Source organism: Aurantimonas sp. A3-2-R12 (genome assembly GCF_036016755.1).
In the GTDB taxonomy this organism is placed as follows: domain Bacteria; phylum Pseudomonadota; class Alphaproteobacteria; order Rhizobiales; family Rhizobiaceae; genus Aurantimonas; species Aurantimonas coralicida_A.
Map to the genome: position 1 here is coordinate 1 of NZ_JAYXIH010000023.1, position 55,904 is coordinate 55,904.

Consider the following 55,904-nt stretch of genomic DNA (forward strand, 5'->3'; position numbering starts at 1 on the left):
ACTTGGCGACGCGCCCACCAAGCCGCAGCTCGACAAGCGCATCTCAAATCCAAAGAGCAACTGTAATGCTAGGCTCAGGACCTATTAATTTCTCTTGATCTGTGATTCAGGGTTTCCGTCAAGGAGGTTCTGATGGCTGGTTTGTTTTTGCTGAGCGAGCGCCAGATGGCGCGGATATCGCCGCATTTCCCTTTGTCGCACGGGGTTCCTCGCGTCGATGACCGGCGGGTGGTGAGCGGCATCGTCTATGTGATCCGCAACGGTTTGCAGTGGAAGGACGCGCCGGCCGGTTATGGCCCGCACAAGACGCTGTACAACCGCTTCATCCGCTGGAGCCGGCTCGGTGTCTTCAACCGGATATTCTCGGCTTTGGCGGGCGAAGGGCCGAGGCCCGAACGCATCATGATTGACGCGACCCATCTGAAGGCTCACCGGACGGCGGCGAGCCTTCTAAAAAAGGGGATGTTCCCCGACGTATCGGGCGCACCAAAGGCGGCCTGAACTCCAAGCTCCATGCCGTCTGCGACGATGATGGCCGGCCGATCATCCTGCTCTTGTCGGAAGGCCAGTTGAGCGACCACAAGGGCGCCCGTCTCGTGCTCGGCGCCCTGCCGCCGGCCTCCAGCCTGATTGCCGACCGGGGCTATGACAGCGCCTGGTTCCGCGAAGAGCTCGAAGCCAGAGGCATCGAGCCCTGCATCCCGTCATCGAAGAGCCGTAAGACGCCCTTCGCCTACGACAAGACCCTCTACCGCCAGCGGCACAAGGTCGAGAACCTCTTCGCCAAACTCAAGGACTGGCGTCGCGTCGCAACCCGCTACGACCGATGCGCCCACACCTTCTTCTCGGCCATCTGCATCGCAGCCGCCGTCATCTTCTGGCTCTGATCAATGAGTCCTGAGCCTAGCTTTTGATGAGACACGATGTCGAGGGCCAGATCGGCGCCGGACGGCACGAGCGGTCCGATGGCCGGGGGACCTATCGTACCCGCGATTGATCTGCACCTCGCCTCGGTCGTCGATCCACGGCACTCGGAAGATGACCTGGCGCTCGGGTTCACAAATCCGTTCGATCCGCGCCTCGTCAGCATATTCGGGATGTTTCGAGACGACGGGGCCGAGACTTTCCAACACTTCGTGGACGGACTGATGGAACTCCTGTTCACCGGCGTTGCGGTGCAGGACCATGCTCAGGATCGGTTGCAGCTTTCATCAATTGCGTTCATGCATTGTCATTCGGGAATGGACGGTCAACGTTTCGAACTCCTTGGGGGGCTGATGAGAGTTCTGCAGGCGTGTTTTCCGTCCGGACCACGTGTCGGCACGATCCCGTTTACGGCCCACCAGCGGACCGCCAACTTCCATGAGGATGGTTCGTCCGCGGGCCCGCTGCTCGGATGCGGAAATTGCCGTGGTCGCTGCCAGTTGGAGGACGACACAAGGCCAGCTACGAGGTCATGCGCTCGCCTCGAATCGCGGGAACAGCACGTTGTTCTCAAGGTGGATATGTTCCATCAAATCATCCTTGAGCTGCGCCGCTCCAGCGTAAAGCGCCTGCCACGACCGGCAGGCGCCGTCCGGCAAGGTATAGTCGCCGGTTATCTGCGCCACCCGCTCCAGAAAGGCGCCGTGAGCATCGTGATCGTGGCGCATCTCGGTGATCGGCGCATCCAATTGTCCCGTGGCCTGTCGACGCATGGCTGGAAACAGGATCAATTCTTCCTTCTTCATGTGCACCTCCAATTCGCCCATGATCTGTTGCAAGGCGTTGGCCAGCCCTTCCGGCGCGTTCGGGTGGGCGGGCAGAGAGTTTGCGGTAGCCCATGGCCCGCAGTTCGCGGCACAGCGTTTGCACGCTTATGGGGATGCGGAACTCCTCGAACACCCATTGCGCCAGATCTACGAGCCGCCAGCGCACCACCCCGTCGACGGCCGGGATCGGGCCCGCCTCAAGCTTGCCCGCCAGAGCCTGCCGCTCGTCCGGCCCTAGCCGCGAGGGCGCGCCGGGCGACTTGCGGTCCAGGAGACCGTCCAGGCCCTCGGCGTTGAAACGCACGACCCAGTCCCGCACGATCTGGCGCGTCACGTCTCCGACCTTGGCCGCATCGCTGCGCGTGCCGCCCTCGTAGATCGTCGCCAGTGCCAAAAGCCGGCGGGTCTGAGATGCGTCCCGAGAACGCCGAGCAGCGTGACGAAGTGTGTTCGTATCGAAGTCAGAGCGAAGCGGAACCGGCGTGGCCATGGCGGACATCCTCCTGTTCGCCCCAATGAATCACATCAGTTCCGCGCCGAGAATCCCCTACGAGTCATAAAATCCGAGAGCTGGTATGAGGCGGATGAACTCTCGAGGGGATCGGACTTCAAGCCTGAGTGCGGGTGGATTTCGCAGTAGCGATCCCAACTGGGATCAGAAACTTTGCTTCTATAAGTTCTTGCAGCTGGATCTGTGGGCCACACCGGTGGTACACAGGTCGAATTGGCGCTTAGCGGAAACCCCCGCTATGTAGGCGTTTCAATCTTCTGGTCGCAGAGTCCCCCCCCTCTCCGCCACAATCCGCATAAATCATTGACGCGGATAGAGTATTTCAGCCATCGCCATCGCCATCGGTAGCCGTAGACCCTGGTACAGAAACCTGGTCCAGATGTAACGCGCAAGATCACATACACATTGGCGGGATTATCCGGGATTGGCCGGGATCAGGTGGGAAAAGCGTGTATCGACAGGGGTTTGAAGAGGGCCACGACCGCGCCACGTTGGCGTCTCTGATCAAGAGCCGCCGCGGGGTTATTCTAGATGTCGTCGACAAGGTCGAGGGCGGGCTGGTTGTCGTTAGGCGCGAACAGCGAAATGTCGAGGGGGATCGAGCCGTGGCGCCCGGCAAGGCTCACCAGGTTTCCGGCGGCCAGATCCCGCCGGCACATCGATTGCGGAATCCACCCCAGTCCGACACCGCTGCGGATGAGCTCGAGAACGCCCAACGTAAAAGCCGACTCGACCCGTACCCAACCCCCTTCCTGGACAAAGGGTTCGTTGAGACCGGTCCGTTCTATCAGACGACCGAAGTGGCTACTTTGCGGATAGCCGACGAGTGGCAGTGCCTTCCCCGTGCCACCATCCCCGTCGATCCGATAACGTAGCGAACCGCCGACGACCGGGATCAGCGTATCGCGCATCCAAATCCGGCGTTCGATCGATGCGTCGAAGGGAAGGGGCGGAAAATCCCGCGCTTCGTAGCACAGGAGGAGATCGGCTTCACCGTGCAGGAAAAGCGAGATGCAATCCTCGCGGTTCATCGTCCGCAGGCGCAAGGCGAGGTCGGGACTGCTGTCCTGGAAGCGATCGAGCAGCGAGGCAAACACATCCGTCGCGAGCGCATGTTGGGTTGCGAGGACCACGGTTTGCGGCCGCCCACCCTGTGCGATGATTTGACCGCGCAGACGCGACAATCGTTTGAGAAGCGTGCGGATCTCTGCTTCGTTCTCCGTCAGGCTGGCACGGAGAACGACGCTGTTTGCCCTGCGTTCGAGAAGAGGGACGCCGGCCCAATCCTCCAATGCCCGGATACGGCGGGAAAAGGCCGGCTGAGTGACATTACGCCGCGCGGCAGCACGACTGAGGGTTTTTTCCTCGAGCAAGGCCAGCGCGTCTTCGAGAAGCTTCAGATCCATGCGGCCCCACCCATACGTCCGGTATGAGTAGGCAAGAATATCGGCATTATCAATCCTGTGCGCTCCCGGCTATCGATTCGCGGAGATCAATAATCCCAAGGGGCGACTTCCCATGACGGCGAGCGAGACACCGAGCGCGGTCCACGACACCATGAGGCGGCGCCGCGATGTGTTAGCCCGGACTTTGCAAACCTTTCCAAGGCTTGCTCTTGGACATCTGCCGACGCCGCTGGAGCCGATGGACCGTCTGAGCGAACATTTAGGAGGGCCCCGTATTTGGGTGAAGCGAGACGACTGTACCGGCCTCTCCACGGGTGGCAACAAGACGCGCAAGCTTGAGTTCCTCATGGCCGACGCGCTGGAGAAACAGGCGGACTGCGTCATCACGCAGGGGGCCACGCAGTCGAATCATGCGCGTCAGACCGCAGCCGCGGCGGCAAAGCTCGGCCTTGCGTGCCACATCCTGCTTGAGGATCGGACCGGCTCGAACGACCGTCAGTACAATATGAACGGCAACGTCCTGCTTGATCGGCTCCACGGAGCCAGCGTGGCAATGCGTCCTGGGGGCGCCGATATGGCGGCGGCAATGGAGGCGCTGGCGGACGAGCTCAGGGCTGAGGGGCGCAGGCCCTACGTCATTCCCGGCGGCGGATCGAACCCCGTGGGCGCGCTGGGTTATGTGGCCGCCGCCGAAGAATTAATGCGCCAGGCGGATCAGATCGGATTCGCGATCGATGCGATCGTCCACGCAACCGGGAGTTCGGGCACGCAGGCGGGACTGGTCGCCGGTCTCGCGGCCCTGGAATCGGACGTCGATCTCCTGGGCATCGGCGTGCGCGCGCCGCGGGAAAAGCAGGAAGGCATGGTCTACGACCTTGCCTGCCGGACCATGGAACACCTCGGCGCGGGCTTCGCGATCGAGCGTGAGCGCGTGCGCGCAAACTGCGACTATGTGGGACCCGGATACGGTCTACCCACGGACGGGATGCGCGAGGCGGTCAAACTCCTCGCTCGGCTTGAGGGCCTGCTCTTCGATCCGGTCTATTCCGGCAAGGGGCTCGACGGGCTCATCGACCTCGTCGGCAAGGGGCGATTCGATGGCGCGCGCAACGTCGTCTTCCTGCACACCGGGGGCAGTGCCGCCCTGTTCGGCTACCCGGAGACATTCGACCTCGACGATCCTCAATCCTGAACAGCAAGGAAGTTCACTATGAGATATACCTCCGTCGTTCTCGCTGCGGTGCTCGCCGCAGGCACGGCCCTGCCCGCAGCGGCGCAGGAACTGACCGGAAAGCTCGCCAAGATCGCCGAGGCGGGCGAGATCGTGATCGGGCACCGGGAGAGCTCTGTGCCGTTCGCCTATCTGGACGAGAACCAGCAGCCGGTGGGGTACTCCATCGATCTGTGCATGAAGGTCGTCGAGGCCGTCGAGGAGACCGTCGGCAAGGACATCGAGGTCCGCTATGTCCCGGTTAATCCGAAAACCCGCATCGCGCTCATGGCCAATGGCACCATCGACCTCGAATGCGGCTCGACCACAAACAACCTCACCCGTCAGGAGCAGGTGGAGTATCTGCCGACCACCTTCATCACCGGGACCAAAATTCTGACGCGCAGGGATTCAGGCATCCAGTCGGTTGATGACCTGGATGGCAAGGCCATTGCGCTCGCCCAAGGCACGACGAACGAACGCGCCGTCAAGGCCGCGGTGGAGGAGAAAGGGCTCGATGTCAAGATTCTTCCCGTGCGCGACCACGCCGAGGGGATGCTGGCGCTGGAAACCGACCGGGTGGACGCTTATTCGACCGACCACATCCTGCTTTTCGGGCTCATCTCGAAGGCGAAGAACCCCGATGATTTCGCGGTGGTCGGCGACTTCCTCTCCTTCGATCCATACGCGATTATGGTGCCGCGCAACGACAGCGCCTTCGAACTCGCCGGCAAGAAAGCCCTCGCCGAGTTGTTCCGGTCCGGCGAAATCGATGCCATCTACGAAAAGTGGTTCGGGCCGATGGGCGTGGAGCAGACCGACCTGTTGAAGGCGGCGTTCCAGATACAGGCGCTGCCTGAGTAAGCAGCAGTAGCGGCGCCACCGTGTCTATTACCAGCGGGACGACCCGAAGATGAACTACAACTGGAATTGGGGCGTCCTGTTCGAGGAACCCTATCTGGAATGGCTCATTTCGGGCGTCCAATGGACATTCGCTGTGGCGCTCGCGGCTTGGGTCATCGCGCTCGTCGTGGGCGTCACCGTGGGGGTCGGGCGGACGCTGCCCTCCCGCCCGATTGCGCTGATCTGCACGGTCTACGTCGAACTTTTCCGCAACGTACCGCTGCTCGTGCAGATGTTCCTGTGGTACTTCGTCGTGCCCGAGATCGTGCCCGAAGATGTCGGCCGCTGGATGAAACGGGATATGCCGAACCCGGAATACGTGACGGCGGTCGTCGCGCTCGGCCTTTATACCGCGAGCCGCGTGGCCGAGCAGGTACGCGCCGGCGTCCAGTCGGTCGGTAGCGGGCTGACCAGCGCGGCTTACGCCAACGGTCTTTCCGTCGCGCAGACCTATCGTTATGTCCTTCTACCCATCGCCTTCAGGCTGATCGTGCCGCCCCTTACGTCGGAATTTCTGACGATTTTCAAGAATTCGTCGCTTGCGCTGACGATCGGGCTTCTGGAGCTCACCGCGCAAAGCCAGCAGATTGCCGAGTACACGTTCCAGGGGTTTGAAGCCTTCACCGCCGCGACGGTCATCTACGTCTGCATCGCGCTTCTGGCCACGGTTGCCGCGCAGGCCATCGAGAAGCATACGCGCATTCCCGGCTATGTCGGGGGGGCGTGAGCGATGGGCGATTTCGACATCAGCGTCATCACGGACAACCTGCCGTTCCTTTGGCAGGGGCTGCAGCTTTCGCTGCTGCTGACCGGTCTCGCGATCATTGGCGGCATCGTCCTGGGAACGGTTCTGGCGCTGATGCGACTATCCGGCATACTGCCGCTGGCGCTTTTCGCGGCGGGCTACGTGAACCTGATCCGGTCCGTCCCGCTCATCCTCGTGATCTTCTGGTTCTATTTCCTGGTACCGCTGGCCTTGGGGCGTCCGGTCGGTGGCTTCCAATCGGCGCTGATCGCCTTCGTTATGTTCGAAGCGGCGTACTATTCCGAGATCATCCGCGCCGGCATCCAGTCGATCCGCAAGGGGCAGGTCCAGGCCGGTCAGGCGACCGGTTTGTCCTATTGGCAGATCCAGCGCTACGTCGTGCTGCCGCAGGCATTTCGGAACATGATCCCCATCCTGGTGACGCAAGGCATCATCCTGTTCCAGGATACCAGCCTCGTCTTTGTCGTCTCCTTGCGTGATTTCATGACGGTCTCGTCGATCATCGCGCGGACCGAGGGCCGGCTGGCGGAAATGTATATTTTCGCTGCCCTGGTCTATTTCGCCATCTGTCTCGCCGGATCGCTCTTCGTCCGCCGGCTACAAAAGGCAAAGCCCGCATGATCGACCTTCAAAACGTCTCCAAGTGGTACGGTGACTTCCAAGTGCTTGCCGACTGCACCACCCAGGTGGCTCGGGGCGAGGTGGTGGTGGTCTGCGGTCCCTCGGGTTCGGGCAAGTCGACGTTGATCAAATGCGTCAACGGCCTCGAGCCGGTACAGAAGGGCTCGATCACGGTGGACGGTATCGAGGTCACCGAACGCAGGACCAACCTGACCCAACTGCGCGCGCGAATCGGGATGGTGTTCCAACATTTCGAGCTGTACCCGCACATGACCGTACGGGAAAACCTCTGTCTCGCACAGGAGAAGGTGCTGGGACGCAGCCGGGCCGAGGCCGTGGCCAAGGCGGAAAGTCTGCTCGAAAGAGTGGGGCTGGCCGAACACATCGACAAACATCCCGGCGCACTGTCCGGCGGTCAGCAGCAGAGGGTCGCGATCTCGCGGGCGCTCGCGATGGACCCGATCGCCATGCTGTTCGACGAGCCGACCTCGGCGCTCGATCCAGAGATGATCAACGAAGTGCTTGATGTGATGGTCGAACTTGCGCGCGACGGCATGACGATGATCGTCGTCACGCACGAGATGGGCTTTGCCCGCAAGGTCGCGGATCGGGTGGTCTTCATGGATGAGGGTAGGATCGTCGAGGACCGACCCACCGAAGAGTTCTTCGGCAATCCCGAAAGTGAGCGGGCGCAGGAGTTCCTGTCGAAGATCCTCAACCACTGATGACCTCCGGGCGTTGGAGCTTCTGCCTCCAGCTCATACCCACACGCCGACGCGAGCTTTTCTGCATAGCGCCCTCCGACATGCGTCTTAAACGGCTGCCTCAAATGCCTCGGCCCGGGCTTGCGCGAAGAGCGCAGAGGCCTCAAGGAACTGCCGTTCGTCGAGAACATCATCGGATCGGTTCAAGCTCAAAATGACAATTGAAGATGAGTCTTGGGCGTGGTTACAGCAGTCGCTCGATCGGCATGTATCGTATCACGGCAGCCAGGACGGCCGCCGGACGTGTGATCCCGGGTTCTTGGCTGCGATTTGTGCGGCCATCGTGCCAGAAGAGCCGCCGTCCTTCGCGCGTGACACGGTAGGCAACGCTCGGTGATCGTCCGTCCTCCAGAAATGCGGCGGTGCGTTCGGCGAAACCCGACCCGTGTATCAATAGAACGACTTCGCTATTGTCTAACGCGGAGCGCGGGTCGAGGTTGAACGAACCGATCACGGAGAGACGATCGTCAATCACCATGACCTTGGAGTGCAAACTGGCTGCGACGTCATCATGTCTGTGACTGCCGGTGATGGAGCCGTGCAGCAGCGAGGCTACCCGGCGCACCGGTGCGTTGAGCTTGAGTTCGTGGATCGCGACACCGGCATCGAGCAAGGCAGGTCTGTATTTGGCGTAGCCTGCCTGTGCGGCGAGGACGTCGTTGGTGGCGAAGGAATTGGTCGTGACTCGCACCTTGACGCCGCGATCCACGAGCGCCGCGAAACGGCGCACGCCATTTCGACCCGGAATAAGGTAGCCGGATTCGATGTCGAGCGTTTGTTCGGCCGCGGCAGTCAGATCGGCGATACGCCTTGCGACCTTGCGATGGTCGGGGCCGGTAATTCCCGGATGGTCGTCCACAATGCTTGACGGGCACCAGACGAGATCGGCCAGCAACGCCCGGACCGAGGGAAGATCGGCGACCCGGGCGACGGCGCCAGGATCCGTCTCTCCGGCGTTTCCCAGGCGTTCGGCGCCGATCGCCTCGTCAAGCATCTTCAGGTGCCGTTCGATCACGGCCGATCCGGCCCGTTCCTCCACACCGAATGCAGAGGACGGCATGGCCAGTTCGCTGTCCCAGTATTGTTGTACCGACGCCCCCATGGCGGCTGCGGACGGACCGGCTATCAGCACGTCGCAGTCGCGGAAGTTCATGGTCTCCGCCAAACCGAAATACGCATTGCCGATGTTGCGTCCGCCCGTGATCGCGACGACGTCGTCGACGACAAGAGCCTTGTTATGCATGCGCCTGTTGAGACGTGCGAAGGCAAAGAACCAGTGCAGGAAGTAGGCGCGACGTGTCAGTGAGGCGTTGTAGATGCGCACTGTCACCTGCGGATGCGCTGCCAGCGTCTTGACCAGGGTGCGTGTGCCGCTTGCATGGAGGTCGTCGAGCAGGACGCGCACGCGAACGCCGCGCCCGGCGGCTTCGATCACGTGACGCGCCATCAGATGTCCGGCCAGGTCGCTGTGCCAGGTGTAGTATTGAAGATCGATCGTGTCGGCCGCAGCTTCAATGAGCGCAAGCCGCGCGGCGAGGGCCTTGGGTCCGTCCGGGAGAAGGTCGTGTCCGCTGTGACCCGTGTCGCGCGCGTTGTCTGGAGTGAGCGTCTTGACCAGGTCCCGCAGCGCTGACGGGCGTGCAGGGACGGCGCATGCCCCTTCGCGATTCAGGATGTCGCGCCGAATGTGGCGATAGCGCCGTTCGCCCAGCAGGACGAGACCGCCGAGTCCGAACAGGACGCCGAGGATCGCCAGAAGCCATTGCGTCATGTCGCTTCGTCCCCGATCCCAGACATCTCGGGCCCGAGAGCCGTCTGACCTGTGGAGAGAGGGTTCCGGTCACCGCTGATCTCGAACTCCGCCCAAATAGGCAGGTGGTCGGAAGCGATCCGGGCGAGCCGGTCGGCGATGACGGCGCAATCGGTGAGAGCGAGACGATCATTGTGGTAGATGCGGTCGAGCGGGGTCAAGGGCCGCCGGGACGGATAGCTGGGCCCGGTGGGAGTCAACGACATCTCTTTCTCGAACAGGCTCAGGCTGTTGGGAGTGCGCCCCCACCCATTGAAGTCACCCACGATAATCGCCGCGCGTTTCGCGTCCAGTTCAACTGCGGCGAGCAGCGCCCGCGACTGCCGATAGCGGTATCGGGCGAGCAGGCCCAAATGTGTGGCAATCATCCGCAGGGGAAACTCTCCGGCGTTCAAATCAGCAAGGACCGCTCCTCTCGGCTCCAGGCCGGGCAGCTCGAGACAACGTGTCTGCCGCACGTCGATGCGGTCGCCAACCAGCACGACATTGCCATGCCAGCCGAGGCCTGGCTCATCGTGGTCAAGCGCGGCGAGCCGAAGGCCGGTGCGTTCGTGAATCTTGGCCGCGTCGAAAATCGCCCGTCGCTGGTTGAAACGATAATCGGCTTCCTGCAACGCGACGATGTCAGCGTCCAACGACGCGACCAGATCGAGGATACGTTCCGGGTCCCGTCGTGCATCGCGACCGATCGCCTTGCGGATGTTATAGCTGGCAACCCTGATCCGCATCGTAACCTCGTCGCATTGCGTCCCCGCCGGCCTCCAGACATGTAGAACGAGGCAAGGCAAAACCAGGGCAACCGACGAAATCCCTGAATCGGTCGCCATCGCATGAAAGAGTCGTTGGACCTCACTGACGTCCATGCCGCCGTGCCAGCCCGTGAGATATCTTGCTCATGTGGTCACTGCTTGATGGTTGCTTGGCTCGAGCCGTCGCCAGGGATCTTCCTGTCGACACTTGCGTCCTATTCGGCCGGCTGCCCCGCAGGCTTGTCGTCTTAGGCTGCGACGTGGTGCGCATCCGGCGCATCCGGGGTAAACCGCGAGACGAAACGGCCCAGCTGATCGAGATAGGTCAGGATCACTGGCACCACGACGAGCGTCAGCAGGGTCGAGGAAATCAGGCCGCCGATGACCGCGTGGGCTATCGGGGCGCGTTGCGACCCGCCTTCGCGCTCGCGGTCGGCCGGGCCCATGATCCGTTGACAGGATGGCGGCGCGCGAGCCTTCATCGCTGATGGAAACATGGCGTCACGATCTTTTCTCCCTCGCGCTTTTCATCCGGATCTGCGAGGCGCACAGCATCACCCGCGCCGCCGAGCAAATGAACGTCGCCACCTCGGCGGTGAGCCGACGCGTCGCTCTCCTCGAAAGCGAGGCCGGGCTGCCGCTGCTAATTCGCAAACCGCATGGCGTTGAGCCGACCACAGCCGGCCTGCTCATGCTGCGTTATGCGCGCGACGTCATGCATCTTGGCCGGCAACTCGACGCCGCGCTGGATGATCATCGATCGGGAGCCAGTGGCCATATCCGGGTCTATGCCTCGAGTTCGGTCCTGGTGGAGTGTCTTGCCGCTCATCTGTCCCAATTCGGACGCGAATATCCGCGCATCAAGCTCGATCTGGAAGAGCGGCCAAGCGCCGACACTCTCGAAGCCCTGCATCGCCGCCAAGCCGATATCGGAGTGGTTGTGGCCGGCAGCGAGATGGGCGGATTGTCAAGCTTTGCCTATGCCAGCGACTCGCTTGCCGTGGCGCTTCCGAAAAACCATCGCCTCGCTGGGGCGGAGCGCCTGCGATTCAGCGAGCTTTTCGACGATGATCACATCGCGCTCGAGCCGGGAACCGCCGTGCATCGGTTGCTAGCGGAAAAGTCGCGCGCCTATCAGCCAGGGCCAAGAATCCGGGTGCAGGTCCGAAGTTTCGAGGTCATGTGCCAAATGATCGGCCAAGGCCTTGGGATCGGGATCCTTCCACGCCGCGCCGTTGGTCCGCTGGCAGCGGCCTTGGGTCTGACGCTGGTCGCTCTCGACGAGCCGTGGGCCGAGCGAAAATTCGTCATCTGCGTGCAATCGCCTGACAATCTCAGCGCGTCGGCCGATCGGCTAGTTTCATTCCTGCGCGAACAGGTGCAGCCCGCGCCTGAGGCGTGAAGCCCGGTTTCCCGGATTGCTGGTTCTCCCCATGCCAGACGCGAATTCTCCATATTCGAAATCTGACACCACGGAATTCTAATTCCCGGAAGCATTTTTTACCCATAGGCTGAGAAAGTCATTCGGACGTGATGCAGACGAAATTGGGACATTGACGCTTGTCACACTCCTCTCTCCCGGACTGGACAGGCCTTCAAAAGGAAGGTCGTGCGCGGCAAATCGCCCATCGCCAAGCGATCGCGGCGGATCTCGACCAGGCATTCAACCTGTTTGTCGAGCGTGAAGGCGGCGAGAGCGCGAATTCGGACGGTATCCTGGAGGGAATGCCCTACGCAGCCAAGGACATGTTCGATCTGCCGGGCCGGGCACCTCTGTTCGGTCTGGACAAGGCCTTGTCCGCGCCCCCGCGGCATCCGGCGGAAATTCTTCGCCGTCTCGATCGGGCGGGCGGGCATCGCATCGGGCTCACCCGGTTGACGTCGATCGCCTATGAGCCCTCGGGAGCGGGCACCGCGCTCAATCCATGGAACCCCGAGATGGCGCCCGGCGGGTCGTCGTCGGGCTCGGCCGCCGCCGTGGCCTGCGGGGCTGCTTTCATCGCTCTGGGATCGGACACCGGCGGGTCGTTGCGCATTCCGGCCCATTGCTGCGGCGTGACGGCGTGGAAACCGAGCCCCGATACGATACCGCGCAACGGCGCGGCGACCCTTGCGCCGAGTCTCGATACGATCGGCCTGATCGCCCGCAGCGCCCGCGATATTCTGCTGACGATGGACGCGACGCATCTTGCGCCCCCTTCCGGCGAAATCGAAGCGGAGCGCGCGAAGCCGGGCATCGCGATTGCGGTGGATATCATGGCGCTCGCCGAGCCCTCCGTCAGATCTGCTTGCGAGGCCGGGATCGCACATCTCTCCGGGCTTGGGTTTTCGCTACAAGACCGCGACGCGAAACCCGAAATCAAACGGGCCGGAGATGCGGCGCTGCGCGTTCTGCAAGGGGAGGCGGCCCGCCATTTCGCCCCCTCACTCGACGCCCTTTCCGCCAACCCGTCGCTGCGCCGTCGCCTCGAGATGGGGCTCAGCGTCGATGACGCGACCCTCGCTTCGGATCTCGCCGGGCGGAAGGCCGCGCGCCAGGAATTTCTGACGGCGGTCTTCGGACGCTGCGATTTCCTCGCGCTGCCGGTCATGCCGATCCGCACGCCGGCGCTCACGGAGGTCGACCCGGCCTCGAACGACTTTACCCCCCGCATCCTTTACGCCCTGAGTGCCTGGACCCTGTTCGCCAACTATCTCGGCCTGCCGGTTCTCGCCTTGCCGACCGGCTTCGACGACCGGAACATGCCGGTCGGCTTGCAAATCGTCGGCCGGCCGGGAAGCGATCGACGTCTCGTCGCGCTCGGCGCGGCGTTCCAGGCGGGTTCCGCATGGCATGGCCGCATGCCGCGCTTCGCCGGGCCGATCATCGAACAAGCGGAGAGAGCGGTCGCATGAGTGACGGAGCCCTGTCCCATTTGCGTGTTCTGGATCTGACGCGCGTTCGCGCCGGGCCCACATGCTGCCGCATCCTTGCCGATTTTGGCGCGGACGTGGTCAAGGTCGAGGCTCCGGTCGGCATCGATCCTAACGAGAACATGAGCGGGCCGCGGCACGGCTACGACATGCTGAACCTGCATCGCAGCAAGCGCTCGCTCACCTTGAACCTGAAGAAGCCGCAAGGTCACCATCTGTTCATGCGGCTGGTCAAGGACGCCGATGTCGTCGTGGAGAATTTTCGGCCTGATGTGAAGGACCGGCTCGGGATTGGCTACGAGGTGCTGAAGGCCGTCAACCCGCGGATCATCCTGGCCTCGATCTCCGGTTTCGGTCAGTCCGGACCTTATCGGATGCGCGCGGGATTCGATCAGATTGCCCAGGGTATGGGCGGCTTGATGAGCGTCACGGGACTGCCAGGTCAAGGTCCGGTCCGGGCCGGCATTGCGGTGGCCGACTCGGCTGCGGGAATCTACGCCGCCTGCGGTATCCTCGTCGCCGTCACCGAGCGGGAACGATCCGGCGAAGGGCAATGGCTGCACACATCGCTGCTGGAAGCGCAGATCGCGATGATGGATTTCCAGGCCGCCCGTTATCTGATCGACGGCGAGGTTTCGGGGCAGGTCGGCAACGACCATCCCTATTCGACGCCGATGGGTGTCGTGGAAACCGCCGATGGCTACATCAACATCGCCGTCGGCGGCGAGGGGCAGTGGCGGCCGTTCTGCGAGGCGATCGCTCGGCCGGATCTCTCCGATGGTGCGCAATACCGCACGCAAGCGGATCGGTTCGCCAACCGACCCGCGCTGATGGCCCTGTTGCGCGACGTCTTCAAGCAGCGGCCCTCCGCCGAATGGCTTGAGCGACTGGAGGAGCACGGCGTGCCGGCCGGACCGATCAATGGCATCGACGCGGTCTTCGACGATCCGCAGGTCCGTCATCTCGGCATGGCAGTGCCGATGGAGCACGGCGCACGTGGCCCAATTCGGGTCGTCGGGCAGCCGATCACCATGACGCGGACGCCCGCCGACATCCGGGCGCCGGCCCCCGACCCGGGCGAACACACGGATGAGATCCTCGCCGAAGCAGGGCTGACGGCCGGCGAGATCGCGGCGCTGCGACATGACGAGGTGATCTGACGCAATGGAGAACGCAACCATCCACTATGAACGCGAGGGGCATGTCGCGCGTCTCGTCATCGACCAGGAGCGGCGGCGCAACGCCGTCAACCTTGCGATGTGGCGGCTAATTCCGGACCTGCTGCGGCAGGCCGCGGCCGATCCAGATGTCCGGCTGGTGGTGGTAACCGGCTGTGGATCCGCCGCGTTTTCCGCGGGTGCAGACATTTCCGAGTTCGCCGCACTTCGCGCGACCGCAAGCGGCGTCGAGGCTTATGAAGTGGCTGTCACGGCTGCCCTCGACGCGTTACTCGGCTGCCCGAAGCCGACCATCGCCGCAGTGCGTGGCGTCTGCTTCGGCGGGGGCATGGAAATTGCGCTGTGCTGCGACTTGCGCTTTGCGGACGCCCAAGCGCGCTTCCGCATGCCGGGCGCCCAACTTGGCCTCGGCTACGCCTATTCCGCGGTGCGGCTGATCGCGGATCGGCTGGGGGCGACCGCGACCGCCGACATTCTGTTTACCGGGCGTGAGATCAGCGCCGCCGAGGCCGCAAGGCTCGGGATCGCCCAATGCGTGAGCGCCGCCGAAACGTTCGACGCCGACGTGGCGGCGGTGGTCGCGCGGATCGCCGGTAACGCGCCGCTGACGCTGCTCGCGGCCAAGCGGGCCCTTATCGATCTCGCCAGGCCCGATCATCTTCGCGATCGGGCTGCCGTCGATGCGCTTGTCGCGGCGTGTTTCGCCAGCGAGGACTACGCGGAAGGTCGGGCGGCCTTCCGGGAAAAACGCGAACCGCTCTTTCGGGCCGGTGCCGGGACGGCCCCGCAACAAGAGCCCTCCGACCTTTCTTCGGCGCAAAAGGTGACGTCATGAAACGATCCAGCATCCTACGGCACACGATCGGGCTGGCCGCGGCCGCCATCGTCGCCGTATCCCCCATGAAAGCCTTCGCTGTGGGCCCTGAGCCCGAACCCTTGTCGCCGCCGGTCGAACTCACGGTCGGTTATCAAAAGGTCGGCCACCTGGCCCCGATCACGCTGATCTCCGAGGACTTGAAGAAGCTCGGCGTCGATCTGAAGACGGTGGAGTTCGCCCGTTATGCCGACGCGCGCACCGCGCTCCTCTCAGGGTCGCTTGAAATGGCGACGGTCGGACCGGCCGATCTCGCCATCGCGCTGTCGCAGGGATCGACCAACATCGTCGGTATCATGGGCGTCGGTTCGTCGCCGAAATACGTCATCGGCCGCGAGGGCGTGAAGCTCGATTCCTGGGAAGACCTCAAGGGCAAGACCGTCGCCATCGCGCCGGGTTCGGCCGTCTGGTTCCAGTTCGCCGCGACCTTGACCGAACAGGGGATTCCCTATGACAGCTTCAAGGCGGTGAACATCCAGGGCGGCGGCGCCAATTTCGATCAGGCGCTGAAGCGCGGCGAGGTCGATGCCATCGTGACCTGGGAGCCGTTTGAATCGGTGCCGGTGATCGAGGGTTACGGCTATTTCGCCAAAGGACTGGAATACAGCAAGTCGGAATCGGTCGGCGCCGAACTCGGCATGGTCGTCGCCACCAAGGAGGCGGTCGACAACAAGCGCGAGGCGGTCGAACGCTTCGTCTGGGCCTATCTGAAGGCACAGGAGACTCTGGCTGCCGATCCGAAGGCTTTCGCCGCCGCCTATGCCGACCTGACCGGCCTCGCGCCCGACGTTGCCGCCGAGGCCGCCAAGCCGATCACGCTGGGCTCCGTCGTGACACCCGAGCAGATTGCCCGCCAGGCAAAGGCGTTCGCTGAGTTGGGCGTGATCCAGCGCGATGTCTCCGCGGAGATCGAAGACTATTGGGACGCCTCGCTCGTCAAGAGCGCCAAGGGCGAGTGACGGGACGCCGGCGGCATCGCTTTGCGACGCCGCCGGCAAACTCGCCGCAGATGCTGCAAACAGGAGAGCCGTCGTGTCCGACACCTCAGTCAAACGCCGCGGCAACAGGGTTGGCTCCGAAGGCGCCGGTCTTGCCGCGCCCGGTGGCCGTGCCCTGGGCAGCACGTTGCCGCGGCTCATCATGAGCGGACGGCTTGGATCGATGATCCTTGCCCTCGTTCTGCCGGTCGTCCTCGTCGTCATCTGGCAATTGGCGGGCACCAACGGCTCCCTGTTCGGCGGCGTTCTTCCGACCCCAGATCGCGTGGTGAAGGCGTGGTGGATGTGGGCGTTCGGCGAACGCGGTATGGGGCTCAACCCCTATAGCGGGACATGGCTCGCCAATGTCCTCTTCTCGACCCAGCGCGTGGCACAAGGATTTGCCGTCGCGATCCTCATCGGTGTGCCTGCGGGCATCATGATCGGCTGGAACCGCCTATCGGCGCAGGTTCTCGATCCCACGATCCAGCTGTTACGGCCGGTCCCCATCACCGCCTGGCTACCGTTTTCGATCGCCGTTTTCGGCATCGAGAGTTTCGGCGCGATCTTTCTGATCGCCCTCGGCGCCTTTTATCCGATCGTCATCAACACCACCCAGGGCGCGCGCCACGTCGAGCGCAATCTCGTCCGCGCCGCGCTGATGATGGGAGCGAACCGCTTTGACATCCTGCGTTGCGTGGTCGTTCCAGCCGCGCTGCCCTCCATCTTCACCGGGCTGCGGATCGGGCTCGGCATTGGCTGGACCGCCGTGATCGTCGCCGAGATGATCGCCGTCAAGTCGGGCCTCGGCTACGTCCTTTGGGACGCCTATTACGTCGGCAGGATGGACGTCGTCATCGCCGATATGGTCTCCATCGGCCTGATGGGCCTCCTGAGCGACCAGCTCATTCTGCTTGTCGAACGGTGGGCGCTCTCCTGGCGTCTTGTCGTCGCCAGCCGCTAAATCAGGGATAGATCATGGCGAGGATACAAGTTCGAGAAGTCGCGAAGGTCTATCAGGCGGTCACGCCCATTCGGGCTCTCGACTGCGTCGACATGGACGTGGCCGATGGCGAGTTCGTCGCGCTGCTCGGGCCATCGGGTTGTGGCAAGTCGACCCTTCTCAACATTCTGGCGGGTTTCGAAAAGAGCACCGAAGGCGTGGTCCTGATCGACGACGAACCGGTCGGTCCGCCCGGGCCGGATCGCGGCGTGGTATTCCAGGATGCAGCGCTGTTTCCCTGGCTCACCGTCTATGACAACGTGACCTTTGGTCCGCGCATCCAGGGCGTCGGCCGGGCCGAATACGACAGCCGGACGCGGGAGATGTTGTCGATCGTCGGCCTCAGCGAATTCGCCGATTCCTACCCCTCGCAACTCTCCGGAGGCATGCGCCAGAGGGTCGGTATCGCACGGGTTCTCGTCATGCGACCGCGCGCGCTATTGATGGACGAGCCCTTCGGCGCGCTCGACGCCCAGACCCGAATGGCGATGCAGGAACTCCTGCTCGAGGTATGGCAACGACTGAGCACGACCGTGGTGTTCGTTACCCATGATATCGACGAAGCCATCCTTCTGGCGGATCGGGTCTGCGTCATGTCGGCAAGACCGGCGTGCATCGCGCGGGAAATTCTCATCGACCTGCGTCGTCCGCGCTCCATCGACGATCTGACCAGCCCCGCCTTCATCCGGTACAAGGCCGAAATCATGTCCGAGATGCGCAGCGCCCACCAGCCAGCGGAGCCGATTCACGCATGAGCAATCCCCGCATTCCCTATCGCCTGGCCTCCGAACGGCCGGTGCTTCCGCCGATGCAGGGCAAGCGCATTCTCGTTCACCTCGTCGTCAACGTCGAGCACTGGCAGTTCGACCAGGCGATGCCACGGACGATCATCACGCCGCCGCATGGCAAGGAAACCATTCCGGATGTGCCGAATTTCAGTTGGGCCGACTACGGGATGCGGGCCGGCCTGCCGCGCATTCTCAAGCTTTTCGCCGAACGCGGTGTGCCGGCCTCGACCTCGCTCAATGCGGGCGTGATCGCGGCCTACCCTCAGGCGGCGGATGCGATGCTGCACGCCGGTTGGGAATTTATCGGACACGGCGTGCATCAGCGTTCGCTGATTCAGGCGAGCGGTGGCGAGGAAGGCCTTGTGTCCGAGGCGCTGGAGCTGATCACCCGCTTCACCGGCCAGCCGGTGCGCGGCTGGCTCAGCCCCGGCCTTCGCGAAAGCGACGATACGCCGGATATCCTGATGCGGAAGGGTGTCGACCATGTCTATGACTGGGTGGTCGACGATTTGCCATCGTGGATCGAGACGCGACACGGCGACCTCCTGGCAATGCCCTATAACCTCGAAATCAACGATTCGATCGTCTACGCGATCGAGAAGCATGCGACCGGCGAGATGCTGAGCCGCCTGCGTCATACGCTGCGGCTGTTCGAGCGCGAGGTGGAGGAAAATCCGAGAGTGCTGGCGATCGGGCTGCATCCGCATTTGATCGGCGTGCCGCACCGGCTACAGGAACTGGAAGACATGATCGATCTTCTGCAAGCATCCGACGACGTGCTGTTCACCACAGGCTCGCCGATCGCCGACTGGTTCGTTACCGCGACAAAAGCGGAAGCCAGCGCGGACTCGCGCTGATGGATCTGCAGCTCAGCGACAAGCGCGTTCTGGTTACCGGCGGCTCCAAGGGCATCGGCTTTGCCGTGGCGCAGGCGTTCGCGGCCGAAGGAGCATCGGTCGTGATCGTCGGGCGCGATCCCGAAAAGCTGGACGCGGCCAAGGCTCGGTTGACCCGGCACGGCGCGACGATCGAGACCCATGCGGCCGATCTGGCGATGCCCCGATGGCGGGAGGAACTCGCCGAAACTATCGGACCGGTCGATATCCTGGTGAACAACGCCGGCGCCATTCCAGGGGGCGACCTTCTAACGCTGTCGATGGAGCGATGGATCGAGGCCTGGCAGTTGAAGGTCTTCGGCTACATCCATCTCACACAGCTTTTCCTGAAGCGGATGAAGGCGGCGGGCGGCGGCACCGTCGTCAACATTATTGGCGACCTCGGCCGCTCGCCGCGATGGGACTATGTCTGCGGGACGACCGGCAATGCCAGCCTGATCGCCTTCACCGAAGCGGTCGGCGCCAAGTCGGTCGATTGGAACGTGCGGGTTTTCGGCGTGAACCCCGCCGGCACCAGGACGGACCGCGTCGTCGAGGTGGCTCGCGGACAGGCGCAAAGCACGCTGGGCGATCCCGATCGCTGGGCTGAAATGCTCGCCAATCGTCCCTTCGGGCGGCTGGCCGAACCCGAGGAAATCGCCAGCGTCGTCGCGATGCTGGCCTCGCCTCGCGCGGGCTATCTCTCCGGCACTGTAATCGATGTCGATGCCGGGCTGCGGAACAGAAAGTAGGACGGACACGTCAGGGTCCACGGTCTGCCAAGGGCGATCGAGACCTTGTGCGCGAGGACGAGATGGGCTTTGGGGAACCCACAAAATCTTGATCTTGTGGTGAATCGGCTCCCGCGAACGCGGCGGACCGTCTCTGCGACAAATACACCGTGGCCGGGGTTCGCTTTTTGGCGGGGTCGGAAGCCGCAATACAGACCGATATGGAGAATGAGAATGGACAGCAGGGTCGAGGGCGACGATCATCAGGATCTTCGGGACGCGCTGCGCGCGCTGTGCGCGGAATTTCCGGCGGAGTATCACCGCGCGCACGGCGCCGCCGAGACCTATCCCGAGGAATTCGTCGACGCCCTGACCGAAGCCGGCTGGCTCGCCGCGATGATTCCCGAGGAGTATGGCGGCTCCGGCCTGGGCCTCCTTGAGGCGTCGATCGTCATGGAGGAGATCAACCGGGCAGGGGGAAACGCCGGCCACTGCCACGGTCAGATGTACAATATGGGCACCTTGCTGCGGCACGGCTCGGAGGCCCAGAAGGGCAAGTATCTTCCGAAAATCGCGTCGGGAGAGTTGCGGTTGCAGTCGATGGGCGTCACCGAACCCACGACCGGCACCGACACGACCAAGCTCAAGACCACCGCCGTGAAGAAGGGGGATCGCTACGTCGTCAACGGACAGAAGGTCTGGATTTCCCGCATCCAGCATTCGGACCTGATGATCCTTTTGGCCCGCACCACCCCGCTGGCCGACGTCAGCAAGAAGTCGCAGGGGCTGTCGATCTTCCTTGTCGATCTGCGGCAGGCGATCGGCAACGGCATGACCGTCACTCCGATCCGCAACATGGTGGGTCACGAGACCAACGAATTGTTCTTCGACAACCTGGAAATTCCGGCCGATAGCCTGATCGGCGAGGAGGGGCGGGGCTTCAAATACATCCTCGACGGTCTCAACGCCGAACGCACCCTGATCGCGGCCGAATGCATCGGCGACGGCTATTGGTTCACGGAAAAGGCCTCCGCCTATGCCAGGGAGCGCGTCGTGTTCGACCGACCGATCGGCCAGAACCAGGGCGTCCAGTTCCCGATCGCAAGGGCCTATGTGAACATCGAGGCGGCGAACCTCATGCGCTTCAAGGCGGCGCGGAAATTCGACGCCAACCAGGATTGCGGAGCCGAGGCCAACATGGCGAAGCTGCTGGCGGCGGACGCGTCCTGGGAGGCGGCCAACGTCTGCATGCAGGTCCATGGCGGTTTCGGGTTCGCAGAGGAATACGATATCGAGCGCAAATTCCGCGAGACGCGACTTTATCAGGTCGCGCCGATCTCGACGAATTTCATCCTCTCCTATGTCGCCGAGCACGTGCTCGGCTTGCCGCGGTCGTTTTGAGCGGCGGCGGCAACAGGTTCGCACGCTGGGCCGTCTCGATTCGCCATGGGCTTCTCTGTGCTCAGTTTAAAGGAAAGCAGCCTAGCCTTGGCCGGAAGGTCCGCCAGCGCGGCCGGCCAAGTCACGGCGTGGCGCCACTGCACCGTTCCACATTGTCATATTCGGTGTGACCGGTTCTCGGCCATCCGAAGTTTGCGCTTGAACAAAAAAATGAATGTGGCAGTCTGAGTAAACCGGTTTAGTAAAGCGGTTTACCTGTATGCCATCGACGACAAGCGCCAAGCTCTCCAGCATGAAGGACGTCGCGAGAACCGCCGGCGTCTCGGTCGCGACGGTCTCGCGATATCTCAACCGGTCGCTGACTCTGCCCGCCTCCACCGCCCAGCGGATCGAAGCGGCCATCGCCAAGCTGGATTACCGCCGCAATCCCCATGCTCGCCGGCTCAGCCTCGGTCGCACGGACGTCATCGGGCTGGTTATTCCCGATATCGCCAATCCGTTCTTCGCGACGCTCGCCGCCTCGGTTGAAGAAGCCGCAGACTCCTTCGGTCTCGGCGTTGCCCTGTGTTCGAGCCTCAACCGCCCGGGACGCGAGCTGAAATACCTCGATCAGCTGCGCCGCAACGAGGTCGACGGGCTGATTTTCGTGACCAACCACAACGATCGCGACGGCTCACTGGCCAGGGAAATTAATTTCGTTTCGCGGGTCGTCGTGCTCGACGAGGACGTTCCCGGCGTCGCTGTGCCGAAGGTGTTTTGCGACAACGTCGCGGCCGGACGCCTGGCGGCCGAGCATTTTCTTAGCCTCGGGCATCGCTCGATCGCCTTTCTCGGCAGCGCGACCGACATGGTGAGCACCCAGGGCCGGATGGGCGGTCTTGCCGCGGCACTCCGCGAAAATGGCGCGAACGGCGCGATCACCTTTACCCGGCATGGCGACTATACGGCCGAATTCGGCCGCGCGGCCGCGCGGGAGTTCATCGAAGCTGGTCTGCCGAGCAGCGCGATCTTCGCCGCGTCGGACGAGATCGCGCTCGGCGTGCTCGATGCGTTCCGGCAGGCTGGCGTCTCCGTTCCCGATGACGTCTCGATGATCGGCTGCGACGATACCGCCCCGCTCCACTTGCTCGATCCGCCTCTGACGGCGATCCGGCAGCCGGTTCGCGCCATGGGGCGCCGCGGCGTCGAATTGCTGATGGCCGGCGCGCGGCCGGAGGGTGCCACGCCGCGCGAGGAACTGCTTCCTGTCGAACTCATCGAACGTGCCTCCGTTCGGCCGCCCACGGAGAGAGTGCACCAGCGCATGGCGGCTATCGAAAAGCAAAGGATGTGACATGACCCTTCGATTCCAAAGGCGGACCCTTTTCGGTCTGGTAAGCGGCCTGATGCTTGCGTCCACCTCGCTATCGCCGGCCTTCGCGCAGGATGCCGCAAGTCCGACCTATGCGATGGTGCAGATCAACCAGCAGGCGTTGTTCTTCAATCAGATGATCTACGGCGCCCAGAAGGCGGCTGACGAAGCCGGCGCGAAACTCGTCGTGTTCAACGCCAACGACGATCCGGCACGCCAGAACGACGCGATCGAGACTTATATCCAGCAGGGCGTCGACGGCCTGATCGTCATCGCCATCGACGTCAACGGGATCATGCCGGCCGTCGAGGCGGCGGACAAGGCGGGGATTCCGGTCGTCGCCGTCGACGCGATTTTGCCAGAAGGGCCCCAGAAGGCCCAGATCGGCGTCGACAATGCCGAGGCGGGCAAGATGATCGGCGAATACATGAAGACCTATGTCGGCGAGAACATGGACGGCAAAGCCGTTCTCGGCATCGTCGGCGCGCTGAACTCCTTCATCCAGAACGTGCGCCAGGAGGGTTTCGAAAATGTCCTCAAGGGCGATGACAACATCGAGACCGTCGGCGTCGTCGACGGTCGCAACATCCAGGACGAGGCGCTGTCGGCCGCGGAAAACCTGATCACGGCCAATCCCAATCTCAACGCGATCTACGCGACCGGTGAGCCGGCCCTCGTCGGCGCCATCGCCGCCGTCGAGAGCCAGGGCAAGCAGGACAGCGTCAAGATCTTCGGATGGGATCTGACCGCGCAGGCGATCGACGGCATCGATGCGGGGTTCGTCACCGCCGTGGTCCAGCAGGATCCCGCCGCCATGGGCGCGGCGGCGGTCAAGGCACTCGAGACGATCCGCACGGGCGGGACGGTCGAGGCGTCGATCTCCGTGCCGATCGAGATCGTCACAAAGGAGAATGTCGATCCCTATCGCGAGACCTACAATTGACGGTCCCACTGCAAGGAGAGGCCGGCCCAGCCGGCCTCTCCACCCCCGGAGCTGAGCGGGCGCCCCGCGTTTCGCTGCAGCAGATTCGCAAATCCTTCGGTTCGATCGATGCGCTGCGCGGCGTTGATCTCGACCTTTACCCCGGCGAGTGCCTGGGCCTCGTCGGCGACAATGCCGCGGGAAAGTCGACACTGACCAAGGTTTTGTCGGGCACCTACATTCCCGATGGCGGCACCATCCTTATCGACGGGAATGCGGTGAAATTTCTCGGCCCCGGCGATGCCAGGGACCGGCATATCGAGATGGTCTTCCAGGACCTCAGCCTGTGCGACACGATCGACGTGACCGGCAACCTCTTTCTCGGGCGGGAGATCACCCGAGCCGGCTTTCTCGACCAGCGCGCGATGAAACGCGAAGCCCGCAAGATGCTCGATGCGCTGGAGATCAAGATCCCCAACCTGTCCTTGAAGGTCGCGCAATTGTCGGGCGGGCAGCGCCAAGCGATCGCCATCGCGCGTGCCGCCTCCTTCGATCCCCGCGTGCTGATCATGGACGAGCCCACCTCGGCGCTCGCGGTGGCCGAAGTCGAGGCGGTTCTCGCGCTGATCAACCGGGTGAAGGCCAGCGGTGTGTCGGTCGTTCTCATCACTCACCGGTTACAGGATCTGTTTCGCGTCTGCGACCGGATCGCCGTCATGTACGAGGGCACCAAGGTCGCCGAGCGCCAGGTCGAGGAAACCAATCTGGAGGATCTGGTGCGTCTTATCGTCGGCGAGGGGGTGCACTGACATGGTGACCTATACCAGCCGGTCGGAGGGATCGCGGACCAACGACTTCCTGTCCGAGCACGCCCAAGTCCTCTCCATCACCGGCTTCTTCCTCGTTTGCCTCGTCTTCTTCTCGTTCCAGACGGAGACGTTTCTGACCACCGGCAACGTTCTCAACCTGCTGCGGCAGGCCGCGCCGGTCCTCGTCGTCGCCAGCGCCATGACCTTCGTCATCACCACGGCCGGCATCGATCTGTCGGTCGGCTCCCAGGTCGCGCTCGTCAACGCCCTGGCCGCCATCGCCATCGCGGCCGGCGTTCCCTGGCCGCTGGTCGTGGCGATGATGCTGGCGACGGGCGTCACGATCGGCCTGCTGCAAGGCTGGTTCGTCGCCCATCAGGCGATCCCGGCCTTCATCGTGACCTTGGCGGGGCTGTCGATCTTTCGTGGGTTGGCTCTGCTTTTGACCAAGGGCTATTCGATTCCGATCCGCGACGCCCCGGGCTTCACCTATCTCGGGCGCGGGGCGTTCCTCGGTATACCGGTCCCGGCGATCCTCGCGGTCCTCGTCGCCATCCTTGCCTATGTGGTCCTGACCAAGATGCGTTATGGCCGCCAAGTGGTCGCGGTCGGAGCCAATATGGAAGCGGCGCGCCGCGTCGGCATGCCGGCCAAATGGATCACCGCCTCGGTCTACGGTCTGACCGGCCTTGCCTCGGCCTTCGCCGGCCTCCTCATCGCCGCACGGCTCGGTTCTGGCTCCTCGAACGCGGCCGTCGGCTTCGAGCTCGACGTCATCGCGGCCGTGGTTTTGGGCGGCACCTCGCTGATGGGCGGCCGCGGCACGATCATCGGGACGGTGCTCGGAACCCTGACCATCGCGGTCATCGGCAATGGTCTCATCCTGATGCACATCTCGCCCTTCTTCACCCAGATCGTCACCGGCGTGATCATTCTGGCGGCGATCTGGCTGAACACGCGCATCTTCTCCTCTGGCCTGCGAATAGGGCGGCGAAAGACTTAGAAAGGGGGTCTCATGTCCCTATCGGATAACGGCGAGCGATCCGCGGCCCATGTCGGGTCGGGCCAGGTGATGACCGTGAATGGGCCGGTGCCGGTTGCAACGCTCGCGACCACGCTGATGCACGAACACATCCTCAACGACTGCCGCTGCTGGTGGAACCGGCCGACGGAGCCGGACCGTCAGCATCTCGCGACGTCGCCGGTCCATCTCGGGATCATCGGCGAACTCAGGATGGACCCGTTCGTCAATCTGCACAATTGCGCCCTGGACGACGAGATGCTGGCCATCGCGGAACTCGACCGTTTCGTCCGGTTGGGCGGCAGGACCGTGGTCGATCCCACCTGCCGGGGCATCGGCCGCAACCCTCAGGCGCTGTGTCGGATCGCCAAGGCGACCGGCCTCAACATCGTGATGGGTGCCGGCTATTATCTGCAGTCCTCGCATCCGCCCGAGGTCGCCTCGCTCTCGATCGACGCCATCGCCGACGAGATCGTCGCGGAGGCGCTCGTCGGCGTCGACGGGACGCATGCCAGGATCGGCCTGATCGGCGAGATCGGCGTCTCGTCCGATCTCACCGCCGACGAGGAGAAGAGCCTGCGCGGTGCGGTACGTGGCCAGGCGCGCACCGGCCTGCCGCTGATGGTGCATCTGCCCGGCTGGTTCAGGCTGGCGCACAGGGTTCTCGACATCGTCGAAGCGGAGGGCGGCGACGTCGCCCATACGGTGCTGTGTCACATGAACCCGTCCCATGACGATTTCGCCTATCAGGACGAACTCGCCAAGCGCGGCGCGTTTCTCGAATACGACATGATCGGGATGGATTTCTTCTATGCCGATCAGGGCGTGCAGTGTCCCTCGGACGAACAGAACGCGATGGCGATCATGCGGCTGATCGAAGCCGGTCATCTCGATCGCATCCTGCTGTCACAGGACGTCTTCCTGAAGATGATGCTGAGCCGGTACGGCGGCTTCGGCTATGACCACGTCCTGAAGAATTTCGTGCCTCGCCTCAAACGGCACGGGGCCAGCGACACCACCATCGACACCCTGTTGGTCGCCAACCCGGCCCGCGTATTCGCGTCGGCATCGCAACCGCTCTCTCCATCGCGACCTTGAAGGAGTACCCGATCAAATGACGAAAAAAATCCTCCTTGTCGGCGAAAGCTGGGTCAGCTCCGCGACCCATTACAAAGGCTTCGACCAGTTCGGCAGCGTCACCTTCCATCTCGGCGCCGAACCGCTTGTCGCGGCGCTTAAGGGCTCGCAATTCGAGCTCGTCTACATGCCGGCTCACGAGGCGGTCGACAAATTTCCCTACGAGCTGGCGGGATTGGCCGAGTACGACGTCATCATCCTGTCGGACATCGGGGCGAACTCGCTGCTGCTGCCCCCGGATGTCTGGCTGCACATGCGCACGGTACCGAACCGGCTGAAGCTGATCCGCGAATGGACACTCGGCGGCGGCGGCTTGCTGATGTGCGGCGGTTACTTCTCGTTCCAGGGGATCGACGGCAAGGCTCGCTGGGGCCGCACGGCGGTGGAAGAGGTTCTGCCGGTCACCTGTCTTCCCTATGACGACCGCGTCGAAATCCCCGAGGGCGCGCGTGCCGTACCGGTCGCTTCGTCCGACCATCCCTTGCTTACGGGCCTTAGCGGCGAATGGCCCGTACTGCTTGGTGTGAACGAGGTGCGCGCCAAGGAGGGCTGCGAGGTCGTGGCGCGTCTCCCGGACGAGCAGGGCGGCCATCCGCTTCTGGTCAGCGGGACCTTCGGAAAGGGCCGAAGCATCGCCTGGACCTCGGACATCGGCCCCCACTGGCTGTCGCCGGCGTTTTGCGAATGGGACGGCTACGGCAGGCTGTGGACGAACATCCTCGGCTGGCTGACCGAGGCGCGCTGATGGCCATGTCAAGCGACCCGAGCAACGCTTATCGTCTCCCAAGCAGGGCCGACAGTTCGGCACGGGTCGGAAAGGCCGATCGCGTGCCGGGGCGTGTGATGGTCAGCGCGGCGGCTCGTCCCGCGCATTCCAGACTGGCGCGGTCGATCCGCATTCCGGTTTCGGCGATCGCTGCGACGAGAACGGCGAGAAACGTGTCGCCGGCGCCCGTCGTGTCGATGACCGTGCAGGGTTCGGCCGGGACATGCTGCACCGAATTCGCGTCGCAGAGGAGGGCGCCATCTCCGCCAAGGGTGACAATGACGCAGGGAATACCGGCGGCGACCAGCGCCCGCCCCGCTGCCTCCCGGTTGCGCCCGGTGAAGAATTCGGCCTCGCCGTCATTGGCGACCAGCAGGTCGACCAATGACCAGAGTTCGGCGAAATCGGCATGGGCCGGGGAGGGATTGAAGACGGTCGTCAAGCCCTTCGCTCTTCCATGCGCGAGCGCGAACGCGGTGACATGTGTCGCCAGATTGCCCTGCAGGAGCAGAATGTCGCCAGGTTCTGCGTCGGACAGCGCGGCGACGATATCGTCGCGCGCAAGACTTTCGGCCGCCTGTGTGGTCGTCACGATCGAATTGTCGCCGCTCGCCGTGGAGAGGATGATGGAGACGTCGGTCGGCACGGACGCCTGGCACAACAGGTCGAGCGGCACGCATTCGCTCTCGAGTTCGCCCTTTAGCCACTGCCCTCGTTCGTCGTCGCCGATGGCGGCCAACAGCCTGATGGGAAGGCCCGCGCGGGCGAGAACGATCGCCTGGTTCGCGCCCTTGCCGCCGATATCGCGGGAGATCTGCCGCCCGAGGATGGATTCCCCGATTTTTGGCAGGACCCCGATCTTGAACGTCTCATCGGCCGCGACATTGCCGATAACATAAACAGTCATCACGATCTCAAGTTGGAATCAATATGCAGATTATATCTACAGAAAAACGAAGTGCAATATCCGAAATCTTCAAAAGAAATAAAGTAATAATCGGAGTTGTTCATTGCAAAGCCTTTCCCGGCGCACCCAATTTCCGGAATGGAAACATCACATCGGTCTATGACGCGGCGATGCGCGATGCCGAAGCTTACGTCGCCGGCGGTGTGCACGGGTTGATTATCGAAAATCACGGCGACATCCCGTTCCTGAAGCCGGATCTCATCGGCCCGGAGACCGCGGCCTTCATGAGCGTCGTCACCGACTGGGTCAGGCGGGAGATCGGCGTGCCGCTCGGGATCAACGTGCTTGCCAACGCCGCTATCCCGGCGCTAGCGATCGCCTTGGCCGGCGGCGCCGACTTCATCCGCGTCAACCAGTGGGCCAACGCCTATGTCGCGAACGAAGGAATCGTCGAGGGCGCCGCGGCGACCGCGCTGCGTTATCGCGCCCAGCTTCGCGCCGACAATGTCCGCGTCTTCGCCGACAGCCACGTGAAGCACGGCAGCCACGCCATCGTCGCCGACCGCTCGGTACCCGAACTGACCCGCGACATCGACTTCTTCCAGGCCGATGCGGTGATCGCAACCGGCCAGAGGACGGGCAACACCGCTACGCTGGAGGAGATCGACGAAGTGCGCTCCGCGACGCGGCTGCCGCTATTGGTGGGAAGCGGCGTGACCGAGGCGAATGTCGACACGATTCTTGCGCGCACCGAGGGCGTGATCGTCGCGAGTTCCCTGAAGGAGGGAGGCGTTTGGTGGAATCCCGTCGAAAAAAGCCGGGTGGAAGCTTTCGTTAACGCGGCGAGGAGGCAGATCGAGGCAGGGGAGCAGGCGTGACGCGACAGAGTCTCGATTTTGGCGATCAACTGGTCGCCGATCACACGGTTCTCTGGGACAGGATGCAGTCGCATCGGTTCGTCCTGGACATCGAGGCGGGGCTGCTGCCCGCGGCGGTGTTTTGCCGTTACCTCGTCTACGAGGCGGGATTCGTTGCGACGGCCGTCCGGATCTTCGCCTTCGCGGTCGCCAAGGCGCCGACGGTCCGCGAACAGGCTTGGCTCGTTGGTGTTCTCAAGGCGTTGACGGAAGAGCAGATGGAGTACTTCCGGGCGGCCTTCGATCATCTCGGCATCGATCCAGAACGATACGACCGCGACGATCCACAGGTGACCAACTTCGACCGGGGCATGTTGGAGACCGCCGAGACGGGAGGTTTCGCTGACATCGTCACCGCGATGTTCGCCGCCGAATGGATGTACTGGCATTGGTGCAGACGTGCCGTGCGGGCGGAGTTCGCCGACCCGGTATTGAAACAGTGGATCGACCTTCACGCGGCGGAAAGCTTCGGGGATCAGGCCCGTTGGCTCAAGGCCGAGGTCGACCGGCACGGGGCAACCGCCTCAAAGAGCGAACGGGAACGGCTATCGCGGCTGTTCGGTAACGTTCTGAAGCTTGAGATCGCTTTTCATGACGCCGCGTATGGCGACGGTTGATGCCGGCATGAGACGGCAAAGGCGAGACGCAGTCCTTGGAACAGACCCTTCGTTCCGCCTTGGGATTGGCGCTCCGGCCAGCGCAACGCCGAGAACATGAAACCAACGATCCCGGCAACCGGATGAAAAATCAAAGGCAATATCCCGGTCGTGTCCCATCCCGTGGTGTAACTGACGTTTGGCCTCGCGGATCGCGGTAGCGCTAAGCAGATCAGACGGTCATGCAGCAGGCAGGCTGAGGACGGGATCATTGCAGACGGGAGCGAGCGTTTCCAGCGTCATGTAGCGCGAGCGCTGGGCGGCCCATTCCTCGTTCTGCTCCATGAGGATGGCGCCGACGGTCCGAAGGACGGTGACGGCCTTCTCGTTCGGGAAGATGCCAACGACGTCGGTGTGCCGCTTGATTTCGCCGTTGAGCCCCATTGATCACGGCGTGATCGCCCAGGCGATGTGCAAAAAAGCCGAGAATTTCGAAAGCGGCAATCCAATTCGTGACGATATGCGAGCGGCTTTCCGCGTTTATCAGGGGAGTTCAGACGCTCTTCCACCGGTCTTCTGGCGCTACGGCATCGTGAGGCACTGGATTCGTCCACCGACGTCAAGTTACTGTTCTAACCGTCACACCCTGCGGTCACAGGAGGGACGGAATTTCTGGCGATAAGTACGCTGGATCAATGGCTTGAGCGAGAATCGGGCTGGAATCCCCCGTCTCCGCCATGCCTAAGCCATTGATTCATCGTCTCTGAGACGCCCGGATTCTCCACCTTCTGTCACAGCGCCTGTCACGTTTTTGTGGGCGTTTGTTACTTGCAAGATTCCCTCGCACCCTTCGTCACGAGGCGCGGTTCCGTCTTCTGGTTTCGCAAACCGGTTCCGGTCGATCTGGTCCCGCGCCTCGATAGGTCCGATATCCGGCGATCGCTTCGAACTAGCAACCGCCGGACCGCCGAAACTCGTCGTGCCGCTGACGGCCCACCCCGGTCGTTGGACGGAGGTGCTCGTTTGTGTACGGGCGAGGGCGATGTGCCCTCGCCCGTGCGGCTCCTAGGACAGCCTCATGTCAGTCAAACTGCTTTTCAAGCCGGTCGGCGAGCCGCTCGCCGGCGCTGATCTCGGCATGCGCGCGTTCGACCACGCTCCGAGTCTCGGGGGTGAGTTCAGCGTGTTCGAGCGCCTCCCGAAACTTCTTCGCGATGTAATCTTCGCCTTCCTCCACCCGCTCTGCCGCCGATTTGTTGCTGTCTTGGAACGCGTCGGCCAAGCTAGTGAAGGCACGGTGTGCGGCCCCCATGGTGCTGCCGTTTTCATGTCTATTGCCACCGAGACGAACAATCTCGTCGTTCAGCATACGCACAGTCTCACGGCGTTTAGCCGCCTGCTCGTGCAAGGTCTGTTTCAGTCCCGGGTTCTTCGCCTTCTCAGCAGCCGTCTCATACCCCAACGCGCTGTCTACAGCGGTATCGGTGAGTGTCTCGATCGTCGAAATTGCGTTGGTCACTACCATACTCCTTGGATCTTTTTTCAGTTCGATTACGTGAACGATTAAGTAGACGGAACGATCCCGTTTGCGTGATGGGGGAGGCTGGTAGAGAGAGGCAAGGAGGACCGGCTCGCCTGGAACTGCGCGCTGAATAGACCTGAATAGCCCCGGTTTTCGTGGACGCCCTCGGGTTAGATTTCCTACTGCCGTTCGAAATCGACGGGAGACAGCATCCCGTTTCTGGCGTGCTTTCGCTTCCGGTTCGCGGAGCAGATTCTTGACCTCCCCCGTGGTGGCGCCACGAGTTGAAGGACAAGCCGCGCAGGGGGCGCCCGCAATATCCCGGAGCTTCTGATCAGGAAGCTTGCCGGCGACGTGCGCATCCCGGCCACGAGTACCGTGCATGCGGTCGTGGATCGGCATGGTCTTGCTGCGCGTAGAGGCCGCCCGGACCGCAAGTCCCGAATAGGAAGCGGTCGCCAGTGAAATCAGCGGCCGTCTTCGCGCGGCTCGGTTGCCCAGAAATCCTTGAGAAACTCGAGGGAGCGATGGGCCTCGCCGGCTTGGCAGCGCGCGTGGAAATGATCGCTCCCCAGATCCGCAAAGGCCGGATACCCGGCGAGGCTTTCGGCTGTGGCGTTCTGGAAGGCCATCGACCAGTCGGCGAAGTCGCGTTCGGGTTTCTCGGCCTCTTCGATGACGATCTTGGTGTGATGACGCGGATCGGCAAAGATCGTCGTGCGCAGGGTTTCGATCGCGCCACGGTCGCCCTCGAGAAGCTGCATGAAGCTGCCGCGCCGGCCGTCCCTGCCGCTGGCGAACAGCAACATCCCCGAAATGTCGTGAAGCGGATTGTAGCTTCGGCTCTTCGCCAGGATCGCCTCGAGATCCGCTGGGCTAAGACCCTGCCGGGCCTGGCTGACATAAACCAGATAATTCACCAACGCCCCAGCTCCCCGCTGATTTCCCGCCTCTGAGCCTCTGCCATTCCGGCGGAGTGGACCCGAAGTTTGTTACCCGGGCACGATATAGACTACAACAAAATCCGATCAAATTTCACATTGTGAAAAGCAATTTGACGATGTGGATTTTATTTGACGATCAAGCGAGATCGCCCCTAGGCTGCGACCAAGTTGAAGAGAGGGGCCGACGGCCTTCCGAAAATGAGCGAAGCCGAACCGATGTCGTCCTCTCCCGCCAAGCCCAAGGACAAATATGAGGAGCCCGCCAGCGCCAGCAAAAAGAAGTCGGCGGAGGGGCGGGTCATTCAATCGGTGGACCGTGCCCTGAAGCTGATCGAAGTGATCGCCGGCAAGGACCGTCCGATTCTGCTGAATGAACTCGCCAGGGCGGCCGAGTTGAATTTGTCGACCTGCCATCATCTGGTGGCGACACTGGTGGCGCGCGGCTACGTCATTCATGCGGGGCGGAGCCGCGGCTACATGCTCAGTTCGAAACTGGCGGATCTGGCGGCGCTCGCCAGTCGCGAGTTCGATCTTTGCGAATTCGTCCACGACGAGTTGCAGGCGCTGAATGTCAGCTTGCGCGAAAGCGTCCAACTGGCGGTGCTGCGCGATTCCATTTTGATGACCCGGCTCAAGTTCGGCTCGCTGATGCCGACCCATGTGGAGCCGGACGAGGTGAAGAAGATGCGCGCGGCGCATGCGACGGCGACGGGCAAGGCGATCCTCGCCTGGCTGCCCGAGACCGAGCTGGCGCGCGTGGTCTCCAACAGCGGTCTGACGCCATTCACGGCGAGCACGATCACTTCGCTGTCCGCGCTCATCGAGGAATTGCGCCTCGTGCGTCGTTCGGGCTTCGCCGTCGACGATGAGGAGCTGGAGCCGAACGTCATCTGTTACGGCGCGGCGTTGCGCGACGGCAGCGGCGCGGTGCTCGGCTCGATCAGCGTTTCGATCCCGAAGAGCAGGGCAACCACCGAATACCGCGCGCACATGATCCGCGCGGTGATCGAGTGCGCCGGCAAATTATCCAACAGGCTGCGTGTCGGCCAATTTTAAGAGCAACCGTTTCTGTCAGTTGCGACGTCGTGGGAGGAGAAGACATGGCTATGGAAGAAGGTGTGAAGACCCATCCGGATTATCCGGTTCCGGAGACCATGAAAGCCTGGGTTCTGGGCGATCCGGGGCAGCTGACCTTTGTCGACAAGGCCGTCCCTTCGCCGAAGAAAGCGGAGGTCCTGGTCCGCATCGATGCCGTTGCCATCTGCGCCACCGATCTTGAGATCATTCACCACGGTCCGCCAGCGCAGATCGAGGGCGGCGCGCCGTTCAACAAGAACTTCACGCCGGGCCACGAGTATATGGGAACCGTGGTCGCGCTCGGGCAGGGCGTCGACGAATACGCCATCGGTGAGCGCGTGACGGTCGAGATTCACGCCGGCTGCGGCCAGTGCAAGCGTTGCCGGCAGGGCATGTATACGTCCTGCCACAACTACGGCAAGAACTACGGCAACGTCGACAAGGGCCATCGCGCCAACGGTTTCACGACCGATGGCGGCTTCTGCGAATACCAGGTGAACAACATCAACACCCTGGTGCATGTCGCCGATGACATGAGCGATGAGGAGGCGACGCTCGTCGTCACTGCCGGAACCGCGATGTACGGCCTGACCGAGCTCGGCGGTCTCGTAGCGGGCGAAAGCGTCGTCGTCAGCGGGCCGGGCCCGATCGGCCTGCTGGGTGCCGCCGTCGCCAAGGCGCTCGGCGCGCAGCCGGTGATTTTGACCGGAACCCGCGACAACCGGCTCGAGATCGGCAAGCGCCTCGGCGCCGACCACGTCATCAACGTGCGCAATGAAGACCCTGTCGAGGCCGTTCGTCGGCTCACCGACGGCAAGGGCGTCGACTATGTGGTGGAATGCTCGGGGGCACCGAATGCGGTCAACGAGGCGGCGCAGATGCTGAACCGCGGCGGCAAGATCTGCCTGGCAGCCTTCCCGAGCGCGCCGGTGCCCGTCGACGTGGCCTATCTGGTTCGCAACAACATCTACGTTTACGGCATCCGGGGCGAAGGCAAGGGCGCGACACACCGCGCCGAGGCCTTCATGCGCCAGAAGCGCTTCGACGCCACCCAGATCCACACCCACACCTTTCCGATGGAAAACCTGCCGGAGGCGCTGCGCTACGCCAAGGACCGCGTGGAAGACGCGATCAAGGTGGTGGTCCGCAACAAGCAGGCGCAAGCCCAGTCGATCGCGGCGGAATGATCAGGATCGAAGGTCGAGATAATGTTGTCCTTTGAGGAATACGTCACGCCGCGCGGCCTGCGGGAAGCGCTGGAGACAGTCGGCAAGCTTCCCGCGGACGGCAAGGTCATCGCCGGGGCGACCGACGTCCTGCCCTATGCCCGCGAGGGCCGGGGCGGAGACGTGCATTATTCGATCGTCGTCGATCTGAGCCGGGTCCGCGAGTTCCAGGGTTACGAACACGTCGGCAACCGGGTTCGGCTCAACGCGAATGTCGCCTTTCAGGCCTTTCTGACCGACGCCGTCCTGCGCGAGCATCTGCCCTGTATGCCGTATTGCGCGATCTGGTTCGCCGACGACCAGGTGCGCGAACAGGCGACGCTGGCGGGCAATATCGCCAATGCCTCTCCAGCGGCGGACGGCGTGCCGCCGCTGCTCGCGATGAACGCGGATGTGGAGCTTGCGTCTCTGGAAAACGGCGACATCCGCCGCCGGACGCTGCCGATCGGCGACTTCATCCTTGGTCCCGGCCGCACCGCACTGCGAGCCGGTGAACTGATCACCGCCGTGATCTGTGAATCGATGCGCGGCTATGGCGGCTCGTTTCAAAAAGTGGGCCAGCGACGCTCCCTCGTCATATCCAGGGTGTCGGCCGTCGCGCTGGTCAAGACCAACGCCGCCGGCAACGTCTTTGAAGACGTTCGGCTGGCGCTCGGCGGGGTCGGTCCTGTGCCCGTCCGGCTGCACGATATCGAGACCATGCTGATCGGCCAGCCCATCACCCGCGAGCTGGTGGCCGAAGCCAGCGTGTTGCCGGCCGAGCGCGTCGCTTCGCGCTCGCGTGTCGCCTATCGCCAGCGGGTCGTGCGGGGCTTTGTGGAGGCCGCGCTGGAAGACGCGCTCGTCGCGTGCGGCGCGCCGGTTCCGAATGCACAGCAGAGGGAAGCAGCTCATGTCTGACCGCGTCCTGACCATGACCGTCAACGGCCGCAAATTCGCCCGGCCGCTCAATGGCAGCTACCGCCTGCTCGATTATCTGCGCGAGGAGATCAACCTCACCGGAAGCAAGGAAGGTTGCGGCGCCGGCGAGTGCGGCACCTGTTCGGTCTTCGTCGACGGCAAGCTGGTAAAATCCTGTCTCATGCCGGCGGTGAAGGCTGACGGGGCGGACATCCAGACCATCGAGGGGCTCGCGCCGCGCGGTGAGCTGACCACCCTGCAGCAGGCCTTTCACAAGACCGGCGCCAGCCAGTGTGGCTACTGCATCCCGGGCATGGTGATGGCGGCCACGTCCGCACTGCGCGAAAACCCGTTCGCTGACCTCGAAGAGATCAAGGAGCGCCTCGGCGGAAACATCTGCCGCTGTACGGGCTACACGAAGATCTTCGAGGCGGTTGAACTGGCCAGGGATGTCATGAATGGCCGTCTTCCCGCCACCGCGCTCGATGAGGACGGCGCTGGCGCGTCCTATATCGGCAACAATGTCCGCCGGCTCGATGCGCCGAGCAAGGTGTCCGGCGCGCTGAAATACGCCGGCGACATGACGATGCAGGACATGCTGCACATGCAGGTTCTGCGCAGCCCGTATCCCCATGCGAAGATCCTCTCGATCGACACGTCCGCCGCCGAGGCGCTGGACGGCGTGGAATGTGTGATCACGCACGAGGATGTGCCCGGTTTGGACGGGTTTGGCGTCTTCGTCCACGACCAGCCGGTGATGGCGCGCGAAAAGGTGCGTTACGTCGGCGAAGCCGTCGCGGCGGTCTCGGCCGAGACCCAGGAGATCGCGCGCAGGGCGCTTGGGCTGATCAAGGTCGCTTACGAGGAACTGCCGGGCGTCTTCGATCCCGAGGAAGCGATGCGGCCCGGCGCGGTCGTCGTGCACGACACTGCCCAGGACAATGTCGTCAAGCACATCCCCATCCGCAAAGGTGATGTCGAGCGGGGCTTTGCCGAGGCCGATGTCGTCGTCGAGAACAGCTATTCGACCCAACAAGTCGAGCACGCCTATCTCGAGCCGGAGGCGGGCCTTGCCTATGTCGATCACGACGGCGTCGTGACCGTCGTCTCCCCGAGCCAGAACATCACCCACCATCGCCACATGCTGTCGACCATCATCGATAAGCCGATCAACAAGGTCCGCTTCATCATGAGCCCGGTCGGCGGCGGCTTTGGCGGCAAGGAGGACATGATCTACCAGGGCATGCTGGCGCTTTCCGCCATGAAGAGCGGACGCCCTGTTCGGATTGTCTTCACCCGCGAGGAATCAATCATCGCGACGGCCAAGCGCCACCCTTCGAAGGTGACCTACAGGATGGGCCTAAAGAACGACGGCACGATCACGGCCGTCTCGTTCAAGATGATCAGCGACGGCGGCGCCTATGGCATGTCCACCGAAGGCGTCATGCGCAAGGCCGCGATCCTGTCGCTCGGGCCATACGACATCGCCAACACGCGGATCGACACGTTCGGCGTCTACACCAACAACACGCCGTCCGGCGCGTTCCGGACCTTCGGCGCCATGCAGGCGCAGTTCGCCACCGAGTCACACCTCGACATCTGTGCCGAAAGGCTCGGTCTCGATCCATTCGAGATCAGGCGCCGGAACATGATGACGGTCGGGTCACATACGCACACGGGGCAGCGGCTCGACACGGTTTCCATCGGCGAGGTGCTGAAAACCGCCGAGGCGTTCTGCCGCTGGGAAACGGGCGCGCCGACGGGCCGCGGCGCCACGCGGTCGGATCTCGGCGGTCCCGACACGCGCCAGCCCTGCACCCTCGGTGCTCGTTTTCGCCAAGCGGCGGCGGATGACAAGCAGGAGGTTGCCTGATGAAGCGCTGGGCGAGGGGGCGCGGCATGGCCGCATCCTGGTACGGCATTGCCCGTACCGCGACGATCGACCGGGCGGGCGCCTGGGTGGAGATGGATGATGGCGGCACCGCGAAGGTGGTCACCGGCGTCACCGAGATCGGCGAGGGCATCCTGACGGTGCTCGCGCAGGTCGCCGCCGAGGAGCTCGGCATCCGGCCTGATGATGTGACGATCGGCGACAACGACACGGCGCGCTCGCCCGAGGCGGCGCATGCCGGCGCGACGCGCCAGACCTACATGATTGGCAACTGCGTCGCGATTGCATGCCGCGACGCCCGCGCCAAGCTCGATGCCGAACTGGCCGATCACTGGCAGGTCGATGCCGCGACGATCAAGGCGTTCGACGGCGAAATCTGGGCCGAGGGCACCAACAACCGGATGACCGTCGATGAGGCGGTGGCGCTCTGCAAGAAGCGGGGGGTCGTGCCGGTCGGCTCCGGCTCGTTCACGGCGCACGGCACCGGTCTCGATCCCGTCGACGGCTCCGGCGCTCCCTGGCAGGCCTATGTCTTCGGCTGCCAGGTCGCGGAGGTCGAAGTCGACACTTTGACGGGCGAGGTTCAGGTGCTGGGCATGTGGGCCGTTCACGACGTCGGCCGAGCGATCAATCCTCGCGGTGTGGAGGGCCAGATCGAAGGCGGCATCGTGCAAGGGTTGGGCCAGGCGCTGATGGAAGACTATCAGCTCGAAAAGGGTCACACGACCACCCACGGCTTCTCCAAATATATCCTGCCGACGTCGCTCGACATTCCGCAGATCAACACGATGCTGGTGGAAGACCGCGACCCGCGCAGCCCGCTCGGCGCCAAGGGCATCGGCGAACCGGCGCTGGTGCCGACGGCGCCTGCAATCATGAACGCCATTTACGACGCGATCGGCGTGCGCATCACCGCGCTGCCGGCAACACCGGAATCCATCTTGCAGGGTTTGGAAGAGAAAAAATCCGCCAAACTGGAGATGGCCAACTGACGGCCCCGACAGTGCTCTCGGGCCGGCCGGACAGGAGTCGTCCGGTTTGCCGAGTGTGCGTCCGGAGACGTTGAATTTCATCGCGGCGGGAGGTCGCCGAGCGCATTACTGGGAGGAGAACAACATGCATTCGTTCAAATTTGGCGGGGGGCTTATCGCCGCCGCGCTGGCGGCCGTCACACTCGCCGGAAGTCTTCCAGCCCGGGCCGAGTATCCGGAAAAGCCTGTCGAAATGACCGTCCTGTTCGGCGGCACGGCCAACACCACGGCGCAGCTTCTGGCGGAGCTGATGTCCCGGGAACTCGGTTCTCCGGTCGTGCCCGTCGCCCGCACCGGCGGGGGTGGCGCGATCGGCTATGCCCACGTCCAGTCGACCCGTCCTGACGGCTACAATATCGTGTGGAACTCCAACTCCATCAACACGACGTATCACCTCGGCAATCTGCCGTTCAACTATGAGGAATTCGCACCGATCGCCCAGGTGTCGGTCGAAATCCCGGTCCTCGCGGTGAATGTCTCGACGGGCTGGAAAAGCCTCGACGAGATGGCCAAGGCCGTCAAGGAAGGCGGCAAGAAGATCAATGTCGGCATTTCCGGCAAGGGCTCGTTCACCCATCTGACGTCGGCAGCCCTGTTCGACGCCATGGGCATCGCCGATCAGGTCAACTACGTCTCTTACGGGGACGGCAAGGCGCCCGTCGAATTGCTGGCCGGTCGTATCGATGCCGCCATCCAATGGCCGGGCCAGTTTCTTTCCTATGTCCAGTCCGGTGACCTGACTGTCCTCGGTTCAACCGGGGCAGAGCCGGTCAGCGTTCTACCCGATGTGAAGACGGCCAAGAGCCAGGGCTACGACATCGACATCTCGATGTGGCGTGGCTTGGCTGCGCCCAAGGGAACCCCGGACGACGTGCTCGCAAAGCTGGAGGCGGCGGCCAAGGCAGCGGCGGAGTCGGACGAATTCATCGCGGCTTCCAAGAACATCGGCTTTGAGCCGGCCTTCAAGTCACGTGCGGAATTCGGCGAAATCATCGCCCGCGATGATAAGTTCTACGCCGAGCTCCTCGGCGAACTGGGTATGACGAAATAAACCGACAGATTCCGTTTCGAGGAGGGGCAGATGTCGGAAAAAATGCGTGATGTCGTAACCGGCATGCTGCTTCTGACCCTGTCTTTGGTCTGGATGCTGATTGTCTGGCGCACGATACCGCCGGGCACGGGAGGCGGGGACGTCGGTCCCCGCGCTTTCCCGCTCCTCCTGGGCGCGTTGCTGGCGGTCTTCTCGCTGTGGCTGACTATTGCGGCGCTGGGCAAGCGGCGTGACGACGCCGTGACGCCAGGGGCCGAGGGGGCGATCAATGAGCCTGAGGCGGCAGGCGCCAATGGAGCTGTCGGTCTCGTCGCGGCGATCCTGACTGTCGCGCATCTTCTTGCCTACGGATTTTTGATGCAGCGCATCGGCTTCGTTCTCGCCACGCTCCTGACTGTCGCGTCGATCATGCTGGTCTGCACGAACGACCGGTCGCCGCTACGCATCGGAGCCATGAGCGTCGGCATCACCTTCGCCTGCTGGCTGATCTTCGGAAAGATCCTCGGCGTCTATCTCGCGACCGGTTCGTGGATCAATTTGGGTTGATGGCCTGACATGGACAGCTTTCTGACAGCGGCGACAATCGCGCTTCAGCCCGAAAGCCTCGGCGCGGTGGCGCTCGGCTCGCTCATCGGTCTGATTTTCGGGTCCATTCCCGGACTGACCTTCACGGTCGCATTGGCGCTGGCGCTCCCGCTGACCTTCGGCATGGAGTCGGTGCCGGCCATCGGCCTGCTTCTCGGCACCTATATCGGGGGCATGACCGGCGGGTCGGTTTCGGCAATTCTGCTCGGCATTCCCGGCACGCCGTCCGCCGCAGCGACCGTCATCGACGGTTATCCCATGGCCAAGACCGGGCGCGCGTCGATCGCGCTCGGCATGGCCGTGATCGTTTCCACCTTCGGCGGCATCTTCAGCCTCATCGTGATGGTCGTGTCGGTGAATCTGGTCTCGCGCATGGCCATGTCCTTCGGCCCGGCCGAAATCTTCGCTCTGGTCGTATTCGGACTGTCGACGATTTGCGGCATGGCCGGCAAGTCGATGTTGCGCGGGTTGATCGCCGGGCTGCTCGGACTGATGGCCATGACCATCGGGCTCGACGTCCTGGATGGTGTGCCGCGCATGACCTTCGGCACGACGAGCATGCTACAGGGCGTCAACCTTCTCGTCGCCATGATCGGCCTGTTCGCCGTCCCCTTCATCATCCAGGTCTTCGAGGAACACCGCAGGGGCGTCGCGCCTCCCGCGCAGATGAGCGATATCCGCGCCGAGCTGCCGTCCTTGCGGCTGATCGCCAGCAATTTCTGGCTGATGGTCCGCTGTTCGACCATCGGGACCGTCATCGGCGCCATCCCCGGTACCGGTGGCCCGATCGCCTCGTTCCTCGCCTATGATCATGCCAAACGCTTTTCCAAGGATCCGTCCAGGTTCGGCAAGGGAGCGATCGAGGGTGTCGTCGCGCCGGAAACCGCGAACAACGCCGTCACCGGGGGAACCATGATCCCGCTCCTGTCGCTCGGCATCCCTGGCGATCCGGCGACCGCGATCGTCCTGGCCGGCATGCAGATCCATGGCATCGTGCCGGGACCGGCGCTGTTTCTCAACCACCAGACGGAAGTCTACGGAATCTACGTCTCGATCGTCGTCGCGTATGTCGCGATCCTGTTCATGCAACTGCTCGGAATCCGGCTGTTCGTCCACGTGCTGAGAGTGCCGCCCCGATTGATGGCGGTTCTCATCATCGTTCTGTGCGGCATTGGAGCCTTCACCGTGCGCAACAGCATCTTCGACATCTACACAATGGCGATCGTCGGGTTGCTCGCCTACGCGGTGATCAAGGCCGAAATTCCGGTGACCCCGATCATCCTCGGCTTGGTGCTCGGGCCGACGCTGGAAGGCGAATTCCGCACGGCCATGAACCTCTCCGGCGGGGATCTCGCCATCTTCTACACGTCGCCAACCGCCCTGTTCTTCTTCGGTCTCGCTGCGTTCATCATCGCGTTGCAGGTGTCGGGAGAGTTTTTCGCGAAGAGGCGAGGGAAAATGAACGTCGGAGCCAGCAATGCTTGAGAGTAATTTTGGATCCGGGACTCAGGAAAGCGAAATTCGGGAACGGGCGGGGCTTATTGCCCGCCACGACGGCGTCGATGCCGCTTTCGCCGCGGGCGATATGACGATGCCGATCGAGACGAGCTTGTCCGAGGCGCTGGTCATCGGGCTGCTGAAGCAGGGCGTCACTCACTACTTCGCGATTTTCGGGCACGGGTCGACGGATCTGGGAAATGTCCTGAGAATTTACAGTGAAGCTGGCGTCGTCACGGTGATCAATTGCCGCAACGAGGTCGAGATGGCGCATGCGGCCACCGCGCATGCCTGGCAGTACGGCAAGACGCCGGCCGTCGTCACCTCGATCGGGCCGGGCGGCCTTCAGGCCATGGCCGGCTCGCTGGCCGCGGCGTCCAACGGCGTCGGCGTCTACCACATCTATGGTGACGAGACGACGCGCGGCGAAGGCTACAACATGCAGCAGGTGCCGAAACCCGAACAGGGGATCTTCGGCAAGATCACGGCGCTGATGGGCCAGTCCCACACCTTGCATACGCCGGAATCCCTGCGGGAGTGCATGCGCCGCGGGACCAACTGCGTGCATCACCCCTACATGCCGGGCCCGTTCTTCATCTTGCTGCCCATCAACACACAGCCGCAATCGATGAAGGTGAATGTCGATACGTTTCCCGGCCGCATGGCGCTTTCGGCCGTGGCGCCGGCCGGTCTGGAAGTCTATGAGGCGGCGGCGGCCCTGCTTGCCCGTCACCGCAAGATCGTGATCAAGGCGGGTGGCGGAACCCGCGGGCATGCTTCCGTGGTACGCGACCTCGCCGAGGCGATCGGTGCCGCGGTTGTGCTTTCGCCGGGTTCGACCGGCGTGTTGCCCGACGGCCATCCTCAGAACATGCATGTCGGCGGATCGAAGGGCACGATCAGCGGCAATTTTGCCATGGAAGAGGCCGATCTCGTCGTCTTCGTGGGCTCGCGCGGTGTCTGCCAGGCCGATTGCTCGGGCGTCGGCTATCCCAATGCCAGGGCCGTCATCAACATCAATGGCGCGATCGGCGATGTCACCCATTACGCCAACACCTTGCCTCTGCCGGGCGATATCACCTGCGTTGCAGGGCGACTGCTCGATGTTCTGCGCGAAAAGCCGGCACTGGCGGATGATCGGGGCGAATGGTTGCGCCTTTGCGCCGACAAGAAGGCTGCATGGACGGCGTTCAAGCGCGAGCGGACAGGTGCCGCGCCACTCGATGATGCGGTCTGGAAGCAGGCCGTTCTGACGCAGCCGGCGGCAATTCACACCGTCGCTGAATTCGCCAAGCGGATCGGAGCCGCCAAGTTCTTCGATGCCGGTGATGTCCAGGCCAACGGCTTTCAGATCGTCGAAGACGATATGGTCGGCGACACCTTCACCGAAACTGGCGCGTCCTACATGGGCTTTGCTGCCTCGGCGTTGCTGGGGTCCGCCGGTGTGAAGGCGGCCCGCTACGGCATCGCCTTCACCGGCGATGGCTCGTTCATGATGAACCCGCAGGTCCTGATCGATGCGGTCGAGCACGGCGTGAAGGGCATGATCGCGCTGTTCGACAATCGCCGGATGGGGGCCATAACCAGCCTGCAATATGCCCAGTATGGGCAGGAGTTTCGCACCAACGACAGTGTCGCGGTGGACTATGTCGCGATGGCCGGCGCCGTTACCGGCGTAAAGGCCCTGTTCGGCGGCACGACGCGGGATACTCTGCGGGCGGCGCTTGACGAAGCCCATGCCCATGACGGCCTGTCGCTGGTGCATATTCCCGTCTACGCCGGTCGTGACCCGATCGCGGATATGGGAGCCTATGGCTCCTGGAATGTCGGCAACTGGGTCGATGACGTCCAGGCCCGCTATCTCGAACAGAAAATCTGAATGGAATCGGCCATGTATCGTGATCTGGAACTCTACATCGACGGCGCCTGGCGTGGCGCGTCGAACGGCGCGACGCGGGCGGTCACTGATCCGGCCACGGAAGACACGCTCGGCTCCATCGCCGAGGCGACCGAAGCCGATATCGACGCCGCGTTGACGGCGGCGCAGGTCGGATTTTCCGTCTGGCGCCGGGTCGGAACCTGGGAGCGCGCCAAGCTGATCCGCAAGGCCAGCGACCTCATTCGCGAACGCGCCGACGAGATCGCGACACTGATGTCGGTGGAAACCGGCAAGCCGCTGGCTGAAGCCAAGGGCGAGGTGAACGCGGCGGCCGATCAGTTCGAGTGGTATTCGGAAGAGACCAAGCGCATCTACGGGCAGATCATCGAGAGCCGCACGGCCGATAGCCGCATGGCGGTGATTCATCAGCCTGTCGGTGTCGTGGCGGCGTTCTCCGCATGGAATTTTCCGGCTCTTTTGCCCGCCCGCAAGATCGCCGCCGCGCTTGCCGCGGGCTGCAGCATCATCATCAAGCCGGCCGGTGAGGCACCCGCTTCTTGCGCGGCCTTGGTGCGAGCTTGCCACGACGCTGGCATCCCGAGCGGGGTGGTCAACTTCCTCACCGGCCAATCCGACATGATCGCCCGGCGGCTGATTGCCTCGCCGATCGTGCGCAAGGTCTCGCTGACCGGTTCCGTTCCGGTCGGCAAGCAGATCCTGCACCTGGCCGCCGACGGCGTGAAGAAGGTATCGATGGAACTGGGCGGCCACGCCCCGGTCGTCGTCTTCGACGACGTCGACGCCGAAAAGGCCGCGGAGGTCTGCGCCAATACCAAGTTCCGCAATTGCGGCCAGGTCTGCATCTCGCCGACGCGTTTCTACGTCCACGAGTCGAAATACGAGGCCTTTGCCCGCCGTTTCGCTGAAGTCGCGAAATCCCTGAAGGTCGGACGCGGCATGGAGGAGGGGGTCCAGATGGGGCCGCTCGCCAATCGGCGTGGACTGGAGACGATCCAGGAGCTCGTCGAGGATGCCAGGCAGCGCGGCGCCCAGGTTTTGGCCGGCGGCAGCGTTCCGGCCGAGGCCAATCGCGGCTTCTTCTTCGAGCCGACCGTCCTTGGCCACGTTCCCGACGATGCCCGCATCATGCGGGAGGAGCCGTTCGGGCCGGTCGCGCCACTGACCACCTTCACGACCTATGACGAGGTGATGGAGCGGGCCAATGCGCTGCCTTTCGGCCTCGCCGGCTACGTCTTCTCCAACGATCTGCGAACCGCGACGCGGGCCTATGAAGATCTCGAGGTCGGCATGGTCGGCGTCAACGAGATGTTGCTCGCGATCGCGGAAGCGCCGTTCGGCGGCGTCAAGGAAAGCGGCATGGGGCGCGAGGGCGGCTCCTTCGGCATCGGTGATTATCTCGAGACGAAATACGTCAAGATCAAGCTGGAAGAGCGGGCGCGCTGAACATGAGTGAAGACGAGGCAAGAGGGTTCGCGCGCGGCCTGACCAACTACGGCGACAAGGATTTCTCGCTCTATCTGAGGAACTCCTTCGCCAGTTCGATGGGATATTCCCGCGAGGTCCTGAAGAAGCCGATCGTCGGGATCGCGAACAGTTTTTCCGGCTTCAACAACTGCCATCGACATTTTCCGGAGATGCTGGAGGCGGTGAAGCGCGGTGTCTTGCTTGGTGGCGCGCTGCCGATCGAGTTTCCGACGATTTCGCTCGGCGAGGTTTTTCTCAATCCGACGAGCCTAAAGTTTCGCAACCTGATGTCGATGGACACCGAAGAGATGATCCGGGCGCAGCCGATGGACGCCGTCGTCTTGATGGGCGGGTGCGACAAGACCGTGCCGGCGCAGTTGATGGGGGCGGCATCGGCGGACCTTCCGGCGATCCAGATCGTCGCCGGTCCGATGATGACCTCGCGCTACGGCGAGGAGCGGCTCGGCGCCTGCACCGACTGCCGCCGGTTCTGGGGGAAATACCGCGCCGGGGAAATCTCCAGCGATGTGATCGGTGACATCGAGGGCCGTCTGGCGACCACCGCCGGCACCTGCGCCGTCATGGGCACGGCATCGACGATGGCCTGCATCGCCGAGACCCTCGGCATGTCGCTGCCCGGGACGGCGGCGATACCGGCGGTCCATGCCGATCGGCTGCGGGCCGCCGAGGCGACCGGTCTCGCAGCCGCGCGCATGATCGACAATCCCATCCGGCCCAGCGAGGTGATCACCGAGAAATCGGTCGAGAATGCCTTGCGAATCCTGCTCGCTCTCGGCGGGTCGACCAACGCTATCATTCACCTGACGGCAATCGCGGGACGTCTCGGCATTCCGGTTTCGCTGCGGCGGCTCAATCAGTTGTCAGACGAGACGCCGGTGCTGGTCAATCTCAAGCCCGTCGGCACCAACTATATGGAAGACTTCTTCTTCGCCGGCGGCGTGGGCGCTGTGCTGCGCGAGTTGAAGCCGCTGCTGCATCTCGATTGCAAGACGGTGACCGGCAACACGCTCGGCGACCGGCTTCGCGAGGATGTCGGTCCGGTCGACCGCAAGGTCATTGCCAGCGCCGAGCAGCCCCTGGAACCCGAAGGCGGCCTCGTCGCGCTGTTCGGCAATCTCGCGCCGGGCGGCGCGATCCTGAAGCGTTCGGCGGCCGACAAGGCATTGTTCGAAAAGGAAGGACGCGCGGTGGTGTTCGATTCGCTCGCCGATCTGGCGAAGCGCATCGACGATCCGGACCTCGATGTGGAAGAGGGCGATATACTGGTCCTGCAGAATGCCGGGCCGCGCAGCGATTCCGGCATGCCGGAAGCCGGCTATCTGCCGATCCCCAAGAAGCTCTCGGCCAAGGGCGTCAAGGACATGATCCGCATTTCCGATGCGCGCATGTCGGGGACAGCCTTCGGCACGATCGTGCTGCACGTCACGCCGGAAGCGGCGATCGGCGGACCGCTGGCGCTGGTTCGCACCGGCGACCGCATCAAGCTGTCGGTCGAGAACAAGACGATCGAGCTGCTGGTCGGCGACGACGAGCTGGAGCGGCGGCGCAGCAGCTTCCGATCGCCGTCGAAGCCGGCGTCCGAGCGGCGCGGCTACGACAAGATCTATGCCCAGGAGGTCCTTCAGGCGGACGAGGGTTGCGATTTCGCGATCATGCAGCCGGTCAGGGCATAAGAGGTCAAAGCCGGCGCTGGTCTGTGCTGCGGGCCTGTGCCCGATTCCGAGCCTTTGAAAATGCGAATTTTCATCCATCGAGAACCGCAGAGAATGGACCTATCAACTTCCCCGGCGGATGTATGGGCCGCAAAAAAACTCCGACCCGTCGCTCGGTAAAAAGAAATCAGTTGCCAGGTACAGGTCAGGAAGCGACCCTCAACGGAAAGAAATATTCCCGGCGGTGAAAAAACATTTCTCGCCCCGGATGCACTGACGAGGACAGCAGAGGACCGCCCATCCATCTCACCAACAGGGAAGCCAGCACATGCGAACGCACAGGATACTCGCCGCCTCGCTCATCGGGCTCGGCATGACGTCACCGGTGTTGGCGGAGGCGGAATCGGACGAGCCGATCATCATCGTTCAGAACAATTGGTCGAGCCAGTTGGTGATGTCGAACGTCGTCGGCCAGGTTCTGGAGAGCGAAGGCTATACGGTGGAGTACGTGCCGTCCGATAGCCAACTCCAGTTCACCGCGATCACCAATGGCGACATGACCTTCCAGATCGAGGCCTGGGAAGGCTCGATGAAGGCGGCCTTCGAAAAGGCGGTCGAGGAAGGCATGGTCGACGCCGGCACGCATGACGCCGTGACGCGCGAGGAATGGTGGATTCCCGACTACGTGCTCGAAAAGTGTCCCGACGCCGCCACCTGGGAAGGTCTGAACGCCTGCGCGAACATCTTTACTACCGCTGAAACCGCGCCCAAGGGTCGCTTCGTCGGCCCGCCCGCCGACTGGGGCAAGAATTACGCCGCGCGCATCGATGCCCTTGGCATGGACTTTGTCGCGATCAATGTCGGCCAGGCGGCGACGTTGTGGGCGGAACTACAGTCGGCCTACGACCGCAAGGAGCCGATCGTGCTGTTCAATTGGACGCCGAACTTCGTCGAGAGCAAGTTCGAAGGCCGTTTCGTCGATTTCCCCGAGCCGGAGCCCGCTTGCTTCGACGATCCTAGCTGGGGCCCCAATCCGGATGCCACCGGCGATTGCGGGGCACCGCGCGCGGCCTGGCTGAAAAAGGCCGCCTGGAAAGGCATGGCTGACGAATGGCCTGGCGCCTGGGCGATCGTCCAGAAGATCAACCTCACCAACAAGCAGCTCGCCAATGCCTCGAAGATGGTCGATGACGAAGGCATGTCGCCCGAGGATGCCGCGACGAAATGGATCGAGGACAATCGCGACGTCGTGGATAGCTGGCTGAACTAAGCCCTCTCCGCCAAGAGCCGCCGGGCGCGTATCTCGCGTCCGGCTTACTCACGAGGGGAGCGACATGACCGCCGACGTCAAGATCAAGTGCCGGAATATCTGGAAGATTTTCGGTCCGGACCCCGCGGCTTTCCTGCGCAAGCATGATCAGCATCCCACTGAGGATGACCTGCGGGCCGACGGCATGATCGGGGCGGTTCAGGACGTGTCGTTCGACGTCCACACCGGCGAAAATCTGGTGATCATGGGGCTCTCCGGCTCCGGCAAGTCGACCTTGATCCGCTGCATCACGCGCCTGAACGACCCCACGGCGGGCGAGATCCATTATGAGGGCCGCGACCTGTTGCGGGCCACGCCCCGCGAACTGATCGAGATTCGTCGCCACAAGATGGGCATGGTCTTTCAGAGCTTTGGCCTGCTACCGCACCGCGACGTGCTTTCAAACGTGGCGTTCCCCCTCGAAGTACAGTCCATGCCCCGGGCCGAGCGCGAGGCCAAGGCGCGCGAGATGATCGAACTCGTGGGCCTCAAGGGTCGCGAAGCCTATTTCCCCCGTGAGCTCTCCGGCGGCCAGCAGCAACGCGTCGGGATTGCCCGTTCCCTGGCGGTCGGCCCCGATGTGTGGTTTCTCGATGAGCCGTTTTCGGCGCTCGACCCGCTCATCCGCGCCGAAATGCAGGACGAATTCATCCGACTGCAAAAGATGCTGCGAAAGACCATCGTCTTCATTACCCACGACTTCGAAGAGGCGGTGAAGCTCGCCGACCGCATTGGTATCATGAAGGACGGCCGCATGGTCCAGCTCGATACGCCCGAGCGGATCGTTCTCCATCCGGCCAATGACTACGTCGCCGAGTTCGCCCGCAATGCCCCGCACGAACGCATTGTCACCGTCAGGGCCATCATGACCCCGGATGTCATGACCCGCGGGCGACAATCCGATCGATGCGCATGCGCTCCTCGGTCAGGTCGCGCGCCGGGTCCTCAACGCCGACGCACCGATTCCGGTGGCCGACAATGGCCGCCTCGTCGGCAGCGTCGACCGCGCGGCAATGGTCGAGGGCCTTTTCGGCCGAGGTGCCGCCGAGTGAGCAACCGCGAAACCACCGTCGCTTCGCCTCCCGCCGATGACGTCCCGCCGATCGGCCGATCAACCGAGTCAGGCCTGATCCGCGGCCTCATTCGTTCGCTTCAGATCAAACCGCGTTCGCAGGACCGCGCCCCCGGTGGGTTCGCCCCCGCCACGGATCTCGCCCGCGTCCCCATCCTTCTCCAGTTTGCGATCATCATTGCCGCGGGTATCGCCTTGGCGGCCGTCTGGGACGGCGCTCTACGCTGGCCCGCCGATTACGTGATCCCGATGCAGCGTTGGATCACTGAATTTTTCGAATGGCTCGGCAAGGATGCCGCCATCGGCCCGCTGAAATTTCGCGACGTCACGCGGTTGATCGCGGGCATTCTCGAACAGCCGCTCGATTGGGCCGAGTATCTGCTCTATCGCGGCGTGCGCAGTTTGGATTTGCCGCCAATCCCATGGCTCACGCTGGTTCTCGGCGTTGCCATCCTCGCGCACTGGATCGGCGGTTGGCGGCTGGCGCTCTTCGCCGCGCTGGCGCTGCTTTATCTCGCCCTTTTCGGCCTCTGGCGAGATAGCATGCGCACGCTCTCCCTCGTCGTCGTATCGGCGCCTTTCGCGGTCGCCATCGGCCTCTGGCTCGGCATCTGGGTCACGCGGTCACGCCGCGCGGCCGGTATCATCACGCCGATGTTCGATCTGATGCAGGCTACGCCCCACATGGCCTATCTCGTGCCGGTGGTGGTGCTGTTCGGCTTCGGCCAAGTGCCGGCGATGATCGCGACCGTCATCTTCGCCATGCCGCCAATGGCCCGCTGCACCATCCTCGCGGTTCAGACCGTGCCGCGCGAGATCATCGAGTCGGGCCAGATGTCGGGTTGCACCCCGCGTCAACTGCTCTGGAAGGTCCATATCCCGGCGGGGAAGCGCATCCTGATGCTCGGCGTCAACCAGGTGGTGATGCAGACCCTCGCCATGGCGGTGATCGCCTCGCTGGTGGGCGCCACCGGCCTCGGCCAGAAGCTCCTCGCCTCGTTGCAGCAACTCAAGCTGGGGGCGGGGGTCGAACAAGGCCTCGCCATCGTGCTGATCGCCGTCGTTCTCGACCGTCTGACACAGGCCTATGCCGACCGGCCCAACGACTATTCTGACCGCGAACCGAACCGGCTCAAACGCCACAAACATCTGGCGGCGTTTCTCGCCATGGTCGTGGTCACCTTCGCGCTGGCGGCGCTCTTCAAGGAGGCCGCGGTCTTGCCGAAGCGCTGGACGGTCACCTTCGGCACCCAGCTCGACGAGGCGGTCCGGTGGTTTTCAGCCAACGCCTACGCCTACATCGCGCCGGTGCGCGATTTCATCACGGTGTCGATGCTGATCCCGCTTCGCGACTTCTTCCTGGCCATCCCCTGGCCATCCCCTGGCCGATCGTCATGGCCATGGTTGGCGCCGCAGGGTTGCACCTCGGCGGCGCCCGGACCGCGTTGCTGTGCATGGGGCTGGTTCTGGCCATCGTGCTTTTCGGCTTCTGGGTGCCGGCGGTACTGACGGTCTATCTGGTGTTCTCCGCAGTGGTGATCTGCGTGCTGATCGGCGTTCCTGTCGGCATCTGGGCCGCACGCGTACCGCGCGTGGCGCGAGCGACCATGGTGATCTGCGACACGCTCCAGACGTTTCCCTCGTTCATCTATCTCATCCCGGTGATCATGCTGCTCAAGGTCGGGGATTTGTCGAACATCGTGGCGATCCTCGCCTATGCCACCGTTCCGGCCATCCGCTACACCTATCTGGGGCTGAAACGCATCCCCGAGGTCACCATCGAGGCGGCCATCGCCAACGGTGCTTCACCGCGCCAACGCCTCCTGAAGGTGGAATTGCCGATCGCCCTGCCGGAGATCATGCTTGGCCTCAACCAGACCATCATGATGGCGCTGGCGATGGTGGCGATCACCGCGCTGATCGGCTCCCGCGATCTCGGCCAGGAAATCTACCGAGCCCTGCCGACCGCCGACACCGGGCGCGGTATCCTCGCGGGCCTCGGCATCGCCGCCATCGGTATCATAGCGGATCGGCTGATCCAGGCGTGGGCGGAGAGACGCAAGAAGCAGCTCGGCTATATCTAGGGATCGGGGACCAGGCGGCGGTTCCGGTTCCACACCATGATGCCTCAAGGTGCCCCGACGGCGCCTCTGCCTCCCGCCGAGCCGCTTAACCGCCTTGCGGGTAGGAGATGACCGAAAGATAGCGCGCGGGCAGGGAAACGAGGGTTTCCGGCCCGTGCGGCGCTTCGGCGTCGAAGAACAAGCTGTCTCCCGGCTGCAGCAGGAAGACTTGCTTGCCGTGACGGTACTCGACCTCGCCCTCGAGCATGTACAAGAGTTCGATGCCGCCGTGCTGGAAGGTGGGAAAGACGTCGGATTCGTGCGTGAGTGTGATGAGGTAGGGCTCCACGGTCACGCCGCTGGCGTTGGGGCCGATGTGGCCCAACAGGTTGTATTGATGTCCGGCGCGGGTGCCCGCGCGCTCGATTTCGATCGCTTCGCCACGTTTGACATGGACGACAGGACGGTGCTCCTCGAACCGCGTAAAGAACGCCGTGATCGGAACATTCAACGTGTTCGACAGGGTCTGGAGCGTCGTCAGCGACGGTGAGGTCAAGCCGTTTTCGATCTTCGACAGCATGCCGATCGACAGGCCTGTCAACTGGGCCAGTTCCGCCACTGTCATCGACTTTTGCAGGCGAAAGTTGCGAAGCTCGCGGCCGATGGCGACTTCGAGCACTTTCTCACTGCGGTCGGTGACCCGATGCGGATCCTGCCCAAAGGTCGGCGCCGTGCGCGCGGCATTCTGACTCTCACTCATCGTTTAATCTCCAGAAAACACACTAGCAATAATTTACTGTCAGGAAACAGTTTGTCCAGCCACCGTCCGGGAGATTGATAATCCACAACGGCAAAAGCGTTGGATTCAATATCGGAATCCCTCTGTTGGTTTTCTTCCAAAGATATTTTGTTGCTTTTTAGGAAAAAATGATCCCAACTTAGCTCTGCACGAGAGACGCAACGAAACTTTCGGCGAATATGGGGGGAGAATGCATGACCCAAAAGATGGATGACCGGATTCAAAAAATGTTCCGGGGCGACGCGCTGTTCGCATGGACCTTCGTCGCCGCGCTGTGGGCGGCGGTCGTGTTCGTGTTTTTCAGCATCAGCGCTCTCATAGATGACACGACGATCCAGGCCGTCCTGCTGATCGGCGGCGGTCTGGTGCTGTTCTTCAACACGGCGGCGATCTTCGCGATGGTGCGGCACTACGCCCACGAAAAGGAATTCATCTACGGGCTCGACATCCGGCATCTCGATGAGATGCGGCGGATGCGTGGCAAATAAGGGAGGGCACCATGCGCAAACATTATGAGCCACCGCGGCAAAGCGGATTCGGTCAATTTCTCGATTCGATCTTTCTGTTGGCGCTGGTGTACGTGGCGCTGTTTATTCCCTTGATACTCGGCCTGACCGGTGCCGGCAGCACGACCGTGATGCCCGCCGAGATCACCTGGGAAACCCTGAAGCAAAATCCCGTCATGCAGGCGCAGTGGGAGAAGCTTGGCTACACGGCGGAAACGGCCGCCGAGATGATTACCACGCGGTTCGACTACACCATTGATCCGCTGATGCTGTTGATCACCGCGGCGGTGATCCTGGGCTACTTCGTCTATCTCATCCGGATGTCGGACAAGGAATATCGCGACGTTATCAGCGAAAAATTCGACCTCTGAAACGAGGCAATGGGGGAGGGAAAAACCGATGTGGGTTCTACTAGAATATGCGGCGTGGGCGGTGTCAGCAAGCCTGCTCTTGTGGATGGTAGTGGACGCCGTGCGCGTCAATCGCGAGTTCGATGAGGAAACCCTGATGTCGTCGCGCGAGGGGATCGACGAGCTTCTGGAGCATGGCGACGTGCCGGAAGCGCGCGGGGGGGCCGGGCAATGACCGATCAGACGGCGAACAGAACTGCGGCGGTGGCCGCGAAATCGGAACGAATTGGCCTCCTGCGCGTGCTGGGTCCGGTGCATGTCTGGGCGCTTGGCGTGGGCATCGTCCTCGTCGGCGAGTTCATGGGCTGGAATTTTTCGGTCGGCAAGGGTGGCGCGCTGGGCGCGCTGATCGCCTGCTGGGTCATCGGCCTGCTTTACACCTGCGTCGCGATGATCGACTCCGAGGTGACCTCTACCGTGGCCGCGGCCGGCGGCCAATACGCGCAAGCCAAGCACATCATGGGGCCGCTGATGGCCTTCAATGTCGGGCTCTATCTGGTCATGGCCTACACCATGCTGGAGGCCGCCGATGCCCTGATCGTTGGCGATCTGATGGTGATCCTGGCGGAGCAGACGGGTTACACGGATCTCGATCCGCGACCGTTCGTGGTGCTGATCATCGCGCTGCTGGCGTTTCTGAATTATCGCGGCGTGTTCATGACGCTGTCGCTGAATTTCGTCATCACCGCGGCCGCCTTCGTATCGATCCTCATCCTTTTCATCGGTGTTCAGCCCTGGAATCCCGGCGCCGTATTGCAGCATGCCGGTCTGTTGACCGATCTGCCCTATGGTTGGATCGGGGTGATCGCGTCGTTCCAGTTCGGCATCTGGTATTATCTCGGTATCGAGGGAACGTGTCAGGCGGCCGAGGAGGTGCGCTCCCCCAGCCGGTCGCTGCCGCTCGGTACGATGACCGGGATCATGACACTGCTGATCGCGGCGACCTTGACGTGGTACGTATCCTCCGGGCTGCTGCCTTGGGAGTATCTCGGTCAGGCGGTCGTCCCGCTCTACGACGCGGCGCGAATGACCGGCAGCACGACGCTCCAGGTGTTCCTGTTCATCGGTACGATGTTCGCGGCGACGGCCTCTGCCAATGGCTGCATCAACGACGCCTCGCGGGCCTGGTTCTCCATGGGACGCGACCGCTACATGCCCAATTGGTTCGGGGCGGTGCACCCGCGCTATCGCACACCCTACCGATCGATCCTGATCCTGATCCCGATCGCCGTGTCCTTCGCCTTCACCGGGCTCTTGGACCAGGTGATCACCTTCTCGATCCTGTCCGGTCTCCTTGGCTATACCTTCATGCCGATCAACATGATTCTGTTCCGGCGCAAATGGCCTCTGGGCACGATCCGGCGGGGCTATGTGCATCCGCTGCACCCCTTGCCGGCGATCGTGTTGATGGTGCTGTGCGTGACCACCTTCTTTGCGACCTATCTCGGCTTTGGAGCCCAACTGCTGGCGATGATGGCGTTCTACGTCGTGGCCTCGGTCTGGTTCACCATGCGCCGCTACAAATATGTCCGACGGTCCGACCAGTTCACCATGAACTGGCCGAAGCCGGTCGGCTACTGAGGCGGGAGAAGAGCCATGATGAAATATGTGCTTTGCGCCATAGACGGTTCGCGCGCCTCCCAGCGGGCGGTGGATTTTGCGGTCGGCATGGCCGCAAACTTCGGGGCTGCGGTTCGGTTCATTACCGTCACGGCCGTGACCCAGGCCAGTGCAGCCAAGAGCCCGTTCTGGGACACGCGGCTGTTCGACGCGGGCGAGACGTTGATCGCCCGCGAGCAAACCCACGCGATGGAAGCGGCGGCCGCCAAGGGCGTGACGAAAGCCAGTTGCGCCACCGTTAATGGACGGGATGTCGCCACGGCGATCGTGGCCTATGCGCAGGAGCACGGGTTCGATCATATCGTCATGGGCACGTCGGGACATTCGGTGCTGGAAAGGCTGTTGACGGGGTCGGTGGTCGACGACGTTCTGAATCAGCCACATCCACCCGTCACGGTCGTATGATCGGGGCGGGCGCCTTTGCGGCGGCTGCCGCCGGGAGCGCGGCACTCGGCTGGATGTACCATCGCGACCGAACCCGCGTGATCGCCCATCGCAGATCGGTGTTCGAGGAGTGTCGGGGGCTGCTGGACGATGCCGAGCTGTCCCAGGACGGGGCGGACTATCCGCGTCTGACAGGCCGCCGGGATGAGGTTCCGGTCGAACTGCGGCTGCTCGCCGACACCATCCAGCTGCGCAAGCTGCCGGTGCTGTGGCTGCTGGTGACGATCCGGCAGCCGCTGAAGATCGCCGGGGTCTTCGACATGCTGATCCGGCCCGACAACTCGGAATATTATTCGCCGCACGACCGGTTGCGCACGGTTTTGCCAGCGCCGCCGGATTGGCCGGCGGACGCGGTGGTACGCTGCGACCGGCCGGATGCGGTCGCGCCGTTGCTCGATCGTCTCACCCCGCATGTGCGCGCCTTTACCGAGGAAGGGCGGGGCAAGGAGCTTTTTCTCGCCCCGCGCGGCCTGCGGCTGGTCTACCGCATCGACGAGAGTCGACGTGGACATTACCTGGCGACCCGCCAACCGCGGTTCGACAATGACCGGCTGGCGCGTGCCACGGTCGAGGACCTCATTGCCCGCGGCTTCGCGCTGGCCGCTGATATGTCGCGCGAGCACTGAGCCGGATGGCTGCCCCCCCTCGCGATCGTCCCCCGCATCATCCCTACACCGTCCTCGCGGTGTCGCTGGTCCTGACGGGCATGGGGCAGGTGCTGAATGGACAGGCGCAGCGGGGCCTGATGATGGCATTCACCGCGCTGGGGCTCGCATGGGTGAGCTACAACCTGACCACGCCCGAGATCAGTTTCGTTGGACGCTATGCGGGCGGGCTCATGATCCATGCCGTCGCCCTGATGGACGCTTACAAGTTCGCCCGGCTGCGATGGCAGCAGTGGCAGCTGGCGCAAGGAAAACAAGACGCGTGAACGACGCTTTCTGTTTTCTATGATGAAAATAAATTTCCTAACAGTTGATTTCCACTGGCGTTGGTGTTTATGTCTGCCTGGAACGTTTGCGAGAAAGGTGCGAAGCCGATGTGCGGTATCGTTGGGCTATTTCTGAAGGACCGGTCGCTTGAGCCGAAGCTTGGCGAAATGCTGACCGAGATGCTGGTGACCATGACCGATCGCGGCCCGGATAGCGCCGGGATCGCGATCTACGGGAAAAACGGTGATGGGCACGCGAAACTGACGTTGCAGGCTGAAAACCCGGACGTGGAATTCGCCGATCTGGCCGCCGACATGGGCGCGGCGATCGA

Annotated in this window: 56 protein-coding genes and 4 pseudogenes (1 of these 60 running past the window's edge); 48 read left to right on the forward strand and 12 right to left on the reverse strand. The window is 63.2% G+C overall.

Features of this window, described 5'->3' with window-relative positions; translation table 11 throughout:
• Positions 1–132 precede the first annotated feature (132 nt).
• A protein-coding gene (locus VSX60_RS13020; RefSeq protein ID WP_327624642.1) for an IS5 family transposase occupies positions 133–887 on the forward strand; the annotation gives its coding sequence in 2 pieces (ribosomal slippage) (positions 133–466 and positions 466–887; 756 coding nt in all).
• Positions 888–983: 96 nt separating this feature from the next.
• Here VSX60_RS13020 and VSX60_RS13025 read toward each other — a convergent pair.
• From VSX60_RS13025 to VSX60_RS13035, 4 genes and pseudogenes are all read right to left on the reverse strand, one after another.
• Positions 984–1,187 (reverse strand): annotated as a pseudogene (locus VSX60_RS13025) (NADP-specific glutamate dehydrogenase); the annotation flags it as partial.
• A 267-nt stretch (positions 1,188–1,454) separates the two neighbouring features.
• Entirely contained in the window at positions 1,455–1,805 is a 351-nt protein-coding gene (locus VSX60_RS13030; RefSeq protein ID WP_327624700.1) for a hemerythrin domain-containing protein, read from the reverse strand.
• 46 nt (positions 1,806–1,851) lie between these two features.
• Positions 1,852–2,250: pseudogene (locus VSX60_RS22585) on the reverse strand (helix-turn-helix domain-containing protein); the annotation flags it as partial.
• A gap of 539 nt (positions 2,251–2,789) precedes the next feature.
• Positions 2,790–3,668, reverse strand: a complete 879-nt coding sequence (locus VSX60_RS13035) for a LysR family transcriptional regulator (RefSeq protein WP_327624643.1) — start codon at positions 3,666–3,668, stop codon at positions 2,790–2,792.
• Between the two features lie 151 nt (positions 3,669–3,819).
• Between VSX60_RS13035 and VSX60_RS13040 the strand changes: the two genes are divergently transcribed.
• The 5 genes from VSX60_RS13040 to VSX60_RS13060 are packed head-to-tail and all read left to right on the forward strand — an operon-like array spanning position 3,820 to position 7,893.
• Positions 3,820–4,860: a D-cysteine desulfhydrase gene (locus tag VSX60_RS13040; RefSeq protein ID WP_327624701.1), complete on the forward strand. Its 1,041-nt coding sequence runs from the start codon at positions 3,820–3,822 to the stop codon at positions 4,858–4,860.
• An 18-nt stretch (positions 4,861–4,878) separates the two neighbouring features.
• Positions 4,879–5,742, forward strand: a complete 864-nt coding sequence (locus tag VSX60_RS13045; protein ID WP_327624644.1) for an amino acid ABC transporter substrate-binding protein — start codon at positions 4,879–4,881, stop codon at positions 5,740–5,742.
• Between the two features lie 49 nt (positions 5,743–5,791).
• On the forward strand, positions 5,792–6,508 hold the full coding sequence (locus tag VSX60_RS13050) for an amino acid ABC transporter permease (RefSeq protein WP_327624645.1): 717 nt from the start codon (positions 5,792–5,794) through the stop codon (positions 6,506–6,508).
• Positions 6,509–6,511: 3 nt separating this feature from the next.
• Positions 6,512–7,168: an amino acid ABC transporter permease gene (locus VSX60_RS13055; protein WP_327624646.1), complete on the forward strand. Its 657-nt coding sequence runs from the start codon at positions 6,512–6,514 to the stop codon at positions 7,166–7,168.
• Entirely contained in the window at positions 7,165–7,893 is a 729-nt protein-coding gene (locus tag VSX60_RS13060) for an amino acid ABC transporter ATP-binding protein (RefSeq protein ID WP_327624647.1), read from the forward strand. Before VSX60_RS13055 ends, VSX60_RS13060 begins: the two co-directional genes overlap by 4 nt.
• A 223-nt stretch (positions 7,894–8,116) precedes the next feature.
• Here VSX60_RS13060 and VSX60_RS13065 read toward each other — a convergent pair whose 3' ends face one another.
• From VSX60_RS13065 to VSX60_RS13075, 3 genes are all read right to left on the reverse strand, one after another.
• Entirely contained in the window at positions 8,117–9,703 is a 1,587-nt protein-coding gene (locus tag VSX60_RS13065) for a phospholipase D family protein (RefSeq protein WP_327624648.1), read from the reverse strand.
• Positions 9,700–10,470, reverse strand: a complete 771-nt coding sequence (locus tag VSX60_RS13070; RefSeq protein WP_327624649.1) for an endonuclease/exonuclease/phosphatase family protein — start codon at positions 10,468–10,470, stop codon at positions 9,700–9,702. The genes VSX60_RS13065 and VSX60_RS13070 overlap by 4 nt, the downstream gene beginning before the upstream one ends.
• Positions 10,471–10,739: 269 nt before the next feature.
• Positions 10,740–10,937, reverse strand: a complete 198-nt coding sequence (locus tag VSX60_RS13075; RefSeq protein WP_327624706.1) for a hypothetical protein — start codon at positions 10,935–10,937, stop codon at positions 10,740–10,742.
• 41 nt (positions 10,938–10,978) lie between these two features.
• Here VSX60_RS13075 and VSX60_RS13080 point away from each other — a divergent pair, with 41 nt between their 5' ends.
• The 16 genes from VSX60_RS13080 (at position 10,979) to VSX60_RS13155 (ending at position 27,216) form a co-directional block, all read left to right on the forward strand.
• Positions 10,979–11,893 (forward strand): LysR family transcriptional regulator, encoded by a 915-nt coding sequence (locus VSX60_RS13080; RefSeq protein WP_327624650.1) that lies wholly within the window; start codon positions 10,979–10,981, stop codon positions 11,891–11,893.
• Positions 11,894–12,051: 158 nt separating this feature from the next.
• On the forward strand, positions 12,052–13,386 hold the full coding sequence (locus VSX60_RS13085; RefSeq protein ID WP_327624651.1) for an amidase: 1,335 nt from the start codon (positions 12,052–12,054) through the stop codon (positions 13,384–13,386).
• On the forward strand, positions 13,383–14,564 hold the full coding sequence (locus tag VSX60_RS13090) for a CaiB/BaiF CoA transferase family protein (RefSeq protein WP_327624652.1): 1,182 nt from the start codon (positions 13,383–13,385) through the stop codon (positions 14,562–14,564). Before VSX60_RS13085 ends, VSX60_RS13090 begins: the two co-directional genes overlap by 4 nt.
• Positions 14,565–14,568: 4 nt before the next feature.
• Positions 14,569–15,417: an enoyl-CoA hydratase gene (locus tag VSX60_RS13095; RefSeq protein WP_327624653.1), complete on the forward strand. Its 849-nt coding sequence runs from the start codon at positions 14,569–14,571 to the stop codon at positions 15,415–15,417.
• Complete coding sequence (locus VSX60_RS13100; RefSeq protein ID WP_327624654.1) at positions 15,414–16,415, forward strand: ABC transporter substrate-binding protein; 1,002 nt, start codon at positions 15,414–15,416, stop codon at positions 16,413–16,415. Before VSX60_RS13095 ends, VSX60_RS13100 begins: the two co-directional genes overlap by 4 nt.
• Before the next feature lie 73 nt (positions 16,416–16,488).
• Positions 16,489–17,397, forward strand: a complete 909-nt coding sequence (locus VSX60_RS13105) for an ABC transporter permease (protein WP_327624655.1) — start codon at positions 16,489–16,491, stop codon at positions 17,395–17,397.
• A gap of 14 nt (positions 17,398–17,411) precedes the next feature.
• Positions 17,412–18,191: an ABC transporter ATP-binding protein gene (locus tag VSX60_RS13110; RefSeq protein WP_327624656.1), complete on the forward strand. Its 780-nt coding sequence runs from the start codon at positions 17,412–17,414 to the stop codon at positions 18,189–18,191.
• Positions 18,188–19,081 carry a polysaccharide deacetylase family protein gene (locus VSX60_RS13115; protein WP_327624657.1) on the forward strand — a complete coding sequence of 298 codons (894 nt, stop codon included), beginning with the start codon at positions 18,188–18,190 and terminating at the stop codon, positions 19,079–19,081. The genes VSX60_RS13110 and VSX60_RS13115 overlap by 4 nt, the downstream gene beginning before the upstream one ends.
• The gene (locus tag VSX60_RS13120; RefSeq protein WP_327624658.1) at positions 19,081–19,851 is read left to right on the forward strand and encodes a short-chain dehydrogenase/reductase; all 771 of its coding nucleotides are present in this window, start codon (positions 19,081–19,083) and stop codon (positions 19,849–19,851) included. The genes VSX60_RS13115 and VSX60_RS13120 overlap by 1 nt, the downstream gene beginning before the upstream one ends.
• A 213-nt stretch (positions 19,852–20,064) precedes the next feature.
• Positions 20,065–21,231, forward strand: coding sequence for an acyl-CoA dehydrogenase family protein (locus VSX60_RS13125; RefSeq protein WP_327624659.1), 1,167 nt, complete (start codon positions 20,065–20,067; stop codon positions 21,229–21,231).
• 259 nt (positions 21,232–21,490) lie between these two features.
• Positions 21,491–22,564 (forward strand): LacI family DNA-binding transcriptional regulator, encoded by a 1,074-nt coding sequence (locus VSX60_RS13130; protein WP_327624660.1) that lies wholly within the window; start codon positions 21,491–21,493, stop codon positions 22,562–22,564.
• A 1-nt stretch (position 22,565) separates the two neighbouring features.
• Positions 22,566–23,525, forward strand: coding sequence for a substrate-binding domain-containing protein (locus VSX60_RS13135; RefSeq protein ID WP_442873096.1), 960 nt, complete (start codon positions 22,566–22,568; stop codon positions 23,523–23,525).
• On the forward strand, positions 23,522–24,313 hold the full coding sequence (locus VSX60_RS13140; protein ID WP_442873097.1) for an ATP-binding cassette domain-containing protein: 792 nt from the start codon (positions 23,522–23,524) through the stop codon (positions 24,311–24,313). Before VSX60_RS13135 ends, VSX60_RS13140 begins: the two co-directional genes overlap by 4 nt.
• Position 24,314: 1 nt before the next feature.
• Positions 24,315–25,316 (forward strand): ABC transporter permease, encoded by a 1,002-nt coding sequence (locus VSX60_RS13145; protein WP_327624661.1) that lies wholly within the window; start codon positions 24,315–24,317, stop codon positions 25,314–25,316.
• Positions 25,317–25,328: 12 nt separating this feature from the next.
• Complete coding sequence (locus VSX60_RS13150; RefSeq protein WP_327624662.1) at positions 25,329–26,432, forward strand: phosphotriesterase family protein; 1,104 nt, start codon at positions 25,329–25,331, stop codon at positions 26,430–26,432.
• A gap of 16 nt (positions 26,433–26,448) precedes the next feature.
• Positions 26,449–27,216: a glutamine amidotransferase gene (locus tag VSX60_RS13155; RefSeq protein ID WP_327624663.1), complete on the forward strand. Its 768-nt coding sequence runs from the start codon at positions 26,449–26,451 to the stop codon at positions 27,214–27,216.
• A gap of 28 nt (positions 27,217–27,244) precedes the next feature.
• On the opposite strand, the gene VSX60_RS13160 is transcribed toward VSX60_RS13155, so the two are convergent.
• The gene (locus tag VSX60_RS13160; protein WP_327624664.1) at positions 27,245–28,144 is read right to left on the reverse strand and encodes a ribokinase; all 900 of its coding nucleotides are present in this window, start codon (positions 28,142–28,144) and stop codon (positions 27,245–27,247) included.
• A 23-nt stretch (positions 28,145–28,167) separates the two neighbouring features.
• Here VSX60_RS13160 and VSX60_RS13165 point away from each other — a divergent pair, with 23 nt between their 5' ends.
• Positions 28,168–29,022, forward strand: coding sequence for a BtpA/SgcQ family protein (locus tag VSX60_RS13165; protein WP_327624665.1), 855 nt, complete (start codon positions 28,168–28,170; stop codon positions 29,020–29,022).
• A complete protein-coding gene (locus VSX60_RS13170) occupies positions 29,019–29,678 on the forward strand; it encodes a TenA family protein (RefSeq protein ID WP_327624666.1) in 660 nt (219 codons plus the stop codon). Before VSX60_RS13165 ends, VSX60_RS13170 begins: the two co-directional genes overlap by 4 nt.
• A 219-nt stretch (positions 29,679–29,897) precedes the next feature.
• On the opposite strand, the pseudogene VSX60_RS13175 reads toward VSX60_RS13170, so the two are convergent.
• A pseudogene (locus VSX60_RS13175) lies at positions 29,898–30,095 on the reverse strand (transposase); the annotation flags it as partial.
• A 375-nt stretch (positions 30,096–30,470) separates the two neighbouring features.
• On the opposite strand from VSX60_RS13175, the gene VSX60_RS22590 reads away from it, so the two are divergent.
• Complete coding sequence (locus VSX60_RS22590; protein WP_442873098.1) at positions 30,471–30,788, forward strand: DUF6538 domain-containing protein; 318 nt, start codon at positions 30,471–30,473, stop codon at positions 30,786–30,788.
• Here VSX60_RS22590 and VSX60_RS13180 read toward each other — a convergent pair.
• On the reverse strand, positions 30,739–31,176 hold the full coding sequence (locus tag VSX60_RS13180; RefSeq protein ID WP_327624667.1) for a PA2169 family four-helix-bundle protein: 438 nt from the start codon (positions 31,174–31,176) through the stop codon (positions 30,739–30,741). The two genes, VSX60_RS22590 and VSX60_RS13180, sit on opposite strands and share 50 nt — an antisense overlap.
• A gap of 309 nt (positions 31,177–31,485) precedes the next feature.
• Between VSX60_RS13180 and VSX60_RS22595 the strand changes: the two are divergent.
• Positions 31,486–31,614: pseudogene (locus VSX60_RS22595) on the forward strand (IS481 family transposase); the annotation flags it as partial.
• 32 nt (positions 31,615–31,646) lie between these two features.
• Here the strand turns inward: VSX60_RS22595 and VSX60_RS13185 are convergent.
• A complete protein-coding gene (locus VSX60_RS13185) occupies positions 31,647–32,099 on the reverse strand; it encodes a BLUF domain-containing protein (RefSeq protein ID WP_327624668.1) in 453 nt (150 codons plus the stop codon).
• A 222-nt stretch (positions 32,100–32,321) separates the two neighbouring features.
• Between VSX60_RS13185 and VSX60_RS13190 the strand changes: the two genes are divergently transcribed.
• The 14 genes from VSX60_RS13190 (at position 32,322) to VSX60_RS13260 (ending at position 50,883) form a co-directional block, all read left to right on the forward strand.
• Positions 32,322–33,179: an IclR family transcriptional regulator gene (locus tag VSX60_RS13190; RefSeq protein WP_327624669.1), complete on the forward strand. Its 858-nt coding sequence runs from the start codon at positions 32,322–32,324 to the stop codon at positions 33,177–33,179.
• 44 nt (positions 33,180–33,223) lie between these two features.
• Complete coding sequence (locus VSX60_RS13195; RefSeq protein WP_327624670.1) at positions 33,224–34,387, forward strand: zinc-dependent alcohol dehydrogenase; 1,164 nt, start codon at positions 33,224–33,226, stop codon at positions 34,385–34,387.
• 21 nt (positions 34,388–34,408) lie between these two features.
• Entirely contained in the window at positions 34,409–35,326 is a 918-nt protein-coding gene (locus VSX60_RS13200; protein ID WP_327624671.1) for an FAD binding domain-containing protein, read from the forward strand.
• Positions 35,319–37,199 (forward strand): molybdopterin-dependent oxidoreductase, encoded by a 1,881-nt coding sequence (locus VSX60_RS13205; RefSeq protein WP_327624672.1) that lies wholly within the window; start codon positions 35,319–35,321, stop codon positions 37,197–37,199. The genes VSX60_RS13200 and VSX60_RS13205 overlap by 8 nt, the downstream gene beginning before the upstream one ends.
• Complete coding sequence (locus VSX60_RS13210; protein ID WP_327624673.1) at positions 37,199–38,209, forward strand: xanthine dehydrogenase family protein molybdopterin-binding subunit; 1,011 nt, start codon at positions 37,199–37,201, stop codon at positions 38,207–38,209. Before VSX60_RS13205 ends, VSX60_RS13210 begins: the two co-directional genes overlap by 1 nt.
• 124 nt (positions 38,210–38,333) lie before the next feature.
• Positions 38,334–39,299, forward strand: coding sequence for a Bug family tripartite tricarboxylate transporter substrate binding protein (locus tag VSX60_RS13215; protein ID WP_327624674.1), 966 nt, complete (start codon positions 38,334–38,336; stop codon positions 39,297–39,299).
• A gap of 30 nt (positions 39,300–39,329) precedes the next feature.
• Complete coding sequence (locus VSX60_RS13220) at positions 39,330–39,845, forward strand: tripartite tricarboxylate transporter TctB family protein (protein ID WP_327624675.1); 516 nt, start codon at positions 39,330–39,332, stop codon at positions 39,843–39,845.
• A 9-nt stretch (positions 39,846–39,854) separates the two neighbouring features.
• Positions 39,855–41,369: a tripartite tricarboxylate transporter permease gene (locus tag VSX60_RS13225; protein WP_327624677.1), complete on the forward strand. Its 1,515-nt coding sequence runs from the start codon at positions 39,855–39,857 to the stop codon at positions 41,367–41,369.
• Entirely contained in the window at positions 41,362–43,260 is a 1,899-nt protein-coding gene (locus VSX60_RS13230) for a thiamine pyrophosphate-dependent enzyme (protein ID WP_327624679.1), read from the forward strand. The genes VSX60_RS13225 and VSX60_RS13230 overlap by 8 nt, the downstream gene beginning before the upstream one ends.
• A 12-nt stretch (positions 43,261–43,272) precedes the next feature.
• Positions 43,273–44,724, forward strand: coding sequence for an NAD-dependent succinate-semialdehyde dehydrogenase (locus VSX60_RS13235; protein ID WP_327624680.1), 1,452 nt, complete (start codon positions 43,273–43,275; stop codon positions 44,722–44,724).
• A 2-nt stretch (positions 44,725–44,726) separates the two neighbouring features.
• Complete coding sequence (locus VSX60_RS13240) at positions 44,727–46,439, forward strand: dihydroxy-acid dehydratase (protein WP_327624681.1); 1,713 nt, start codon at positions 44,727–44,729, stop codon at positions 46,437–46,439.
• 307 nt (positions 46,440–46,746) lie between these two features.
• Entirely contained in the window at positions 46,747–47,688 is a 942-nt protein-coding gene (locus VSX60_RS13245) for an ABC transporter substrate-binding protein (protein WP_327624682.1), read from the forward strand.
• 64 nt (positions 47,689–47,752) lie between these two features.
• On the forward strand, positions 47,753–50,308 hold the full coding sequence (locus VSX60_RS22600) for an ATP-binding cassette domain-containing protein (RefSeq protein ID WP_442873099.1): 2,556 nt from the start codon (positions 47,753–47,755) through the stop codon (positions 50,306–50,308).
• A complete protein-coding gene (locus tag VSX60_RS13260; RefSeq protein WP_327624683.1) occupies positions 50,254–50,883 on the forward strand; it encodes an ABC transporter permease in 630 nt (209 codons plus the stop codon). The genes VSX60_RS22600 and VSX60_RS13260 overlap by 55 nt, the downstream gene beginning before the upstream one ends.
• Positions 50,884–50,968: 85 nt before the next feature.
• On the opposite strand, the gene VSX60_RS13265 is transcribed toward VSX60_RS13260, so the two are convergent.
• Positions 50,969–51,622 (reverse strand): helix-turn-helix domain-containing protein, encoded by a 654-nt coding sequence (locus VSX60_RS13265; protein WP_327624684.1) that lies wholly within the window; start codon positions 51,620–51,622, stop codon positions 50,969–50,971.
• Positions 51,623–51,855: 233 nt separating this feature from the next.
• Here VSX60_RS13265 and VSX60_RS13270 point away from each other — a divergent pair, with 233 nt between their 5' ends.
• The 8 genes from VSX60_RS13270 to VSX60_RS13305 all read left to right on the forward strand — a co-directional run.
• Positions 51,856–52,149: a hypothetical protein gene (locus VSX60_RS13270; protein WP_327624685.1), complete on the forward strand. Its 294-nt coding sequence runs from the start codon at positions 51,856–51,858 to the stop codon at positions 52,147–52,149.
• An 11-nt stretch (positions 52,150–52,160) separates the two neighbouring features.
• Complete coding sequence (locus VSX60_RS13275) at positions 52,161–52,538, forward strand: hypothetical protein (RefSeq protein ID WP_327624686.1); 378 nt, start codon at positions 52,161–52,163, stop codon at positions 52,536–52,538.
• Positions 52,539–52,566: 28 nt separating this feature from the next.
• Entirely contained in the window at positions 52,567–52,752 is a 186-nt protein-coding gene (locus VSX60_RS13280; protein ID WP_327624687.1) for a hypothetical protein, read from the forward strand.
• Positions 52,749–54,158 (forward strand): APC family permease, encoded by a 1,410-nt coding sequence (locus tag VSX60_RS13285; RefSeq protein ID WP_327624688.1) that lies wholly within the window; start codon positions 52,749–52,751, stop codon positions 54,156–54,158. Before VSX60_RS13280 ends, VSX60_RS13285 begins: the two co-directional genes overlap by 4 nt.
• A gap of 15 nt (positions 54,159–54,173) precedes the next feature.
• Positions 54,174–54,602: a universal stress protein gene (locus VSX60_RS13290; RefSeq protein WP_327624689.1), complete on the forward strand. Its 429-nt coding sequence runs from the start codon at positions 54,174–54,176 to the stop codon at positions 54,600–54,602.
• Positions 54,599–55,267 (forward strand): hypothetical protein, encoded by a 669-nt coding sequence (locus VSX60_RS13295; RefSeq protein ID WP_327624690.1) that lies wholly within the window; start codon positions 54,599–54,601, stop codon positions 55,265–55,267. Before VSX60_RS13290 ends, VSX60_RS13295 begins: the two co-directional genes overlap by 4 nt.
• Positions 55,268–55,272: 5 nt before the next feature.
• Complete coding sequence (locus VSX60_RS13300) at positions 55,273–55,572, forward strand: hypothetical protein (RefSeq protein ID WP_327624691.1); 300 nt, start codon at positions 55,273–55,275, stop codon at positions 55,570–55,572.
• A 108-nt stretch (positions 55,573–55,680) separates the two neighbouring features.
• Positions 55,681–55,904, forward strand: the beginning of a protein-coding gene (locus VSX60_RS13305) for a class II glutamine amidotransferase (protein ID WP_327624692.1). Its footprint extends 673 nt past the window's final position; 224 of the gene's 897 nt are visible here — the first part of the coding sequence; it begins with the start codon at positions 55,681–55,683; the stop codon falls past the right edge of the window.

Excerpts from the sequence above, each read along its gene's own strand:
- VSX60_RS13035 (WP_327624643.1), bottom strand. The coding sequence starts at position 3,668 with ATGGATCTGAAGCTTCTCGAAGACGCGCTGGCCTTGCTCGAGGAAAAA.
- VSX60_RS13040 (WP_327624701.1), top strand. The coding sequence starts at position 3,820 with ATGAGGCGGCGCCGCGATGTGTTAGCCCGGACTTTGCAAACCTTTCCA.
- VSX60_RS13045 (WP_327624644.1), top strand. The coding sequence starts at position 4,879 with ATGAGATATACCTCCGTCGTTCTCGCTGCGGTGCTCGCCGCAGGCACG.
- VSX60_RS13050 (WP_327624645.1), top strand. The coding sequence starts at position 5,792 with ATGAACTACAACTGGAATTGGGGCGTCCTGTTCGAGGAACCCTATCTG.
- VSX60_RS13055 (WP_327624646.1), top strand. The coding sequence starts at position 6,512 with ATGGGCGATTTCGACATCAGCGTCATCACGGACAACCTGCCGTTCCTT.
- VSX60_RS13060 (WP_327624647.1), top strand. The coding sequence starts at position 7,165 with ATGATCGACCTTCAAAACGTCTCCAAGTGGTACGGTGACTTCCAAGTG.
- VSX60_RS13065 (WP_327624648.1), bottom strand. The coding sequence starts at position 9,703 with ATGACGCAATGGCTTCTGGCGATCCTCGGCGTCCTGTTCGGACTCGGC.
- VSX60_RS13070 (WP_327624649.1), bottom strand. The coding sequence starts at position 10,470 with ATGCGGATCAGGGTTGCCAGCTATAACATCCGCAAGGCGATCGGTCGC.
- VSX60_RS13075 (WP_327624706.1), bottom strand. The coding sequence starts at position 10,937 with ATGGGCCCGGCCGACCGCGAGCGCGAAGGCGGGTCGCAACGCGCCCCG.
- VSX60_RS13080 (WP_327624650.1), top strand. The coding sequence starts at position 10,979 with ATGGAAACATGGCGTCACGATCTTTTCTCCCTCGCGCTTTTCATCCGG.
- VSX60_RS13090 (WP_327624652.1), top strand. The coding sequence starts at position 13,383 with ATGAGTGACGGAGCCCTGTCCCATTTGCGTGTTCTGGATCTGACGCGC.
- VSX60_RS13095 (WP_327624653.1), top strand. The coding sequence starts at position 14,569 with ATGGAGAACGCAACCATCCACTATGAACGCGAGGGGCATGTCGCGCGT.
- VSX60_RS13100 (WP_327624654.1), top strand. The coding sequence starts at position 15,414 with ATGAAACGATCCAGCATCCTACGGCACACGATCGGGCTGGCCGCGGCC.
- VSX60_RS13110 (WP_327624656.1), top strand. The coding sequence starts at position 17,412 with ATGGCGAGGATACAAGTTCGAGAAGTCGCGAAGGTCTATCAGGCGGTC.
- VSX60_RS13115 (WP_327624657.1), top strand. The coding sequence starts at position 18,188 with ATGAGCAATCCCCGCATTCCCTATCGCCTGGCCTCCGAACGGCCGGTG.
- VSX60_RS13120 (WP_327624658.1), top strand. The coding sequence starts at position 19,081 with ATGGATCTGCAGCTCAGCGACAAGCGCGTTCTGGTTACCGGCGGCTCC.
- VSX60_RS13125 (WP_327624659.1), top strand. The coding sequence starts at position 20,065 with ATGGACAGCAGGGTCGAGGGCGACGATCATCAGGATCTTCGGGACGCG.
- VSX60_RS13130 (WP_327624660.1), top strand. The coding sequence starts at position 21,491 with ATGCCATCGACGACAAGCGCCAAGCTCTCCAGCATGAAGGACGTCGCG.
- VSX60_RS13135 (WP_442873096.1), top strand. The coding sequence starts at position 22,566 with ATGACCCTTCGATTCCAAAGGCGGACCCTTTTCGGTCTGGTAAGCGGC.
- VSX60_RS13145 (WP_327624661.1), top strand. The coding sequence starts at position 24,315 with ATGGTGACCTATACCAGCCGGTCGGAGGGATCGCGGACCAACGACTTC.
- VSX60_RS13150 (WP_327624662.1), top strand. The coding sequence starts at position 25,329 with ATGTCCCTATCGGATAACGGCGAGCGATCCGCGGCCCATGTCGGGTCG.
- VSX60_RS13155 (WP_327624663.1), top strand. The coding sequence starts at position 26,449 with ATGACGAAAAAAATCCTCCTTGTCGGCGAAAGCTGGGTCAGCTCCGCG.
- VSX60_RS13160 (WP_327624664.1), bottom strand. The coding sequence starts at position 28,144 with ATGACTGTTTATGTTATCGGCAATGTCGCGGCCGATGAGACGTTCAAG.
- VSX60_RS13165 (WP_327624665.1), top strand. The coding sequence starts at position 28,168 with ATGCAGATTATATCTACAGAAAAACGAAGTGCAATATCCGAAATCTTC.
- VSX60_RS13190 (WP_327624669.1), top strand. The coding sequence starts at position 32,322 with ATGAGCGAAGCCGAACCGATGTCGTCCTCTCCCGCCAAGCCCAAGGAC.
- VSX60_RS13195 (WP_327624670.1), top strand. The coding sequence starts at position 33,224 with ATGGCTATGGAAGAAGGTGTGAAGACCCATCCGGATTATCCGGTTCCG.
- VSX60_RS13200 (WP_327624671.1), top strand. The coding sequence starts at position 34,409 with ATGTTGTCCTTTGAGGAATACGTCACGCCGCGCGGCCTGCGGGAAGCG.
- VSX60_RS13205 (WP_327624672.1), top strand. The coding sequence starts at position 35,319 with ATGTCTGACCGCGTCCTGACCATGACCGTCAACGGCCGCAAATTCGCC.
- VSX60_RS13210 (WP_327624673.1), top strand. The coding sequence starts at position 37,199 with ATGAAGCGCTGGGCGAGGGGGCGCGGCATGGCCGCATCCTGGTACGGC.
- VSX60_RS13215 (WP_327624674.1), top strand. The coding sequence starts at position 38,334 with ATGCATTCGTTCAAATTTGGCGGGGGGCTTATCGCCGCCGCGCTGGCG.
- VSX60_RS13220 (WP_327624675.1), top strand. The coding sequence starts at position 39,330 with ATGTCGGAAAAAATGCGTGATGTCGTAACCGGCATGCTGCTTCTGACC.
- VSX60_RS13225 (WP_327624677.1), top strand. The coding sequence starts at position 39,855 with ATGGACAGCTTTCTGACAGCGGCGACAATCGCGCTTCAGCCCGAAAGC.
- VSX60_RS13230 (WP_327624679.1), top strand. The coding sequence starts at position 41,362 with ATGCTTGAGAGTAATTTTGGATCCGGGACTCAGGAAAGCGAAATTCGG.
- VSX60_RS13235 (WP_327624680.1), top strand. The coding sequence starts at position 43,273 with ATGTATCGTGATCTGGAACTCTACATCGACGGCGCCTGGCGTGGCGCG.
- VSX60_RS13240 (WP_327624681.1), top strand. The coding sequence starts at position 44,727 with ATGAGTGAAGACGAGGCAAGAGGGTTCGCGCGCGGCCTGACCAACTAC.
- VSX60_RS13245 (WP_327624682.1), top strand. The coding sequence starts at position 46,747 with ATGCGAACGCACAGGATACTCGCCGCCTCGCTCATCGGGCTCGGCATG.
- VSX60_RS22600 (WP_442873099.1), top strand. The coding sequence starts at position 47,753 with ATGACCGCCGACGTCAAGATCAAGTGCCGGAATATCTGGAAGATTTTC.
- VSX60_RS13260 (WP_327624683.1), top strand. The coding sequence starts at position 50,254 with ATGGGGCTGGTTCTGGCCATCGTGCTTTTCGGCTTCTGGGTGCCGGCG.
- VSX60_RS13265 (WP_327624684.1), bottom strand. The coding sequence starts at position 51,622 with ATGAGTGAGAGTCAGAATGCCGCGCGCACGGCGCCGACCTTTGGGCAG.
- VSX60_RS13270 (WP_327624685.1), top strand. The coding sequence starts at position 51,856 with ATGACCCAAAAGATGGATGACCGGATTCAAAAAATGTTCCGGGGCGAC.
- VSX60_RS13275 (WP_327624686.1), top strand. The coding sequence starts at position 52,161 with ATGCGCAAACATTATGAGCCACCGCGGCAAAGCGGATTCGGTCAATTT.
- VSX60_RS13280 (WP_327624687.1), top strand. The coding sequence starts at position 52,567 with ATGTGGGTTCTACTAGAATATGCGGCGTGGGCGGTGTCAGCAAGCCTG.
- VSX60_RS13285 (WP_327624688.1), top strand. The coding sequence starts at position 52,749 with ATGACCGATCAGACGGCGAACAGAACTGCGGCGGTGGCCGCGAAATCG.
- VSX60_RS13290 (WP_327624689.1), top strand. The coding sequence starts at position 54,174 with ATGATGAAATATGTGCTTTGCGCCATAGACGGTTCGCGCGCCTCCCAG.
- VSX60_RS13295 (WP_327624690.1), top strand. The coding sequence starts at position 54,599 with ATGATCGGGGCGGGCGCCTTTGCGGCGGCTGCCGCCGGGAGCGCGGCA.
- VSX60_RS13300 (WP_327624691.1), top strand. The coding sequence starts at position 55,273 with ATGGCTGCCCCCCCTCGCGATCGTCCCCCGCATCATCCCTACACCGTC.